General features: G+C 59.4%; 52 protein-coding genes and 5 pseudogenes. 17 read left to right on the top strand and 40 right to left on the bottom strand.

What is annotated here, in order from left to right:
* Window positions 1–57 precede the first annotated feature (57 nt).
* Together C5L10_RS23040 and C5L10_RS23035 are read left to right on the top strand one after the other, a co-directional pair.
* Entirely contained in the window at window positions 58–1041 is a 984-nt protein-coding gene (locus tag C5L10_RS23040) for a TAXI family TRAP transporter solute-binding subunit (protein WP_105431569.1), read from the top strand.
* 91 nt (window positions 1042–1132) lie between these two features.
* A complete protein-coding gene (locus C5L10_RS23035; protein WP_105431628.1) occupies window positions 1133–3181 on the top strand; it encodes a TRAP transporter permease in 2049 nt (682 codons plus the stop codon).
* A gap of 129 nt (window positions 3182–3310) precedes the next feature.
* On the opposite strand, the gene C5L10_RS23030 is transcribed toward C5L10_RS23035, so the two are convergent.
* From C5L10_RS23030 to C5L10_RS23020, 4 genes are all read right to left on the bottom strand, one after another.
* The gene (locus C5L10_RS23030) at window positions 3311–3847 is read right to left on the bottom strand and encodes a cation:proton antiporter (protein ID WP_371411974.1); all 537 of its coding nucleotides are present in this window, start codon (window positions 3845–3847) and stop codon (window positions 3311–3313) included.
* Window positions 3786–4136, bottom strand: a complete 351-nt coding sequence (locus tag C5L10_RS34950) for a cation:proton antiporter (RefSeq protein ID WP_371411973.1) — start codon at window positions 4134–4136, stop codon at window positions 3786–3788. Before C5L10_RS34950 ends, C5L10_RS23030 begins: the two co-directional genes overlap by 62 nt.
* A 179-nt stretch (window positions 4137–4315) precedes the next feature.
* Window positions 4316–4975, bottom strand: a complete 660-nt coding sequence (locus C5L10_RS23025; protein WP_105431568.1) for an RraA family protein — start codon at window positions 4973–4975, stop codon at window positions 4316–4318.
* Window positions 4975–5724: a FadR/GntR family transcriptional regulator gene (locus C5L10_RS23020; protein WP_105427083.1), complete on the bottom strand. Its 750-nt coding sequence runs from the start codon at window positions 5722–5724 to the stop codon at window positions 4975–4977. The genes C5L10_RS23025 and C5L10_RS23020 overlap by 1 nt, the downstream gene beginning before the upstream one ends.
* 173 nt (window positions 5725–5897) lie before the next feature.
* Between C5L10_RS23020 and C5L10_RS23015 the strand changes: the two genes are divergently transcribed.
* The 5 genes and pseudogenes from C5L10_RS23015 to C5L10_RS22990 form a co-directional block, all read left to right on the top strand.
* Entirely contained in the window at window positions 5898–6881 is a 984-nt protein-coding gene (locus C5L10_RS23015) for a tripartite tricarboxylate transporter substrate binding protein (RefSeq protein WP_245448130.1), read from the top strand.
* A 23-nt stretch (window positions 6882–6904) separates the two neighbouring features.
* The gene (locus tag C5L10_RS23010; RefSeq protein WP_105431567.1) at window positions 6905–7375 is read left to right on the top strand and encodes a tripartite tricarboxylate transporter TctB family protein; all 471 of its coding nucleotides are present in this window, start codon (window positions 6905–6907) and stop codon (window positions 7373–7375) included.
* Window positions 7372–8934 carry a tripartite tricarboxylate transporter permease gene (locus C5L10_RS23005; protein WP_245448129.1) on the top strand — a complete coding sequence of 521 codons (1563 nt, stop codon included), beginning with the start codon at window positions 7372–7374 and terminating at the stop codon, window positions 8932–8934. The genes C5L10_RS23010 and C5L10_RS23005 overlap by 4 nt, the downstream gene beginning before the upstream one ends.
* Window positions 8931–9749 (top strand): SDR family oxidoreductase, encoded by an 819-nt coding sequence (locus C5L10_RS23000; protein ID WP_105427080.1) that lies wholly within the window; start codon window positions 8931–8933, stop codon window positions 9747–9749. Before C5L10_RS23005 ends, C5L10_RS23000 begins: the two co-directional genes overlap by 4 nt.
* 412 nt (window positions 9750–10161) lie before the next feature.
* Window positions 10162–10323, top strand: a pseudogene (locus tag C5L10_RS22990) (transposase); the annotation flags it as partial.
* A gap of 75 nt (window positions 10324–10398) precedes the next feature.
* Here C5L10_RS22990 and C5L10_RS22985 read toward each other — a convergent pair.
* From C5L10_RS22985 to C5L10_RS22910, 16 genes and pseudogenes are all read right to left on the bottom strand, one after another.
* Window positions 10399–10704: a hypothetical protein gene (locus tag C5L10_RS22985; RefSeq protein WP_205837090.1), complete on the bottom strand. Its 306-nt coding sequence runs from the start codon at window positions 10702–10704 to the stop codon at window positions 10399–10401.
* 12 nt (window positions 10705–10716) lie between these two features.
* Window positions 10717–11898 (bottom strand): Fic family protein, encoded by a 1182-nt coding sequence (locus tag C5L10_RS22980; protein ID WP_105431565.1) that lies wholly within the window; start codon window positions 11896–11898, stop codon window positions 10717–10719.
* A 121-nt stretch (window positions 11899–12019) separates the two neighbouring features.
* A pseudogene (locus tag C5L10_RS22975) lies at window positions 12020–12676 on the bottom strand (ISL3 family transposase); the annotation flags it as partial.
* A 335-nt stretch (window positions 12677–13011) separates the two neighbouring features.
* On the bottom strand, window positions 13012–13245 hold the full coding sequence (locus C5L10_RS22970; protein WP_105431564.1) for a hypothetical protein: 234 nt from the start codon (window positions 13243–13245) through the stop codon (window positions 13012–13014).
* A gap of 43 nt (window positions 13246–13288) precedes the next feature.
* Window positions 13289–14176 carry a hypothetical protein gene (locus tag C5L10_RS22965; RefSeq protein WP_172717130.1) on the bottom strand — a complete coding sequence of 296 codons (888 nt, stop codon included), beginning with the start codon at window positions 14174–14176 and terminating at the stop codon, window positions 13289–13291.
* Between the two features lie 554 nt (window positions 14177–14730).
* Window positions 14731–15489 carry a sugar phosphate isomerase/epimerase gene (locus C5L10_RS22960; protein WP_105431562.1) on the bottom strand — a complete coding sequence of 253 codons (759 nt, stop codon included), beginning with the start codon at window positions 15487–15489 and terminating at the stop codon, window positions 14731–14733.
* Window positions 15490–15499: 10 nt separating this feature from the next.
* Window positions 15500–15982 (bottom strand): VOC family protein, encoded by a 483-nt coding sequence (locus tag C5L10_RS22955; protein WP_105431561.1) that lies wholly within the window; start codon window positions 15980–15982, stop codon window positions 15500–15502.
* On the bottom strand, window positions 15982–17037 hold the full coding sequence (locus C5L10_RS22950; protein ID WP_105431560.1) for an ABC transporter ATP-binding protein: 1056 nt from the start codon (window positions 17035–17037) through the stop codon (window positions 15982–15984). The genes C5L10_RS22955 and C5L10_RS22950 overlap by 1 nt, the downstream gene beginning before the upstream one ends.
* 21 nt (window positions 17038–17058) lie before the next feature.
* On the bottom strand, window positions 17059–17871 hold the full coding sequence (locus C5L10_RS22945) for an aldo/keto reductase (protein WP_245448127.1): 813 nt from the start codon (window positions 17869–17871) through the stop codon (window positions 17059–17061).
* Between the two features lie 2 nt (window positions 17872–17873).
* Window positions 17874–18722, bottom strand: coding sequence for a carbohydrate ABC transporter permease (locus C5L10_RS22940; protein ID WP_105431558.1), 849 nt, complete (start codon window positions 18720–18722; stop codon window positions 17874–17876).
* The gene (locus C5L10_RS22935; protein WP_105431557.1) at window positions 18719–19579 is read right to left on the bottom strand and encodes a carbohydrate ABC transporter permease; all 861 of its coding nucleotides are present in this window, start codon (window positions 19577–19579) and stop codon (window positions 18719–18721) included. The genes C5L10_RS22940 and C5L10_RS22935 overlap by 4 nt, the downstream gene beginning before the upstream one ends.
* Before the next feature lie 78 nt (window positions 19580–19657).
* Entirely contained in the window at window positions 19658–20872 is a 1215-nt protein-coding gene (locus C5L10_RS22930) for a sugar ABC transporter substrate-binding protein (protein WP_245448125.1), read from the bottom strand.
* A 61-nt stretch (window positions 20873–20933) separates the two neighbouring features.
* Entirely contained in the window at window positions 20934–22067 is a 1134-nt protein-coding gene (locus C5L10_RS22925; protein WP_105431556.1) for a mannonate dehydratase, read from the bottom strand.
* A 115-nt stretch (window positions 22068–22182) separates the two neighbouring features.
* Window positions 22183–23358 carry a mandelate racemase/muconate lactonizing enzyme family protein gene (locus tag C5L10_RS22920; RefSeq protein WP_105431555.1) on the bottom strand — a complete coding sequence of 392 codons (1176 nt, stop codon included), beginning with the start codon at window positions 23356–23358 and terminating at the stop codon, window positions 22183–22185.
* A gap of 54 nt (window positions 23359–23412) precedes the next feature.
* Window positions 23413–23847: a VOC family protein gene (locus C5L10_RS22915; protein ID WP_105431554.1), complete on the bottom strand. Its 435-nt coding sequence runs from the start codon at window positions 23845–23847 to the stop codon at window positions 23413–23415.
* Window positions 23848–23862: 15 nt separating this feature from the next.
* Complete coding sequence (locus C5L10_RS22910; protein ID WP_105431553.1) at window positions 23863–24558, bottom strand: RraA family protein; 696 nt, start codon at window positions 24556–24558, stop codon at window positions 23863–23865.
* A 146-nt stretch (window positions 24559–24704) separates the two neighbouring features.
* Between C5L10_RS22910 and C5L10_RS22905 the strand changes: the two genes are divergently transcribed.
* From C5L10_RS22905 to C5L10_RS22890, 4 genes are all read left to right on the top strand, one after another.
* Window positions 24705–25487 carry an IclR family transcriptional regulator gene (locus tag C5L10_RS22905; RefSeq protein WP_245448123.1) on the top strand — a complete coding sequence of 261 codons (783 nt, stop codon included), beginning with the start codon at window positions 24705–24707 and terminating at the stop codon, window positions 25485–25487.
* 34 nt (window positions 25488–25521) lie between these two features.
* Window positions 25522–26718 (top strand): mandelate racemase/muconate lactonizing enzyme family protein, encoded by a 1197-nt coding sequence (locus tag C5L10_RS22900; protein ID WP_105431552.1) that lies wholly within the window; start codon window positions 25522–25524, stop codon window positions 26716–26718.
* A 525-nt stretch (window positions 26719–27243) separates the two neighbouring features.
* A complete protein-coding gene (locus tag C5L10_RS22895; RefSeq protein ID WP_105431623.1) occupies window positions 27244–28791 on the top strand; it encodes an ISL3 family transposase in 1548 nt (515 codons plus the stop codon).
* Window positions 28792–29257: 466 nt separating this feature from the next.
* Window positions 29258–29677: a hypothetical protein gene (locus C5L10_RS22890; RefSeq protein ID WP_172717129.1), complete on the top strand. Its 420-nt coding sequence runs from the start codon at window positions 29258–29260 to the stop codon at window positions 29675–29677.
* Between the two features lie 159 nt (window positions 29678–29836).
* Here C5L10_RS22890 and C5L10_RS22885 read toward each other — a convergent pair whose 3' ends face one another.
* From C5L10_RS22885 to C5L10_RS22865, 5 genes are read right to left on the bottom strand one after another with little or no spacing between them, the layout of a single operon-like run.
* Complete coding sequence (locus tag C5L10_RS22885) at window positions 29837–30952, bottom strand: histone deacetylase family protein (RefSeq protein ID WP_105431550.1); 1116 nt, start codon at window positions 30950–30952, stop codon at window positions 29837–29839.
* 1 nt (window position 30953) lies between these two features.
* Complete coding sequence (locus tag C5L10_RS22880) at window positions 30954–32432, bottom strand: NAD-dependent succinate-semialdehyde dehydrogenase (RefSeq protein WP_105431549.1); 1479 nt, start codon at window positions 32430–32432, stop codon at window positions 30954–30956.
* 18 nt (window positions 32433–32450) lie between these two features.
* Window positions 32451–33533, bottom strand: coding sequence for an ABC transporter ATP-binding protein (locus C5L10_RS22875; protein ID WP_105431548.1), 1083 nt, complete (start codon window positions 33531–33533; stop codon window positions 32451–32453).
* A gap of 24 nt (window positions 33534–33557) precedes the next feature.
* A complete protein-coding gene (locus C5L10_RS22870; RefSeq protein WP_105431547.1) occupies window positions 33558–34994 on the bottom strand; it encodes an amidase in 1437 nt (478 codons plus the stop codon).
* Window positions 34995–35000: 6 nt separating this feature from the next.
* A complete protein-coding gene (locus C5L10_RS22865) occupies window positions 35001–36365 on the bottom strand; it encodes an aminotransferase (protein WP_105431546.1) in 1365 nt (454 codons plus the stop codon).
* 181 nt (window positions 36366–36546) lie between these two features.
* Between C5L10_RS22865 and C5L10_RS22860 the strand changes: the two genes are divergently transcribed.
* Window positions 36547–37224: a GntR family transcriptional regulator gene (locus tag C5L10_RS22860; protein ID WP_105431545.1), complete on the top strand. Its 678-nt coding sequence runs from the start codon at window positions 36547–36549 to the stop codon at window positions 37222–37224.
* A 20-nt stretch (window positions 37225–37244) separates the two neighbouring features.
* Here the strand turns inward: C5L10_RS22860 and C5L10_RS22855 are convergent, their stop codons facing one another.
* The 12 genes and pseudogenes from C5L10_RS22855 to C5L10_RS22800 all read right to left on the bottom strand — a co-directional run bounded on the left by C5L10_RS22855 (window position 37245) and on the right by C5L10_RS22800 (window position 49774).
* Window positions 37245–37997 (bottom strand): SDR family NAD(P)-dependent oxidoreductase, encoded by a 753-nt coding sequence (locus C5L10_RS22855; protein WP_105431544.1) that lies wholly within the window; start codon window positions 37995–37997, stop codon window positions 37245–37247.
* Window positions 37998–38010: 13 nt separating this feature from the next.
* Window positions 38011–38811: an ABC transporter permease gene (locus C5L10_RS22850; protein ID WP_105431543.1), complete on the bottom strand. Its 801-nt coding sequence runs from the start codon at window positions 38809–38811 to the stop codon at window positions 38011–38013.
* Window positions 38812–38814: 3 nt separating this feature from the next.
* The gene (locus C5L10_RS22845) at window positions 38815–40101 is read right to left on the bottom strand and encodes an ABC transporter permease (protein WP_105431542.1); all 1287 of its coding nucleotides are present in this window, start codon (window positions 40099–40101) and stop codon (window positions 38815–38817) included.
* Window positions 40086–41132: an ABC transporter substrate-binding protein gene (locus C5L10_RS22840; protein WP_105431541.1), complete on the bottom strand. Its 1047-nt coding sequence runs from the start codon at window positions 41130–41132 to the stop codon at window positions 40086–40088. The genes C5L10_RS22845 and C5L10_RS22840 overlap by 16 nt, the downstream gene beginning before the upstream one ends.
* 24 nt (window positions 41133–41156) lie before the next feature.
* Window positions 41157–42188 carry an ABC transporter substrate-binding protein gene (locus C5L10_RS22835; RefSeq protein ID WP_105431540.1) on the bottom strand — a complete coding sequence of 344 codons (1032 nt, stop codon included), beginning with the start codon at window positions 42186–42188 and terminating at the stop codon, window positions 41157–41159.
* A gap of 36 nt (window positions 42189–42224) precedes the next feature.
* Entirely contained in the window at window positions 42225–43526 is a 1302-nt protein-coding gene (locus C5L10_RS22830; protein ID WP_105431539.1) for an aspartate aminotransferase family protein, read from the bottom strand.
* A gap of 11 nt (window positions 43527–43537) precedes the next feature.
* Window positions 43538–44512 carry a transketolase family protein gene (locus C5L10_RS22825; RefSeq protein WP_105431538.1) on the bottom strand — a complete coding sequence of 325 codons (975 nt, stop codon included), beginning with the start codon at window positions 44510–44512 and terminating at the stop codon, window positions 43538–43540.
* The gene (locus tag C5L10_RS22820) at window positions 44509–45372 is read right to left on the bottom strand and encodes a transketolase (RefSeq protein ID WP_105431537.1); all 864 of its coding nucleotides are present in this window, start codon (window positions 45370–45372) and stop codon (window positions 44509–44511) included. The genes C5L10_RS22825 and C5L10_RS22820 overlap by 4 nt, the downstream gene beginning before the upstream one ends.
* 302 nt (window positions 45373–45674) lie before the next feature.
* A complete protein-coding gene (gene istB / locus C5L10_RS22815) occupies window positions 45675–46469 on the bottom strand; it encodes an IS21-like element helper ATPase IstB (protein ID WP_105431536.1) in 795 nt (264 codons plus the stop codon).
* A pseudogene (gene istA / locus C5L10_RS22810) lies at window positions 46459–47980 on the bottom strand (IS21 family transposase). The gene istB and the pseudogene istA overlap by 11 nt, the downstream one beginning before the upstream one ends.
* A gap of 164 nt (window positions 47981–48144) precedes the next feature.
* A complete protein-coding gene (locus C5L10_RS22805) occupies window positions 48145–48351 on the bottom strand; it encodes a hypothetical protein (protein ID WP_105431535.1) in 207 nt (68 codons plus the stop codon).
* 511 nt (window positions 48352–48862) lie between these two features.
* Window positions 48863–49774, bottom strand: coding sequence for a LysR family transcriptional regulator (locus C5L10_RS22800; RefSeq protein ID WP_105431534.1), 912 nt, complete (start codon window positions 49772–49774; stop codon window positions 48863–48865).
* Window positions 49775–49870: 96 nt separating this feature from the next.
* Between C5L10_RS22800 and C5L10_RS22795 the strand changes: the two genes are divergently transcribed.
* Both C5L10_RS22795 and C5L10_RS22790 read left to right on the top strand, forming a co-directional pair.
* The gene (locus C5L10_RS22795) at window positions 49871–50200 is read left to right on the top strand and encodes a nuclear transport factor 2 family protein (protein WP_105431533.1); all 330 of its coding nucleotides are present in this window, start codon (window positions 49871–49873) and stop codon (window positions 50198–50200) included.
* Window positions 50197–50985, top strand: a complete 789-nt coding sequence (locus C5L10_RS22790) for an SDR family oxidoreductase (protein ID WP_105431532.1) — start codon at window positions 50197–50199, stop codon at window positions 50983–50985. Before C5L10_RS22795 ends, C5L10_RS22790 begins: the two co-directional genes overlap by 4 nt.
* Window positions 50986–51339: 354 nt before the next feature.
* Here C5L10_RS22790 and C5L10_RS22785 read toward each other — a convergent pair.
* Window positions 51340–51618: pseudogene (locus C5L10_RS22785) on the bottom strand (transposase); the annotation flags it as partial.
* A gap of 293 nt (window positions 51619–51911) precedes the next feature.
* Here C5L10_RS22785 and C5L10_RS22780 point away from each other — a divergent pair.
* The 3 genes and pseudogenes from C5L10_RS22780 to C5L10_RS22770 all read left to right on the top strand — a co-directional run bounded on the left by C5L10_RS22780 (window position 51912) and on the right by C5L10_RS22770 (window position 56504).
* Window positions 51912–52694: an alpha/beta fold hydrolase gene (locus C5L10_RS22780; protein WP_105431530.1), complete on the top strand. Its 783-nt coding sequence runs from the start codon at window positions 51912–51914 to the stop codon at window positions 52692–52694.
* Window positions 52695–53170: 476 nt separating this feature from the next.
* Window positions 53171–53299: pseudogene (locus C5L10_RS34410) on the top strand (hydrolase); the annotation flags it as partial.
* Window positions 53300–53516: 217 nt separating this feature from the next.
* Complete coding sequence (locus C5L10_RS22770; RefSeq protein ID WP_105431528.1) at window positions 53517–56504, top strand: ATP-binding protein; 2988 nt, start codon at window positions 53517–53519, stop codon at window positions 56502–56504.
* A 102-nt stretch (window positions 56505–56606) separates the two neighbouring features.
* Here C5L10_RS22770 and C5L10_RS22765 read toward each other — a convergent pair whose 3' ends face one another.
* Together C5L10_RS22765 and C5L10_RS22760 are read right to left on the bottom strand one after the other, a co-directional pair.
* The gene (locus tag C5L10_RS22765) at window positions 56607–56822 is read right to left on the bottom strand and encodes a hypothetical protein (RefSeq protein ID WP_105431527.1); all 216 of its coding nucleotides are present in this window, start codon (window positions 56820–56822) and stop codon (window positions 56607–56609) included.
* A gap of 102 nt (window positions 56823–56924) precedes the next feature.
* Window positions 56925–57146 carry a hypothetical protein gene (locus tag C5L10_RS22760; RefSeq protein ID WP_105431526.1) on the bottom strand — a complete coding sequence of 74 codons (222 nt, stop codon included), beginning with the start codon at window positions 57144–57146 and terminating at the stop codon, window positions 56925–56927.
* Window positions 57147–57522: the final 376 nt, after the last annotated feature.

The raw sequence follows: 57522 nt of genomic DNA, 5'->3' as shown, positions 1-57522 counted from the left end.
TTGACAACCACTGGGCACATTTATCATGTTCACCGAAACACGTGAAAGGGAACATCGATGAACATCAGCAAACGTTTCATGTCGGTCGGCGCCATCGTCGGGGTGCTCGCTCTCGGTGCCAGCTTGGCAGGCGCGCAGTCGCCGGCCTTTTTCAGAATCGGTACGGGCGGGACTGCTGGAACCTACTATCCAATCGGAGGATTGATCGCCAACGCAATTTCAGGCGCCGGCGACAAGGGTGTTGCCGGCCTCGTTTCCACAGCTGTTGCGTCGAACGGATCCGTGGCCAACATCAATGCGATCCAGGGCGGATCAATGGAATCCGGGTTCACCCAATCGGACGTCGCTTATTGGGCGCACAGTGGCACCGGCCTCTATGAAGGAAAGGGCAAGGTCGAGGACCTTCGCCTGATCGCTACACTGTATCCGGAAACGATCCATCTTGTTGCGCGCAAGGATGCGGGCATCAAATCGGTTGCAGACCTTAAGGGTAAGCGCGTTTCCATTGATGAACCAGGCTCGGGGACGATCGTCGACGCCCGTATCGTGCTTGGTGCGTATGGACTGAAGGAAAGTGATATCAAAGCCGAGCACCTCAAGCCTGGCCCGGCCGGTGACCGCCTGCGTGACGGAGGACTGGATGCGTATTTCTTCGTCGGCGGTTATCCGACCGGCGCTATTTCCGAACTGGCCACGTCCAGTGGCATCTCGCTCGTCCCGATCAGTGGTCCGGAAGTTGACAAGCTGATCAAGGATTACACCTTCTTTTCGAAGGACGCTGTTCCGGCCAACACCTACAAGGATGTTGCTGAAACGCCGACGATCTCGGTCGCTGCACAGTGGGTTACAAGCGCGAAGCAATCGGAAGAGCTGGTCTACAAGATCACCAAGGTCATGTGGAACGACGCGACGCGCGCTGCGCTCGATGCTGGACATGCGAAGGGCAAGATGATCACTCTTCAAAATGCAACGACCAGCCTGGGGATTCCACTCCATCCGGGCGCGGAGAGATTCTACAAGGAAGTCGGCGTCCTGAAGTAAACAGGGGCCGAGCGTGTGATTGGTGGTGCGGCGGCAGGCTGAGGCAGGCCGCCGCATCAACCGTTTAGAAGCGATGCCAAGGGTTTCCGACATGAGCGATGACACAGCCGGCAAGACCTCTCCGATGGAGTTGGACGAGGCACGGGCACGCGAGCTCGAAGAGCAGTTCGATGCCGAAATCCGGTTTCGGCCTCTGGCGCCGCTTGTTGCGCGGCTGGTTGGGGCCTTGCTGATCGCCTTATCCATCTTTCATTATTACACCGCCGGCTTCGGCCTTCTATCGGAGGTGCTGCATCGCGGCATCCACCTGTCTTTCGTCCTGGGATTGATATTTCTGGTATTTCCCTTCTCCAGGCGCGGTTACGGCGAGCCGGTGCAATCGACTGTGTTGCGACCGCTCGACATTTCGCTGTTCGATTGGGCGCTGGCAATCGGTGCGGTCATCGCCGTCATGCACGTGCCGTTCATTCCACTCGATGACCTCGCCTTCCGTGTTGGCAATCCGACGACGGCGGATGTCGTGCTGGGCGGCGTGCTGGTTCTGGTCCTTCTCGAAGCAACACGCCGCTCGGTGGGCTGGCCTTTGCCGATCATCGCGGTCCTGTTCATGATCTACTCTCTGTACGGGCCGTCAATGCCAGGGATACTGGTTCATCCCGGCGCGACCTTCTCGCAGTTGATCAATCACCTCTATCTGACCAGCCAGGGCATCTACGGCATCGCGCTCGGCGTTGTTGCCACCTACGTCTTCCATTTCGTGCTGTTCGGGGTATTTGCGACGCGTATCGGGCTCGGCCAGCTCTTTCTCGATTGCGCGGCATGGGTCGCCGGTCGCTACGCCGGGGGACCTGCCAAGATTTCGATTTTCGGATCGGCACTGTTTGGCATGATATCCGGCTCCTCCGTCGCCAATACGGTGACTGTCGGCTCGCTGACGATCCCGGCGATGATCCGGCTCGGCTACAAGCGCACATTTGCAGCAGCCGTCGAATCCGCATCGTCCACCGGTGGCCAGATCACCCCGCCGATCATGGGTGCGGCGGCGTTCCTGATGATCGAGTTCCTTAATCTTCCCTACACGACGATCATCCTGGCGGCGATCGTGCCGGCCTTCATGCATTTCTTCGGAGTGCTGGTTCAGGTTCACTTCGAGGCCAAGCGTGAGGGCCTTCGCGGCATGACCGATGACGAGATGCCGGATCTGAAGGAAGCCTTCAAGCGCGACTGGCCGACCGTCATCCCGCTTGTCGTCCTGATTGGCATACTGCTCTCCGGCTACACGCCTTACCTCGCGGCATTCTGGGGCATCACGCTTTGCATCGCCGTTGGCCTCGTCAATCCGCGCCGGCGCATGTCGGTGACGGAAGTCTTCGAGGGCCTGCGGGACGGTGCAAAATACGCGCTGGCGGTCGGCGCGGCGGCGGCAACGGTTGGCATTATCGTAGGGGTCGTGACGCTAACCGGCGTAGGCTTCAAGATTTCCTACATCGTCACGACGACGGCGGCGGAAATGGCCACCTGGGTCGGTACGATTGTTCCAGCCGCCTGGTTTGGGCCGCAGACACTGACATTGCTATTCACCCTCATCATGACCGGTGTCGTCTGCATTTTGATGGGCTGCGGCATTCCGACGACTGCCAATTACATCATCATGGCAACGATTGCCGCCCCGACACTTGGCTTGCTCGGCGTTGAGCCGATCGTCGCGCATTTCTTCGTCTTCTATTATGGGGTCCTTGCCGACATCACGCCTCCCGTAGCGCTCGCGGCCTATGCCGCGGCGGGCATGGCGGGAGCCGACCCCTTCAAGACTGGCAACACCGCATTTCGCCTGGGTTTGGGAAAAGTGCTCGTACCCTTCGTGTTCGTGTTCTCGCCATCCCTTCTGCTCGTAACCGCCAACTTCTCCTGGAGCAACTTCACGATCGCCTTCGTCGGGTGCGTCTTGGGTATTACATGCCTCGGCTCCGCCCTTTCCGGCTTCTTGCTTGTCAGAACCGTCTGGTGGGAGAGAACACTCCTGATTTTAGCCGCGATCCTCTTCGTGGTCCCTGAACTTGTATCGTCGCTGGTGGGGCTGCTCTTGGTCATCCCTGTCTTGGGTCGGCAATTCACTGCCGTCAGCCGGGCACACGCTTGAGAGCGGCCAGAAACCACCCGCGACTGCTTTACCGAAATAGCCCCGTTGGAGGCGCTATCAACGGATAACATGTTGCACCACCTTCTTAAGCGTCAGACCTTGAACGACGATCGTGAAAATCACGATCACTTAGGTCGCGGTCAGGATCAAAGGTTTCTCTGGACCTTCGGGCAAGGACAATGCCAGTGCGATCGAAATGCCTCCCCGCAACCTTCCCCATGTCAGGACGGCGATAGCCCCCGGCACAAATTCGAGCCACCGCTCAAGAAGTTTCACCGGTATGCCGGTCGCGGCCAGGCGCGCCAGGAAGACGATCGGAAGCAGGACGATTGCCAAAAGAGTCAGCGAAAATTCAAAGCGCAGGACCAGAACTTCGAGCCCGATGAGCAGAAAGAGGGTCGAGTTTAGAATCTCATCGACCAGTGTCCAGTAGCCAAAGAGATACCGTTGCGTTAGATCGCTCATCGCGTCCCTCGGTCCCTTATTCCCTATGATCAATCCCGCAACGGGGACTGCGATTGGTCCACTCGCACCAAGCGAGGACGCAAAGGCGTATGTTCCCATAACCAACGCGATGGAGATCAGCACCTCGATGGGATAATCGTCAATTCTTCGCAATCGCCAAATAGGCGATGTAGCCAGTCCCAAATCCCAGTGCTGCGCCACCCACGGCCTCGACGAAGAACAGTTCAAGGATCTTGATCGCTCCGACCGATTCGCCGCCCGAACCGACAGCGATCGCAAGGATCGCCGTGAACACCACCACGCCAACCCCATCGTTGAATAGCGATTCTCCAGCCATGTCGGTCTCAAGCGACCGGGGAACCGTCACAGTCTTCAAGGTGGCAAGCACGGCAACCGGATCAGTCGGGCTGATCAAGGCGCCGAAGACTAGCGCCCATACGAAAGGAAGTTGAAGTCTGGTGCGGATGTGCTTGAGACCGAGGGCCTGCACGCATTCGCGAAGTCCCTGGCCTTGAAGCGCGTCAGAGCCAGTTCTTACTGAAAACTTTGAGGCTGGGCCGGGTCAAGATCTCATTCGAATTCGAAGTGGACCGTTCAATCGAAACTATCGAGCTGTCCCGACAGCGAAGTGGCCGTGCTAACGTCACCGCCACTTCGCATTTGGCCGGATTAGACCGGCCAGACAGACTGCAGCTTCTCGCCCGACAAGATACGATCTCTGGCCACGGTCTCATGCTTTCCAAGCGTGTCGGCCTGGTCGGCGACAGCGGCCAGGTGCTCCTTCGGGATGCAGACGACACCATCTACATCGCCAAAGATCACGTCGCCGGGTTTAATGGTGACGCGGCCGATCTTGATCGGGATCTGCGATTCGATTGGTTCCTTCTTTCCGGTCACGCCGACCGGGCTCGGCTCGGTGCCGAATAAGGGGTAGCCGAGTTTTCGGACCTGTGCGAGGTCGCGTACCGTGCCGTTAACGATCGTGGCCGCCGCACCGCGTGTCTTGGCGCCCGAACTCATTAGCTCGCCGGAGCAGGAGCCCGGCGCACAGGAAGCTTCGCAGACGAGGACCCCGCCCTTCGGCGCGTTGTCGACAGCATTATGATAGATGTCCTGTGGCTCGCCTTTGCGGTCTGACAAACCAAAAAGCACAGTCACGGCCGGTCCGCAGATCACCTCTCCTTCCGCCAAGGCACCCAGCAACTTGATGCCTTCCAGATGTCCCCAGAGGCCGAGCGCCTCCATGCTGTCGTGCACGTCACCCGAATACCAATTCTTCAGGCGCTCGATCGCGCTCCAGTCGACATCGGAATAGTCAAAATCAGGCATTACGTCTTTCCTCCCTTGGATGCTTTTTCAATGGCAATGCGCAGGTAGTTCGCGCTGTTGTCGATCTGGGCGCGGACCAACGCCTTTGCCCCGATTTCGTTGTGGTCGCTGATCATCTGATAGATCGCGGCGTGTTCGTCGTAGGCCTCGTCAAGCGACTTGGTCGGCACACGGCTCGTTACCTGGATGACTTCACTAATGAGGCTGGCGAAATTGTCATAGATGATCGACAGGATGCGATTGCCCGCCGAGTGGACGATGGCCAAATGAAAGGCCGCGTCGGCCTCTACGAAACCGGAGAAGTCCGTTTCATCCCGCGCCCTGCGCATGCGATCCAAATTCTCCTTAACCGCAGGAGCGATCGGCGCATCGGACGCGCAGACGATTTCGAGGATCTCCGTCTCGATCATGCGACGCGCCACCATCAGCTGCTGCAGATATTCTGGCTCCGCCGCCAACCGCTGACGGACCGTCACGGCCAGCGTATCGAGAAACTCGTTCACGTCCTCGCGCACCACGGTCGTGCGCTCACCGTGACGACGCAACAGGAGACCCTTGGTTTCGAGCGTGTGGATTGCCTCGCGCACGGCGCGGGTGGAGACACCGAACTCCTTGGCGATCGCGCTTTCGGAATCCAGCTTGTCGCCGATCTTCAACTCGCCGCTCAGAATGCTGGCCTCCAGCGCCGATGCCACCATGATGTGCAGGCGGTCTCGCTTCGGAACTGTGGATGTTTCAGCAGTCATCATGTCGGGCTCCCGCAGTCGTGTTTCGCTTTGACCTTTTGCAGATTGAGCGAAGTGGTTGACGCATCACCAATCATGCGCTTACAGTACTTATGTCATAAGTCATATGTCAAGTGTCGGTCCAGCGGGAGGATAGTCGCAGCGCCGCACGCAACAGGGAAACGGGAGGAGACATCGTGTCTTTAATTAATAAGTTCTGGCGCCATGCCGCAGCCGGAGTGGCTGGCGTGGCAGTGGTGCTGAGTGCTGGCGTCGCCATGGCCGAGTGGCCGGAGAAGGCCGTCACCGTGATCGTACCGTGGGCAGCTGGCGGCGGCACCGATGCCACCGCCCGGGCTGTGGCCGAGGGCCTGCAGAAGAAATTCGGTCAGCCCTTCAATGTCGTGAATCGCACCGGCGGTGGCGGCCTCGTTGGCCATTCTGCAATCGTCCAAGGCGCGCCCGACGGTTATACGCTCGGCGTCGTCACCATCGAAAGCGCGATGTACGAAGCGCAGGGCCTCAAGGGGGTGACGCCTGCGGACCTAACCTTCATAGGTCGCTTCAACGCCGACGCCATTGCCGTGAATATCCGCCCCGACGCCCCCTATTCAGATCTCAAGGGCCTGATCGAAGCCGTCAAAGCTGACCCGGGCGGCGTCGCAGCTTCCGGCGCAAACCGCGGAGGTCTCTCGCATCTTGCCTGGGTCGGTCTGCTGCAGAAGGCGGGCATCGATCCCGTTGCCGCAAACTGGGTTGCTTCGGATGGTTCAGCGCCGGCGCTGCAGCAATTGACATCTGGCGCCATTGCCGTGGTTTCCACCTCGCCCGCCGAAGCAAAGGCGCTCGTTGAGGCTAACCAAGCCAAGACCATCGCGATGATCTCGAGCGAGCGCAGCCCGCTTTATCCCGACCTTCCGACCTCGGACGAAGTGCTCGGGATCAAGTGGTCGCCTCTTCCCTTCCGCGGCATGGCCGGACCCAAAGGCCTGCCCGACGACGTCGTACAGAAGGTCAGCGCCGCATTGAAGGAAATCACAGAGGACGCAGAGTTCAAGAAGTTCATGACCTCGCGCGGCTTCTCCGTTGCCTATCAGGACGCCCCGACCTTTGCCGCGACCGTAAAGGCCGCTCATGACGGACTGAGCGAGACCATGAAAGCGGTTGGTCTGGCCAAGTAGCGGCCACAGCAAGAGACATTGACATGAAACTCAGCGAAAGACTGATCAGCCCCGGGCTGATCTTGTTCGGCGGAGGCGTGATCATCGCCTCCGCCGGCCTGCCGCAAGTGCCCGGAGTCCGCTTCGGCGCTGACCTCATGCCGTCCATCACAGGTGGAGCGCTGATCCTTTTCGGCGGGCTGCTTGGCTGGAAAGCCTGGTCGAAGCCCCTGACCGAACCGCTGGTCGATACCAGCGAGTGGGAGGTGTCCCTGCGAAAACGGCTCACGGCGATCTGGACCATTGGTGCCCTGCTGGCGGCAACGCTGCTGTTCCAGTCCGTGGGCTTCCCGCTGATCGGCCTGATCTTCATGACCGTGCTGATGGTTCTGATGGGTGCCCGGCCGCTCACCATCGCCATTGTCGCGCCGCTGTTCGTCCTGGCGCTGCATCTGAGCTTCACCAGGATCATGCATGTGGAACTTCCTGCCGGGCCTCTGGGAGCATTCCTATGATGAGCTTCGAAACTTTCGAGACGGCCTTTTTTATGGTGATGGCGCCAAGCGTGCTGCTCGCTATTCTGATCGGCTCTGTTTACGGCCTGTTCATCGGTGCGCTGCCGGGACTGACTGCCACCATGGCGACAGCTCTGCTGGTGCCGATCACCTTCTACATGGAGCCGTTGGCGGCGATCGCGCTGATCGTGTCCAGCACGGCCATGGCGATCACCGCGGGTGACATTCCCGGAGCCCTGATCCGCATACCCGGCACGCCGGCCTCGGCCGCCTATACCGAGGAGGCCTACGAAATGACCCGGCAGGGCAAGGCCGGAGAGGTCCTGTCGCTCGGTTTCTTCTTCTCCGCCCTCGGCGGCCTGATCGGCGCCACTGTCCTGCTCGTCTCTGGACCGGCATTAGCGCAGGTCTCGCTGAACTTCTCCAGCTTCGAGTTCTTCTGGCTGGCGACGCTCGGCCTCATGACATGCGCACTGGTCAGTTCCGATAATCCGATCAGGGGTGCTGTCTCGCTTGTCATCGGCCTACTGTTGTCAACAGTCGGACTCGACGTGACCACAGGCCAGCCGCGCTTCACCTTCGATGTACTGGAGCTTTCGGGCGGCATCAGCTTCATCCCGGTCATGATCGGCATGTTCGCCCTGTCGGAAATCATCCGGGGCTTCACCGCTCTGGAGCGTGAGCTGCCGCCAGCGCCGAAGGTGGGCGACATCAAGCCCTATCGCGGTATGTTCGCGCTGCTGCGCAGGTATCCAATGAGCGTCGTGCGCGGCACTTCGCTCGGCTCCGCCGTCGGCGCGTTGCCAGGCGTGGGCGGTGATCTCGCGGCCTGGATAGCCTACGGCATGAGCCGCAAGTTCTCCAAGACGCCGGAGAAATTCGGGACCGGCCACCCGGAAGGACTGGTAGAGGCAACCTCGTCCAACAATGCCGGGCTTTCCTCCGCCTGGATCCCGGCGCTGGTGTTCGGGATCCCAGGTGACGCGGTCACTGCGATTGCGGTCGGCGTTCTGTTCATGAAGGGAGTTTCGCCCGGCCCGCGATTGTTCATCGAAAACCCGACAATGCCGACGGCAATCATCCTGACGTTTTTCGTCGCCAACCTGCTGTTGCTGCCGCTGGGCTGGTTCGCCATCAAAGGTGCGCGGCATGTTCTGTCGGTACCCCGCGCCGTCATCGTGCCGATGATCCTGCTGTGCTGCTTTGTCGGCTCCTATGCCGTCAACAACACGCTGTTCGACGTCTGGACCATGCTGGTCGCGGGTGTCGTTGGCTACCTGCTGGAGCGCAACGGCTTTCCCATCGCCCCGATCATCCTGGGCCTCGTTCTGGGACCCGTACTCGAACGGAACTTCATCATGTCGATGCAGATTGCCCGCGGCGACTTGCTTGGCTTCTTCGAGCGGCCGGTCGCCGGCGGCCTCGGCATCGTGGTTTGCACCATCCTCGTGCTTGCCATCCACCGCGCCTGGACGCGGCGCGGCCAAGGGCCGGATGCCAGTGATCCTGCCACAGTCCTGCCCGACGTTCCCAATTCAACAAAAGGAAATTTGCAATGAAAGACGTATTCTCCGTCAAGGATCGCGTCGCCGTAGTGACCGGCGGTCTCGGCCAGCTCGGCACCCAATTTACCAAGACGCTGGCCGGAGCAGGCGCCAAGGTCGCGATCTATAGCCGCCGCCCATTCTCGCGCCAACAGGTCGTCGAGAAATTCGGCGAACTCGCCGACAACGTCCGCGTTTACGAAGCCAGCGTGCGCGATAAGGAGAGCCTGATCAAGGCAACCGACCAGCTGATTGCCGACTGGGGCGTCCCGCACATCCTGATCAACAACGCCGGCATTGACAGTAAGCCAAATGGCGACGCTGACCAGAACGCGCCATTCGAAGACTATCCGCAGAAATATTGGGACGAAGTGATCGACACCAACCTTACGGGCGTGATGCTGACCACCCAGGTGATCGGCAGCAAGATGGCCGAAGCCGGCTGCGGATCCATCATCATGGTCGGCTCGATGTATGGTCTCGTGTCACCCAACCAAGCGCTCTATGCCTATCGCGAAGCACGCGACGGAAAGCCGTTCATCAAGGCGATCTCCTACGCCGCATCGAAATCCGGCTTGGTCAACATGACCCGCTATCTTGCCACCTACTGGGCGAAAAAGGGCGTGCGCGTAAACCTGGTTACCTTCGGCGGCGTCAAGACCGGCTCCTTCGACAAGGAATTCATTGATGCCTTCCTCGAGCGCGTCCCCATGGGCCGCCAGGCGGAGATCGACGAGTTCGGCCCGATCGTGCAGTTCCTCGGCTCCGACGCCTCCACATATATGACCGGCGCCAACCTGGTTCTGGACGGTGGCTTCACGGCCTGGTGACCGCAGGCGCTTATCTGACCCCCAACCCACTCGGCCGGCCGAGCGGGTTTAATTTAGCAAACTCCAAAGGGAGTCCCTTCCGCGCTAGGTCTCAAGGGTGAACCGACGTGTGGACCCGCATTGACAAGCGCTCACTATTATGAGGTTAGCACTTGTATCGGCTAGAACAATCGGTAGGCGTTCACCTACTACCCACTTCGGGCCGCAAAGCTGCCGAACCCTCGCCTTGAAGGGATCAGAACCGCCGACCTACCGCTTCTTTTCTCAAGCTGCTGAAAAAGCCCCCTTTGCTGCGTAACGCGCTATTATGGAACTCTGGATGGAGGACAGAGGTGGCTCGGGAAATCTGCACAGTTGGGATAAGTGGAATTTCTGCCTGACTTCGGCTTAGATGCCGGGAACAGAAGAGACCATGACAAGACGACCGCGCCGGAACCATAGCCCGGCTTTCAAGGCGAAGGTGGCAGTTGCCGCCATTAGGGGCGAACAAACGCTGGTGGAATTGTCCCAGCAGTTTGACGTGCACGCCAACCAGATCAAACAGTGGAAAGACCAGCTCCTTGAGGGGGCGACAGGACGCCGCCACCCTGCAAACTTTTGCTGGCGTTCCAGAGCTTCTGAACGGTTTCCCGCGCCCTTGTACCGTTCATCAGCCTGCGTCTTTCCAGATGTTTTCGTTAAGGTCGCGAACCACTTGCGCCAGTTCACCATTAAACACGCGGTCAATCCGAGACCATCCCCCTAGCGACGCGAAAGGCTCAGCCGTATCGACCTCTCGCTTTGACAGGTTTGTCTCGCGGCAAAAGATTTGCGCCTTGAAGTCGTGGATCATGGCATAGCCGGTCGGAATGCCGGAGGCGGCCGATGCGCCTGCGCCGAGGAACCACGCCACAAGATTTGGCCTAAGATCGAGCGCTGTCGCGAATTGTGTGGCGGATATAGTTTTTATCGGCACGGTCTCCCCCTTTTAAGCCGTCGTGGGGAGCGGGTCGGTTCCCTCGCTCAAGATGGCAAGATATCGCCGGTAACTGAACACGCGCCCCCGCTTGCGCCCGGTGATTTCTTCGATGATGCCGAACCGTTCCAGATCGGCGAGCGCCGCATTGACCGTAGGGGCTGAGAGACCTGTTTGCTGAACGAGTTGGTTGGCCGTCAGGAACGGGTTTTGTTGAAACAGATCGTGGATACGCAGCGCGGAGCCTGCCCGGTCGCTCTCTGTGGTAATCCGCTCGCGGTCTTCCTTGAACAGATCGACAATCCGGGTGGCGGCCTCGAATGCCTGATTGGCCGTATCCGCAACACCGGCAAGGAAGAAATCAAGCCAGGCTTCCCATGCCCCGTGCTCGCGCACCTCCTGAAGCAGGCGATAATAGTCGGCTCGATGCGTTTTAAGATAGAGGCTCAGATAGAGCAGCGGCTTGCGCAGCACACCGTTGACGCACAGGTACAGCGTCACCAACAAGCGACCGATCCTGCCGTTTCCATCCAGGAACGGGTGGATGGTCTCGAATTGGACATGCAGCAGCCCAGCCTTGATGAGGGCGGGCAGGCGCGAGCCGTCCTCGTGCATGAAGCGCTCAAGCGCATCGAGACAAGCATCCATCTCGGTCGGCGGTGGCGGCACAAATAGTGCGTTGCCTGGGCGTGAACCACCGATCCAGTTCTGAGACCGCCGAAACTCGCCGGGATTTTTCGTGCCGCCACGCCCGCTTTGCAGCAGTCGCTCATGCATCTCGCGGATCAGACGTAGTGACAGCGGCAGGTCTTCGAGGCGCTCCAGGCCATACATCATCGCATCGACATAGTTCGACACTTCACGGATGTCGTCGATCGGCTGGCCAGCCTGCGCCTCGGTTTCAAAGCGCAGCAGGTCCGAAAGAGTCGATTGTGTGCCCTCTATCTGGGATGAAAGGACGGCTTCCTTCCGCACGTACATGTAGAGGAACAGTTCTTGGCGCGGTAGCAGCATAGTCATGCCGTCCAGGCGCCCCAAGGCACGTTCCGCCAGACTTAGCCGCTCCAGAAGGGCCAGCACATCGATCGGCGGCTGCGGTGGTAGCGGGGGCGGTACGAAGGCACGCACGATCTCGCCCGCAACAGGGGTCTCGACGAAGCGGCCTAGCCGGATGTTGGATGCTGATTCGGACATGCTCCCACTATGCGGGAGCGGCCTTATTTAAGCAATTGGCTTTTGGCTTAAATAGGCGTTGGACTAAAGTAAGTGCTCTTAAACAACGGTCGACAACATTATGGGCGCGTACATGCAAAAGGTCCGTGATGGCCGAGCGAAGGTTCTGGACCAGATGAAACCGATCAGCGACCTGCTTGGCCTTCGGTGCGCCTTCACGGGTGGCCTGCGCATACAGGCCGCAGCGGTCGCGACTGACGACCTCGATGGAGGGATGGTCACGCAGCCACTTGGCGGCACTCTCGACGCTGCGATCATCCAGTATGTCGATGACCGAGCGTCGCTCGAGATCGACCATGATGGTCCCATAACTCGTCGCCCGCCGCCAGCTCCAATCATCAATACCGACCACCCGTATCTCGGAACTGCGTTAAGCCGCCGCAGCATCCCGCTTCAACTGCCGCAGAATGGTGTCGTCGCTGACCGGCATGCCGAGCCGCTCCATCAACCGCTCACCAGGACGGCCGCCGGCGCTGTGGCCGAGCAAGCCGACAATCTCCCCGACCCTTCTCGTCCGGCGCGCATAAGGGGCAGCGATCGTCGGCAGTCGGCCGGTGAACGTTCGCCGTGCGCAGTCCCCATGTGCACATCGCCAGCGGCTCACCAGGAGTTTCACTGTCACCGACTGACCCTGGACCGGCAGATCCTGGAGACTACGGCGGGACCAGCCATGCCTGCTTCGGCTTCGCCGTCCACAATCGGGGCAGATGCCGATCGCGGATCCAGCGGCGGAAACAATCCAACTGTCGTCAACAGTGAGCGCGATACCCAGTATCTTGACCCCTGGGCCGGGCGACCATTTCGAATTTGTTCGCATGCCCGCCCATAGCGACAACCTCGCTAACGACAGGTGAACCACACAAAGTGAGGAAGAACCGGTTTTATTGGCATTACTTTTCCAGTCCGGGCAACAGCTTGCTTGCCGGAATGGCCGGTTTTGGAGCCGATACTGGACTGCCGGTTCTGGCGTCCACCATCGACTTGGGGACCTTCATCTCGGGGGCTAAGTTCGCCGCCTACCGGGGAGTTGCTGAAGCGGTGGTGAGGCGGTGACCGCCGCACCACCGCCTGTGCTCACTTGGCGACGGGCTTTGCCGATTGTACCAGTGTGTGGGTCGCTTCGCCGCCGATTGCGACGCAATCGTCAGCGGACTGAGCCAAAACAACAATGTCCTTCACCTTGCAAACGGTGCCGACGCCTACGTCTTCGGTGCCGATCATAGGGCTAGAGGGGTTCCAGCCGGACATGCCGGCAAACGCCGAGGTCGCCGAGGCCGTCAAAAATAGTCCGAACAGGATGGTCTTCATTTCATTTTCTCCTTGGGGTGAAGGTTATGGCTGCCAATTGCGGTCAGTCATGCAGGACAATCCGGGTCAGCAGAGCGTCAGGATCATGCGTCGTCGGCTGCTGCGCGCACGACAACGGATCCAATCCCGCCTGCTCCATCGCGGATTTCTGAGGATCGCAGATAGCGATTGCCGCAGTATGTGTTTGCGATGCCGCAAGGTCTGCGGCTTGTTGAAATGTGCCGCGACCGAGAGCAATCGACTGTGCCAACTGCTGGGAATAAAGGGCCATCGATTGGTCCGCGGCGAAATTGGCAAACTGGGAGGCCGCGGCGGAGACGATTACCGCTTCCGCGCGGGTCGCGTCGTTCAGCGGGTGAGCTTCGATGAACAAGGGCGTGACGGCGCCGGATTCGCAGGCGTCGAGAATGAAGATCACCTCTCCAGCCGCCAGGGCATGCACCCAGCCGGCGAAATCGCTGGCTCTGATCCAGTCGCCCTCAGCGACAGCAAACTGTACCGCGGCCGGCTTTTCCTTGGTCCACAACACGAACACGTCGTTGTCGGGGCCCACCTCCGCGGCTGGGTCGATAGCACCGGCGTGCATGTTTGCATAAATAATCAGCCGGTCATCGGCGCCAAGGCCGCTCAAGCCCGCAAAAGCGGCCTTGAGACCTTCGGTGGTGGCCGCATCATTCACAAGGGTCGTCACATTCCTGTCGTCTACGCCGAGACGTTCGGCCAAGGCCGCCTCGATTGCATCCACGCTGCGGCGGCAGGCCTCTGTATCCACCGGTTTCCATGGGGGGCAAATGCCGATCGCCATCAGATGCGTCGTCTTGATATTTGGACCTTCGGCCCGCACCCTAGTCATCGGAATGACTGCTACGGCCGCGCCGACGATTAGGGCGAATATCGCTGCCGATCGAGGGTTCACGCATGACAAAAGCATTTAAAACATTCTCTTTGTTCGCGAATTCCACATGAAACCTGCGCCCAGGATATTAACAAATCCCTGTGCGTCTATTTTGGCACCGACCTGTTTTTTTGACGGCGTGAAGTCGTGGGGGCGGTGAGCATCGGCCGTTCGATCTCGCGCTGAGTCCTTTTCTGGTGCTTTCGCCTGATCCCGAACTGTCGAGCTGCGCTTAGCTTCGGAACTTTTCGCGGCCACCAACCGAATGCTGGCGGCGGCCTGGGGACGGTGTCCGGTTTTGACGGCCAACCTCAGTGGCTGGAAATCACCGATTAAGAACGCAAAGTCGTCGGTGGGCGTGAACCGCAGTTGACCCGAGTAAATGCCTTGCCAGCGTCGCCTTGAAGGGATCAGAACCGCCGACCTACCGCTTCTTTTCTCAAGCTGCTGAAAAAGCCCCCTTTGCTGCGTAACGTGTTATTATGGAACAAGCGGCAACTGCAGCTCGTCGCTGCGTTTTTCGGACACTCCATGACCTCGCAGATCGAACGTGATTAAACGGTGGTGCGAAAGCTCGCTGCGGCGTAGCCCTAAAGGCCCAGCATCTTGAGATAATTGATTGAGCTTTTGGCAAAACCGCGCCAGTCGCTCGGATTGTCGTGTTCGGTGACGATATGCTCGACCCGGGTCTTGCGGAACAGCGGAACGAGACGCGGCCAGTCGATGATGCCGGAGCCGGTCGGCACCCAGCCATCGTCGACGGTGGTCCCGACAGGCGCTAGGTCCTTTACCTGGATGGCGATGATCCGGTCTGCGAATTTTTCGAGTTCGGCCGCCGGATCGCCGCCAGCTCGGGTGATCCAGCCGCAATCGATCTCAAACCAGACGCCCTGGCCTGCTCCATCGAAGATATGATCGATTGGGCGCGAGCCATCGGCCATCGCCCGAAATTCGAAATCATGATTGTGCCAGGCGACCTTCAGTCCCTGCTCAGCTGCAATGGCTGCACCTTCAGCCAGCTGCGAGCCGAGATTTCGCCAATATTCGACCGTTGTGCCCCGATCCTCCGGTGCCACATACGGCGGGATCATCACGGTGGCACCGATCGTCTGGGCGATGTCGACAAAGCGGTTGGGCTCGCTGACTAGGCCTTTTAGCGGCATGTGGAAGCAGTGGCATTTCAGGCCAGAATCGTCGAGCGCCTGTCGGAAGGTCTTGGGATCGGCCTCATAGGCTGGCAGCCAGGGTTCGATCGCATCGTAACCGAAGGATTTCAGATGCGAAAACTGGTCAAACAGCGGCGGAAAATTGCGGGAGGAATAAAGCTGGTAGGAAATCGGGTAGGTCATGCGGGTTCTTTCAGTTCTGCGGCTGTGTATCGCGGTCGTATTCCAGAAGCTCGATTAGCCCGCCAAGCATATTTTCAGCGCCAAAATAGGCGTATCGTCCAGTTCCGCTCTGGAACTCGCCGCGCTGAAGCAGGCCATGTCCGGCCTTTTCCAGCTCCGCAGTGTCGCGGATGAGGTTGCGGGTTTTGAAGGCAATATGGTGGAATCCCGGCCCTTTTCGCTCCAGAAGGTCGCGCCAAGCGCTTGGCTCCGGGCCGGGTTCGATGAATTCCAGATCGATATTGTCGAAATGGAACATCATGATGCGGCAGCCGACCCTGGCCGGTTGGTCTCTATAGACAGCCTGCGCCTTGTCAGGATCAGCGGAATAGCTGAGCGGCGGAAGCTCCAGGCCGGTCAGCCGGGCGAACCATCCGGCGGACTCTTCCAACGTATGGGTAACGAAACAGATCTGCAGAAGGTGATTGCCGTCACCAAGGATCGTGTTCTTCATCAGACCTCCAGTCGCTTTCCTGTTTCTGGATCAAATAGATGGGCACGCTCGGCATCGATGCCGACCAGAATCGTTTCGCCGGGCAGCTTCTCGATCCGTTCGCGGAAGACGCCGGTAACCTCGTGGCCGCCGAGCCGCAAGACGACCAGGGTCTCGGAGCCCGTCGGCTCAACCGTGATGATCTCCGCTTTGAACCCGTTCGGATCGAGGCGAAGATGTTCCGGGCGAATGCCCAGATGGACCATGCGGTTGCCGAAGGATGCGATGCGCGGTGCCGTCACCGACGTACCGTCGGCCAGGACGAAGCTTCCATTTTCCAACCGACCGCCGAGAATGTTCATGCTGGGCGACCCGATGAAGGCTGCGACGAAGAGATTGGCCGGCCGGTCGTAGAGTTCTAGCGGCGAGCCGATCTGCTCGATAAAGCCTCCATTCATAACGACGATGCGGTCGGCCATCGTCATCGCCTCGATCTGGTCGTGGGTAACATAGACGGTGGTGGTCTTCAGGCGCTGGTGATTCTGCTTGATTTCCGAGCGCATCTGGACACGCAGCTTGGCGTCGAGATTGGACAGCGGCTCGTCGAACAGGAAGACCTTCGGCTTGCGAACCATCGCCCTTCCCATAGCGACGCGCTGGCGCTGGCCGCCGGAGAGATGGCGCGGATAGCGCGTCAGATAGGCATCGAGGCCAAGAATTCTGGCGGCTTCAGCCACCCGCGCCGAAATCTCCTGCTTCGGAGCACCGGCAAGCCGCAGCGAAAAGCCCATGTTGGCCTCCACCGTCATATGCGGATAGAGCGCATAGGACTGGAACACCATGGCAATGTCACGTTCCTTTGGAGCAAGCGAGTTCACCACCTTGCCGTCAATGGCGATCTCTCCGCCGCTGATGGCCTCCAGCCCGGCGATCATCCGCAGCAGCGTGGACTTACCGCAGCCGGACGGCCCGACGAGAACCACGAATTCGCCGTTGGTAATATCCACCGAAACGCCATGAAGTACTTCCAGCGCGCCATAACTTTTACGCGCCTCTTTGATGGTCACCGAGCCCAAGGGTCAACTCCATTCATGATGTCAATCATCCCAGCCGGGCGATTTTTCAGGATTGATACGGCGATAGCCGCGATCGAGTGTGCGGATCTCCGCCATCTCCGCCTCGCCCAGCGAAACGTCGAGAGCGGCGAAATTGGCGCGCAGATTGGTCTCGCTGCCGGAGGCGGGGATGACGACGTGCCCCTCCCCCATCAGGAAGGCGAGCGCGACGGCGGCAACCGTGACCCCATGCTGTCCGGCAATGCGGTTGAGAACCGGGTCCGCGCCGATCTCGCCCTTGGCGAGCGGCTGATAGGCGGTCAGCTGCAGGCCGATCTGCCGCGCGTGGGCGACGAGATTGGGCGACTGCAGATAGGGATGGATCTCGACTTGGTTGGTGGCGAGAGTACCGTTGCCGATCAGGGCCCGTGCCTTTGCAAGCAGTGCCACCGAGAAGTTGGAGACGCCGATCAGGCGCGCATAACCCTGGCGCTGCGCTTCGACGAGCGCCGTCATATAGTCCTCGAAGGGCACCGCATCCCGGTGCGACGGCCAGTGGATCAGCAGGAGATCAACCTGATCGACGCCGATCGTCTCCAGGCTCTTGCGGACCGACGGCATGAACTGCGCCTTGTCGAGGCGGGTATCGGCGACCTTGGTGGTGATGAAGACATCACCGCGCGGCAGACCGGAGCGACGCACCGCCTCGCCGACGGGCTGTTCGGTATCGTAGCTCTGCGCCGTATCGAGGTGGCGATAGCCGATCTCGATCGCCTTCAGAAGCGCGGCGACGCCTTCGTCACCGGTTCGGCCGTAGGTGCCGAGGCCGAGCCTGGGGATGGTGTCGCCGTTCATGATCATCCTTTCGTGGCGCCGGCGGTGAGACCACCGACAAACAGGCGCTGCATCGAGAAGAAGAGGAGTGCGATCGGCAGCGTCATGACGACCGAGGCGGCCATGACCGCACCCCAGTCGGTGTTGAACTCGGTGGAGAATTCCGCCAGCCCGATCGGCAGGGTCTTCACCGAAGAGTCGGTCGCAAAGCAGAGCGCGAAGACGAACTCGTTCCAGGTGGTGACGAAGGCATAAACGATGACCGCGACGATGCCGGGCGTGGACAGCGGCAGCGTGATGCGGAAGAGGATGCCGAGCCGCGACGACCCGTCGATGATCGCCGCCTCCTCGAGCTCTACGGGGATAGCCTTGAAGTAGGAGGTCAGCATCCAGACGGAGAGCGGCAGGGTGATGATCATGTAAACGAGGATCAGCCCCCAATAGGTGTTCACCAGGCCGAGAACCCGCAGCGTGATGAACAGCGGCACGATGATCGCGGCGGTCGGCAGCAATTGGCCGATCAGCACGAAGCTCTGCAGCAGTGGCTTGCCGCGGAACTCGAAGCGCGCAAAGCCGTAGGAGGCGAAGATCGCAAGCAGCAGCGCCAGGAATGTCGAGCCGACGGAAATGATGACGCTGTTGAGGAAATAGCGCGGGATATTGCTCTCGAAGAGGACCTTGTAATAGTTGCCGAGCGTCGGGGTTTCCGGCCACCAGACGGGCGGCACGGTATAGAGTTCCGACAGCGTCTTGATCGACGAGACGCCCATCCACATGAACGGGAAGAGGCAGAAGAGGACCAAAACGACGGCGCCGACAATGGTGATCGGCAGCGGCAGGCCCGTCCGCTTGAGGGTGCTGGCTTCGCTCATTTGGCCTCTCCCGGCGCCGATGCGAGCGCCCTGATGTAGATGATGACGATGACCAGCGCGACGGCGAAGAAGATCACCGAAAGCGCTGCAGCCTGATTGAACTGGGTGCTGTCGAATGCCAGCCGGAAGATCTGGATCGGCGTGATCAGCGTGCGGTTGGCCGGCCCGCCGCGGGTGATCGCATAGATGATGGTGATCGAATTCAGTCCCCAGATCACCAGCAGAAGCGTCACGGCGACGATCACCGATCGCACCTGCGGGATCATGATGAAACGGACTTCCTGCCAGAAATTGGCGCCATCGACCCGCGCGGCCTCATAAAGGTCGTTTGGGATCGACTGCAGTCCTGCCAGCACCATGATGGCGACGAAGGGGAACAGCTTCCAGACGTTGATGGCGATCAGCACGGGCATGACCGTGTCGCGATTGGTCAGCCAGCCGATCGGCTCCGGCAGCACGCCCGAGCCGGTCAGCATGTAGTTGATGATGCCGAACTCGGTGTGGAACATCCATGCCCAGGTGGTGGCGGCGACAATGCCCGGCACAACCCACGGCACCAGTGTGATCGAACGGACGATCCCGCGTCCGACAAAATTCTGGTTGAGCAAGATGGCCGTCGCCGTTCCAAGTACAACCTGAAAGACGATCGAGCCGCCGACGAACCAGATCGTGTTCCAGAACGCCTGCGGCGTCGCGCGCGCCGACAGGACCGTCCTGAAATTGGCAAGGCCGACAAACGCGCCCTGGCTGTTGGTCACGCTCAGGAGGCCGGTATAGGCAACGGGATAGGCAATCAGCATTGCCAGAACGATCAGCGCCGGCAGCACGAAGATAAGGCCCGTTGAATTGCGGTCCATCGGCAGGTTCCTCATAGGATAGATGGTGGCATGCTCTGGGGACGAGCCGTGTCCCCGGAGCCATCGACTTGTTGGATGTTACTGGTCGAGCAGGGCCTGGATATCCTGAGCCGCTCCATCCATCGCCTCCTGGGCATCCTCGTCACCGAGAAGAATGCGCTGGATGCCGTCGAAATAGGCCTGGGTGATCTGCACCCAGTGCTTGTTGTTCGGCACGGCGCGGCCATAGGGCAGCATGTCCTTGAACACTGTCAGGATCGGATCGCTGAAACGCGGCAGCGACATGGCCGACTTGCGGGCCGGGAACGTATCCGTCAAAGCCCCCTGGTTCGGCGCCTCGGCCAGGAAGGAAACGAATTTCTTTGCGTCGGTCGGGTTCTTGGCCGCCTTCGGAATGACGAAGCTCCAGCCGCCGAGCAGCGCTGCAGTCGGCTTGCCGGCCGGATGCGGAATGGGCATCACGCCGATATCGATCTTCGGGTTTTCCTTCTTGATCGACGCCACGTCGAACTGACCCGACTGATAGGCGGCCACGGTTTCGGCGATGAACAGCCGGCGGTTCGCGGTGCCGTCGTTTTCCAGCGTCGAGGCGGGCGACTGCTTGTTCTTGAAGAAGTCGGTGTAGAACTTGACCGCAGCCACGGCCGCCGGCTCGTTGACGATCGCCTTCTTGCCGTCGGCCGAGATGAAGTCGCCGCCGTTCATCCAGATGAAGGGCAGCGACCGGAAGATCGTGTTGCCGACCTCGCCGCCGCCGGTGATGGCGAAACCGGCCACCTTGCCCTTCGAGAGCGTCTTGGCGGCGGCAACCAGCTCGTCCCAGGTCTGCGGCGGCTTGGCCGGATCAAGGCCGGCATCCTTGAACGCGCCCTTGTTGTAGATGATCGCATGGGTTTCGATGCGATAGGGAATGGCCCAGAGCTTGCCGTTCCAGGTGCTGTAGTCGAGCGATGCCGGGATATAGTCGTCGCGGTCCTTCAGCACGTCGTCGACAGGCTGAACCAGGCCATTCTGGGCGTAACCGTTGACCCAGGCGTGCTGGACGTCGATCACGTCCGGCGCCGCGCCCGATTGCAGCGAGGTCAGCACCCGTTGCGGCAGGCCGTCCGCCGTGGTGACTTCCAGCTTGATCTTGATGCCCTGATTGGCCTGTTCGAACTTGGTGATCAGTTCGCGTGCCCGGCTCTCGTTAAAGTTCGGCGTCCACCAGACGACCTCACCGGCCCAGGCCACGCCGCTGGTCAGCATCGTGACTGCCGTGGCCATGACGGCCAGCTTCCTGAATTTCATCATCGTCTCCTCCTCCGTACGGCACTATGCCGTGTTTTCCCGAACCGGCCTCCACCGGAATGGTCTACTGCGATATTGCGGCCCGCTCCTCTTTGGGAAATTGCGCGACGCCCTGCGAACGTGCGGGTCCGAGCGCACGGGCATTGGCCGTCAGGGCCTTCATGAAGCCGACCGTATAGGCATTGCCCGCGTGCCACGGGGCCGGGCAATCGAGATCGGGCACGTGGTCTGGAACCATCACGCCGTCAAAACCCTCATCGCGCAGAACGCGGACGATTTCCGCCATGTCGAGATCCCCGTCGTCGACGAAAGCTTCGACGTAATGCGGGACCTTGCCGCGCACGTTGCGGAAATGCACGTAGGCAATCGCGCCCTGCCGCGCGAAATGGCGGGTGGTCTTGTAAACATCGCCCTCGACCATTTCCTGCAGCGAACCGACGCAGAATTCCAGGCCATTGGCCGGGCTCGGTGCGATGTCCAGCAGGCGCTGGTATTTCGCATGGCTGTTGACGAGGCGGGCATTGCCGCGCAGCCGCTGGACCGGCGGGTCATCGGGATGGGCGGCCAGCCGGACATTGGCCTTTTCCGCAACGGGCACGAGTTCCTTCAGGAACCATTCGAGACGCGACCAGAGATCCCGCTCGCTGACGCTGATCGGCGCCGCGCCGGCGACGGGGTCCCGATAGCGCATGTTCCAGAGCGTCCCGTCCGGGATCGCTGCATCCATGTCGAACTCGTTGCCGAAGAAGACGGCAGTCGTTGCACCGCCGCGAGCCATCCGCTTGCGCTGCCAGCCCCAGACGCCGGCAATCGAGAAATTGTAGCCGATGACCGGAATGCCTGCCCGTCCGGCATCGCGAACCAGCTGCTTCAGCCCGTCCATCTGTGCGTGCTTGCCCGGGCCATCGAGAAGGATATCCGACCAGAAATTGGGCGACAGGTTTTCCAGCGCCGCCACCTTCAGCCCGTGTTTTGCGAGCATGCCGACAACGCCGGACATTTGGTCATAGGTCCAGAGCGGCGTATCGATGCAGTCGCCGTTAATCGGCCCAACGCCGCCGTTTCGGTAGGCGGTGTTGTCGGCATTGCGGGAATATTGGGTCAGGTGCACGACGACATCGCTGACGCCAAGCTGGCTCGCATAACGCGCGCCATCCTCCGACAGATGATCGCCGAACAAGGTCAGACCTACCCTCACCTTTTCCTCCCCGAACGACGCTCGGCTGTGCCGCCGACTAGTTCATATTTGAATATCGTCAATTCGTAATACAACTTGGCGCAACCAGCGCCGGATGTCAATGCGCCGGTCGCCATCAGCGTGTGCCATCCGTCAACGTCACCGCCCCGGTCGCCACGCCGCTGGTGTTCATGCTGCCGTCAAACAGCGGCACGTCGTAGGGCGTATAAGGGTAGCGGTCGCAGGCTTCCTCGTTGAGTTCGACGCCGAGGCCCGGCGCGGTCGGCGCCAGAATTGCGCCGTTCTCGAACTGCAGCGTTTCGCGCACCAGCTCCTTGCGCCATGGCACATCCACCGACACGGTCTCGAAGATCGAGAAATTGGGGATGGCGACCGACATATGCAGCGTCATGGCGTTCATGACCGGGCCGACCGGATTGTGCGGAGCGATCGGGATCAGGTGGTGGTGGGCCATATGCGAAATACGCTTGGTCTCGCCAAGGCCGCCCGCATGCGACACGTCGGGCTGCAGGATATCGACGGCTTTCTTGTGCAGGGCTTCGAGGAATTTGCCGGGCTCGTACCAGCGCTCGCCGGCGGCGATCGGAACGGGGCTTTTCTCGCGGACATCGACGAGCGCGTCGATGCTTTCCGGCGGCGTCGGCTCCTCGATCCAGCGGAGATTGTAGGGCGCCAGTTCGCGACACATGGCAATCGCCGTCGGCACGTTGAGCCGGCCGTGAACATCAAGCATCAGATCCACGTCCGGACCGACCGCATCGCGGACGGCGGCGACGATGTCGATTGTTTCGCGGCGCTGCTTACGGGTCATTTCCAGGTCGGCGACGTCGAACGGGTCCCATTTGAGGGCGCGGTAGCCCATTGCCACGGCCTTGCGCGCATTCTCGGCATACTGGTCGGGGGTGACGGCGCCGAAGAACCAGTGATTGGCGTAGCATTCGACGCGGTCGCGGTACTTGCCGCCGAGCAGTTCGAAGACCGGCACGCCGAGCGCCTTGCCCTTGATGTCCAGAAGCGCGGCCTCGATGGCGCCGAGCGCGGTGCGGAACACCGCCCCGGTCCGCCAGTAGGAATCCCGGTGCAACTGCTCGACGATCGCATCGACCTCGAACGGATTGCGGCCGATCAGGACACGCTCCAGCTCTTCCAGCGCCGAGACGATGGTCTTCGTCTTCCACTCGAGCGTCGCTTCGCCGACACCTTCGTATCCGTCGTCCGTGTAGAGTTTAACGAAGACGAAATTGGTGCGCGAAACATTCGCGACAAAGATCTTCTGCTTTACGATCTTCATGTGACTCCTCCCGGCCGGCTGCATGCCGACCTTCCGCCATGTGTCTCTTGACTGTCAGGCCAGCGATTTCAGGCGCGCGATGGCCTCGAACTGGAGGCTGTCGTCGGCCATCTGCATCAGTTCGATGCGGTGACCATCCGGATCCTCGATCCAGGTCTGCCAGTTGTTGTCGGCAGCCTTGATGGTCGGGCGGATACGCTCGATGCCGAGCGCGTCCAGTTCGGCCACCGCCTGGTGGATATCGGGAACGGCAAGGCACAGATGATGGTAGGCGACGGTTTCACGGTCGGGCGCACGATCGCCGACGCCGTCGGGAAAGATTTCGAGATACTGGTCGTCGGTGATGCGCAGGTAGACCAGCCAGAGCTGACCATCCTTGTCGAGGCGCATCATCTCCGAAAAGCCGAGCTTGTTGACGTAGAAATCGAGGGTCCGTTCAACGTCCTTGACGCGAATGGCCACATGGGCGATCGATGAAACGGTCAGCATTTGCAGTATCTCCGGTTAAAGGCGCCCGTATTTGGCATAGACGTCGGCAACGTCGGCGCCGGCGCGGATCTCGTTGCGCGAACGGTTCTCGATGCCCATGATCTCTTCGGCACGGTCGAGCACCGCATCCACCTTGTCGGCGGGAATGACGATCACGCCGTCCATGTCGCCGAAAATCCAGTCGCCCGGATTGACCCGAATCTGCGATGTCAGTGTGCCAGTGACGGCGATCGGCACCTCGATGCCGCTGATGCGGGTCCGCCGGCGCGATTCGATCGGGGACAGGTATCGGGTGAAGACCGGCCAGTTTTCCATGCCCATCAGGATATTGCCGTCGCGGATGCCGCCATCGACGACGACGCCGACGGAGCCCTTGCTTTTGGAGCCGGTGCTCATCAGCTCGCCCCAGTGGCCGGCCTTGCGTTCGCCGGCCGCCGAAATTAGCACGACGCAGCCCTCATACATCCGGCGAAAGAAGGTGAAGGTCTTCACCTCTTCATTGTCGTATTCGTCGTCCGTGCGCATGTCGGCGGTGCAGGCGACGGTAAAGGCGGGGCCGGCGATCCGCATGCCGCGATCCAGCGCCCGGATATCGAGATCCATGCACTGATTGGGAAGTCCCATCTCGTCGAGAATGTCGTAGACGGCAGCCGTATACAGCTTGCCGAAGCGCGCGGCCTTCGCCGCGATCGCCGTAGAATCTCTGTCCATGCGGTCTGCCTCCTCCAGCAGAAATCCATTTCGATCTCCTCCACCCCACCTCAAAGGATTTCGGAGATATTCATATTTGAACTTCCCTAGTTCAATTATGCATGATAGGAAGATGTGGTGCGGAAAGTCAACGGCGAAAGTAAGCCATGGATGAAATGAGTGACGGCGGCGCGTCGAAATACAAGATCCCGGTCATCGACCGGATGATGGACGTGCTGGCGCAACTGGAGCGCCGGACCGGCGGCGCGACCATTCGCGAGCTGACGGCGCTGCTTGCCCTCCCCCGCACCACCATCTACCGCATCGTCAATACGCTGCAGGGCCACGACATGGTCAGGCGCGACGACAGCGGCGCCTACCATCTCGGCCACCGGCTCCTGGCGCTGGCCTCGCATGTGGCGACCGGCGCCAACGAGATCGATCTGGCGGCGGTGGCGCAGCCTTTTCTCGACAAGCTGTCTGCCGATATCGGCGAGGGCAGCAAGCTTTCGGTGATCGACCAGGACGGCATTCTCGTTCTGGCGGCGGCGCAGGGGCGCCGGCAATATGCGCTGACGGTCGCTCCGGGCCAGCGCATGCCGATTCATGCGGGTGCGGCGAGCAAGATGCTTCTGGCGCATCTGCCGCCTGAGGAACTGGCCGCCTGGCTGGCAAAGCCGCTGATCGCCTATACCTCGAAATCGCAGACGGATCCGAAGCGGCTGATGAGCGAACTGACGCGCATCAAGCGGCTGGGCTGGGCGCAGGACAGAGGCGAGAACGCCCCGAGCATCCAGGCCTTCGCCGCGCCGGTTCTCGACAAGACGGGGCGTGTCGTGGCGGCCATTAGCGTGCCCTATCTGGCCGGGGCAGAGCCAAGCCGGATGGAGGAAATCCGGCTTGCGGCGATCGATGCCGCGCGCGCCATGAGTGAAGCAATGCCGGTCTGACGGGACGGACCGGAAAAGTCGAGTGGGAGGAAGAATGAGGATCGTCGATCTCAAATGCGCGGTCATTGGCAAGAGCCCGATCGTGCGGATCGTCACGGACGAGGGCATGTCCGGATACGGCCAGGCCGAGACATGGAAGCCCTATCTGAAAAGCCATATCCTGGCCTTCCGCGAGGCTCTGATCGGTGAGGACCCGACCAATGTGGAGCGGGTGATGCTAAAGATCCGCCAGCGTGGCGGCTTCAAACCTTGGGGATCGGCAGTCAGCGTCATCGAAATGGCGCTCTGGGACATTGCCGGCAAGGCGGCCAATGTTCCAGTTTACAAGCTTTTAGGCGGCAAGGTACGCGATCGGGTGCGGGTCTATAACGGTTCGATCCGTTTCCCGATCGAGAACCACCGGCCGGAAGATCTTGCCGACGACCTGAAGAAGATGATGGCGCTGCCCGAGGGGTTTACCATCATCAAGCAGCCAATCGGCTTTCATTCGCCGATGAAGCGGGTTGTCGAGAACTTCTATTATCACGAGCCCAGTCCCGGAGCGTTCCACGGGGCGCTTGATCGCGGCCCGGCCACCGAAAAGGGGTTGCGACATTTTGTGGATTGCGTCGCGGCGATGAAGGAAGTTGCCGGAGACACGATTGGCCTGTCGCTTGATTGCGGACCCGGCTGGATGCTGTCCGACGCCATCCGGCTGGTGCGTTTGCTCGAACCCTACAATCTTCTCTGGGTCGAAGATCTGCTGTCGGGCGATTATACGCCCTGGGTTAATGCTAGCGTTTACCGAGAACTGACCCGCACCAGCACGACGCCGATCCATACTGGCGAGCAGATCTATTTGAGGCAGAATTTCAAGGAGCTGATCGAGAGCCAAGCGGTCAACGTAGTTGGGCCGGACCCGGCGGATGTCGGTGGCATCGCGGAACTAAAATGGATTGCGGAATATGCAGATTTACATTCGATCATGATGGCCCCGCATGGAACAGCGAACGGACTACTTGGGCTCGCTGCCCTCGTTCAGGTTTCCGCAACTCTCCCCAACAATTTCATAGCCTTTGAGTACACGACTGGCGATCCCGCCTGGTGGTACGATATTGTGGAAGGTTTGCCACAAACGATCGTGAAGGATGGCTTTATAGACGTTATTGACCGACCTGGAATGGGTGTTGATCTTATACCCGCGGAAGCTAAGCGATATCTTGCCGACGATGATATCGACTTCTTTTCCTAAAAGGGTAAGGAGAAGAAGAAAATACCAGTGAGTGTCGATCCTCTTAATTGCGCATGGAATTAGTCCCAACCGCGCTACGCCAATTGCGCCAATCGCAGCTCTGCGTCCTAGGGAGGGTTTCAGCGCCGCGATCAACACTCAAGACTCGATACAGCCTTGGTTTGCTTGGTTTTGCTCCCATGATGCCACACAACTGCGATGCTTTTTTTCTAATCTGGATCTAGCTACTTTGATGCAGCTCACTATCGTGAACAAGCGTTCGTCTGCGTAGGGGCCTGTAGGCACGAGCGATCAATAACGGCTCGCGAAGTAGTCTGCCATCTTGAGCGGAAAGATCCTCGGTCCCCAAATAGGCCCACGGTCTTGCTGTCGTTTGGCATTTAATCGGGTTCTTCCTCACTTTGTGTGGTTCACCTGTCGTTAGCGAGGTTGTCGCTATGGGCGGGCATGCGAACAAATTCGAAATGGTCGCCCGGCCCAGGGGTCAAGATACTGGGTGTCGCGCTCACTGTTGACGACAGGTGGATTGTTTCCGCCGCTGGATCCGCGATCGGCATCTGCCCCGATTGTGGACGGCGAAGCCGAAGTCGGCATGGCTGGTCCTGCCGTAGTCTCCAGGATCTGCCGGTCCAGGGTCAGTCGGTGACAGTGAAACTCCTGGTGAGCCGCTGGCGATGTCCACATGGGGACTGCGCACGACGAACGTTCACCGACCGACTGCCGACGATCGCTGCTCCTTATGCGCGCCGGACGAGAAGGGTCGGGGAGATTGTCGGCTTGCTCGGCCACAGCGCCGGCGGCCGTCCTGGTGAGCGGTTGATGGAGCGGCTCGGCATGCCGATCAGCGACGACACCATTCTGCGGCAGTTGAAGCGGGATGCTGCGGCGGCTCAACGCAGTTCCGAGATACGGGTGGTCGGTATTGATGATTGGAGCTGGCGGCGGGCGACGAGTTATGGGACCATCATGGTCGATCTCGAGCGACGCTCGGTCATCGACATACTGGATGATCGCAGCGTCGAGAGTGCCGCCAAGTGGCTGCGTGACCATCCCTCCATCGAGGTCGTCAGTCGCGACCGCTGCGGCCTGTATGCGCAGGCCACCCGTGAAGGCGCACCGAAGGCCAAGCAGGTCGCCGATCGGTTTCATCTGGTCCAGAACCTTCGCTCGGCCATCGAAGAACAGATGAGCCTTTCCGGGCGTGCCACCGGCAGGGCAATTCTTTCGGAGGACGCAATTGTTGACGCTGCGACGCATCGCCGGCGCGCCCGTCTTTCGCATAGGCAGTCCCGCCAGGAAATATTCGACATGCTTCATGCTTTGCGCCAGGAAGGGCTGTCCTACAGCGAGATCGCCAGACGGACCGGCTATGAACGTCACAGCGTAACGAAGTGGCTCAAGTTCAAGATTCCGCCAGACAGGCGACGGTCGGCACTGAACCCCACATCACCATGGTATTTCGAAGCCTTCCTTGCCCAATGCTGGAAGGATGGGAATCGGCGCGGACGGCATCTGTTTCATGACGTCAAGCAGCGCGGCTACACCGGCAGCTTCGCCAATCTGGAGCGGTTGCTCGGAGCCTGGCGGCGGGCCGAAAGGGGACAGGGCAATGACGTTCCGCCAGTCGCGTCGAAGTCGGAACCGGTTCGAGATCCCGACACCGGTCATGCGATTTCGCCAGTGGTTGCCGCAGCGCTGTGCATCAAGCCGCGAGGTCTGCTGACGGACTGGCAGGCAAGGAAGGTCGATGCCCTGAAGCAGGGATCTGAGGCGTTCGCCGAGATGCGACGCCTGGCGATGCGCTTCAACGGCATTCTTCGCGGCAAGACATCGGCGCCACTGGATGCCTGGATCGACGATGCGATCGATTCCGAACTCATTCCGATCATGCGGTTCGCTCGCGTGCTGCGCAGGGACCTCGATGCCGTCAATAACGCCATCGAGCTACCTTGGAGCAACGGACAGGCCGAAGGCCAGATCAACCGCCTCAAGACCCTCAAGCGCTCGATGTACGGTAGGGCAGGTCCCGAACTGCTGAAGGCACGAATGCTGCCACGGCTCCACACAAAGTGAGGAAGAGCCACTTAACCTAAGAACTCGCCTCTATCTCTTTCGAGGTTACGATGCCTACGTCGAAACCCCAGCAGTGACTTCCTATCAGGAAGCGACCCGTAGCGGCATGACGGTCAGCCACAAAGGCGAGCGAGAGAATCGGATTCAGGGTTCCGCGTAGCGGCGGAAGACGTCCTTCGCGGACGATGGTGATGTGAGTTCGTGGCGGCGTTTATTCCGATGATCCGTCATCAGGATGCAGCATAGATTGGACCACATCATCTACAGAACCCCATCGTGGGAGGGCTTAGTGCCGATCCCGGAGAGAAGCGCGGGCCGCGAAAAGACGTTGAACGCTAGCCAAGATAGACGCAGGAGACGACTGCTTCTATATAGCGGCGCTTTCGGTTGGAAAATGCCCCAGAAGCGACGTTGCGTTCTGGGCAAATTGCGCTAGGCATTATCCGTTTGAAATCGGGAGTTGCCCTTGGATTACCACCTAGACGAACTTGGTTTTCTTCAAAACCCGTGGTTCCATGATGGTGGGCTGACGGGCATCACGGTCGAGGACGATGTCGTGAAATTAGGTCTGAAGATGGTTGATGGACAGCAGTTCTCATTGACGCTCAGCGACACGGTGGCGTTTGTCGCGGCTGACTTTCAGTTGGGCAACATTATATTCGACATACGCCTCTCCAAATGTACCGATATTACCCAAGATCGACTTTCAGCCTTGTACCCGTCCCCTCATCAATCAGCAGCCGAACGATTCCACGATGCATACGGCAAAGCAATCGATGAAAAGCGCGCGGAAATCCTCATCGGCAAACTGACCCTCTTTGAACTGACCAGCAGCTACGGTTGCGAAATCGTTGCCCTATGCAGAGAGGTATCGGTGTCTCGCTGAGCCGTCTAACCGCAAAGGAGACAATTGTGGACGGCTATATTGCTGCGGCCAGCCCTGGAAAAGCGCAAAAGAGCTTGACCTCATCCCGCCGATTAGAGAAGCGCCGGCGTCAGCCGGAAACCGGGATCGACAGCCCGCGGCGCGAGGCCGCCGAGCCACTCACCTCATAGCAACAGGCGTCTTCAATGGAGTCAGGGCTTGCCTCGAAGCGAAGCTATTTCCGGCTGATCTGATCGGATTGTGGGCTTGGCTCTCGGCCGAGCAGAAGCCGCGCAGAAACCTTTGTGCCACGCCTTGGAGATTCACAAGATCGTATCCGCCTTCCTGGACAAGTAGAATTGGCTTGTCTATGGCGCCTATCCGCTGCCCAACCGTTTCGAATGACGGTTCAGATACCGACAGTCCGGTGCACGGATCCGTTGAAAGGGCATCGAAACCAAGCGAAACGACGATCACTCCCGGTTTATGCTCAAGCACGCCGGCGAGGCAAGTCTCGATACCTTGCACAAAAGCAGCGTCTCCGGCCCGTGCGGGCAGAGGTACGTTTAGAATGCCGTTTGGAGCCGCTGAGCCTCCAGTTTCTTTCTGAGAACCCGTGAAATGCGGATAAAAGGCTTCCGGGCTTCTGTGTATAGACGCGAAGAAGACATCAGGATCGTCCCAGAAGATTTCCTGGGTCCCATTCCCGTGGTGGACGTCGATGTCGATTATCGCGACCCGACCAAAATCCCTGGCGAGAAATCGTGCGGCAATAGCCGCATTGTTGAGATAGGTGGCGCCGCCCCCGAAGTCGGGACCGGCGTGATGTCCGGATGGGCGGCACATCGCATAGGCCTGATTTTCACCCTCCTTGATCAGCGCGGCTGCGGTCAGCGCCGTCTGTGCCGCCCAGTATGCGGCACTCCATGTTCCCTCACCGATGGGCGTGATTTGATCGCGAAGGTGAAAGCCGGACTTCGCAATCGGTGACCACTCGTCACAGTAGGCCTCCGGTCTGGTTTCGAAGGCTGCCGGCACCACACGACCGGCAAGGCCGAGGCGCTGCCAGTCGCGATAGGCCGTTGCAAGGAACGCCAGATATGCCTTGGAGTGAACAGCCGCCAGCGGCGATGTCCCATGGTCATCCGCTTCGATAACGTCGTGGCCCAATGAATAGACGGCGCGCAAGAGCGCATCCATCCTTTGGGGAACATCGCGGCTTGGGCGGGTTATGCCGTTCTCGATCACATCACCTGGAATGTGAGCCCGATGCCTGCCGGTATAGACCACCTTCATCCTACGAAGCACCTATTCCGGCAAGGCACACATATTTGATGTCGAGATATTCGGCGATCCCGTATTTCGATCCCTCGCGCCCAATACCGGACTGCTTAACGCCCCCGAAGGGAGCTGCCTCGCTGCCGATCAGGCCTGTATTGACACCGACCATTCCGGCCTCCAGCGCTTCGGCGACCCGCCAAATGCGTGCATAGTCGCGGGTGAAGACGTAGGATGCGAGGCCATACTCGCTGTCATTGGCCATTGTGATAGCCTCGGCTTCGGTGTCGAAGGCAATGAGCGGAGCAAGCGGAGCAAATGTCTCTTCCTTGGCGACTTTCATGCGTTGCGTCACGCCTGTCATCACCGTCGGATCGAAGAAGTTGCCGCCAAGCGGGCTTCTGCCCCCACCCGTCATCACCTTCGCCCCCTTGGCGAGAGCATCGGCGATATGCTCCTCGATCTTCGCAACGGCCTTTCGGTCGATGAGTGGCCCTTGGCTTGTCTCGGGATCAGCGCCGTCCCCCAATCTGAGACCGGCCACGCGTTTCGAGAGGGCCGACGCGAAGTCAGCATAGATGCCGTTTTGAACGTAGAGCCTGTTGGCGCAGACGCATGTCTGCCCGGCATTACGGAACTTCGATGCGATCGCGCCTTCGACGGCCGCATCGAGGTCGGCGTCGTCGAATACGATGAACGGCGCATTGCCGCCAAGCTCGAGCGACAGCCGCTTGATCTGCGCCGCGCCCCGTTCCATGAGCCAGCGCCCCACTTCTGTCGATCCTGTGAAGCTGATCTTGGTAATCTTCGGGTTGGTGCAGAACTCCTCGCCGATCGCCTGTGCAGGACCGGTCACGACCGAGAACAATCCGTCGGGGATTCCTGCCTGTTGCGCAAGGAGGGCAAGTGCCAAGGCCGAGAGCGGCGTCTGTGACGCTGGTTTTAATACCACGCTGCATCCGGCGGCAAAGGCCGGGCCGGCTTTTCTGGTGATCATTCCGTTCGGAAAGTTCCACGGGGTGATCGCTGCACATGTGCCGACCGGCTGCTTCAGCACCATCAGGCGCTGATTGCCTGACGGCGGTGGAATAATGTCTCCATCGACGCGCTTCGCCTCTTCGGCGAACCACTCGATATAGCGGGCATTGGCGAGGATTTCGCCGCGAGCTTCCGTCAGGGGCTTACCCTGCTCGCGCGTCAGGATGATTGCCAGATCCTCGGTGTTGGCAATGATCAGGTTATACCACCGGCTCAGCACCGCTGATCGCTCGTGCGCCGGCCTGGCAGCCCAAGCTTTTTGCGTATCGTAGGCAACATCGATGGCCAACCGCACCGCGTCGAGCCCAAGGCTTGGCAGATCAGCGATCGGCGACCCGTCGAACGGATCGGTCACGGTGATACGCGCGGACGGCGGAGCTTCGATCCACGTCCCTCCCACGAAGGCGCGATCACGCAGCAGTTCGGGGTTCCGAAGATTGAGGTCCCGGAAGATCGTCATCGTCAATAATCCTTGATGTCAGGCCGGAATGAGAACAGCGTCCTTGCTGTCCCAGCCGAGCGAAAGCGATTGAGATGGCTTGATATCGATGCTGGCGCCCGCATTGGGCACTTTCGCCACCAGCATGGAGGAATCGTCAAGCTTGATATGGAGACGCTTGTGATCGCCGAGGTAGATCACCTCCTCGACCGTGCCTCCGAAGCGGTTCAGGCCGCCCGCCTCTTGCTCGATGCGGATCCGCTCCGGTCGCACAGAGATGATGACTGGCTGCTGGTCGGCGAATGCGGTCTTGCTTCGAACGATCATGCGATGGCCCGTATCAGTCTCAACGGCGTATTCGTCACCGTTCCGACCCGAAATCTTTCCGGTCAGCCGGTTGTTCTCACCGATGAACCCCGCAACGAAGGGCGTGACGGGATGCTCGTAAAGTTCGCTCGGCGGCGCTAGCTGCTCAATCTTGCCGGCATTGAAGACGGCCACGCGATCCGACATGGTCAGGGCTTCTGACTGGTCATGGGTGACATAGACGACTGTTATTCCCAGCCGCTCATGCAGATGCTTGATCTCGAGCTGCAGGTGTTCGCGAAGGTTCTTGTCGAGCGCGCCAAGCGGCTCATCCATCAGCACCACGTCGGGCTCAAAGACGATCGCCCTGGCCAACGCAATGCGTTGCTGCTGCCCGCCCGAAAGCTGCGATGGCTTCCTGTCGGCAAAGGCCTGCATCTGCACGACGTCTAAAATTTTTCGAACCCGCTCGCTTCGCTCCGCCTTGCCCATTTTGCGGATGCGGAGGGGGTAGTCGAGGTTTTCGCCGACCGTCATATGCGGAAAGAGGGCGTAGTTCTGGAAGACCATGCCTATGTTGCGGCGATGCGGCGGTACTGCGTCGAGAGAGCGTCCGGCGATGCGGATGTGGCCAGCGCTCGGCGCCTCGAAGCCGGCAAGCATCATCAGGCTTGTCGTCTTGCCGGAACCTGATGGCCCAAGCATCGTCAGAAACTCTCCCTGAGCGATGGCTAGATTGAGATTATCGACGACAAGGTTGCGGCCGTCATAGCTCTTATCGACATTGTTGAATTCTACATATTGCGATGTTGACATAGCGGTTCCCCTTTTGTTGTTTGCTTATGCCGCCGCGTGGATTGAAGGACGCCTCCCGACCCACGGCAAAGCCTCTTCAAGCTGACTTGCAAGCTGGAACAGCGTGCCCTCGTCGTTGAAGCGTCCCGTGAACTGGGTCCCGACAGGCAGCCCACCGGGGGTCCAGTGGAGCGGCATGCTCATCGAGGGAAGCCCAGCCATGTTGGCGAATGTTGTGAAGGAGAGGAACTGCAGGAAGCGCTCCATCACCTCCTCGCCACCATGGATCCCGGCATCAAAATGACCGAGAACCGGAGGCGGCGAGCCGAGAGTTGGTGTCAGCCAGACATCGAATCTTCCAAGGAAGTTCGCGATGTCTCGCCCGACGCCATGGAACCAGTTGAGATCGACGAGATAATCTGCCGCCGTGATCTTCGAGCCGACCTCGAAGAGGTACTGGTTGAACGGTTCGACTTCGGAAACCAGGCTGTCGGGTTTGACACCTCTACCGCGGGCAAGCGCTGTGATGGCGCGTGTTGCGGTCATCGCCCAAAAGCGCTTGTAATACGTCCGGTAGGTGTCACCGTCGATCTGCGGCGCCGCCTCGATGACTTCGTGCCCCAGGCTTTCGCAAAGCCTCGCAGCTTCAAGCGTCGCTTGCACGCATTCGGGATCGACGAATGTGCCAAGCAGCGAGCCGGTCGAATAGGCGATCCGCAACTTGCGAGGCTTGGTCTTCAATGCCTGAAGGTAGGATTGCTCAGGCGCCGGCGCCGTATAGGGATCGCCGGCCAGTGGGCCATGTGTGGCATCGAGAAGAGCTGCACTGTCGCGGACGGTTAGTGACAGGACATGCTCATTGACGATACCGCCGGTGCTGTCGCCAAGATCCGGACCCAGCGTGATCCGACCGCGGGAAGGCTTGAGACCGAAGACGCCGCAGCATGAGGCGGGGATGCGGATTGAGCCGGCACCGTCGCCGCCATGCGCGGCCGGGACGATCCCCGCTGCGACGGCAGCGCCCGTCCCGCCGCTCGAACCGCCGCTTGAGCGGCTTTCGTCCCACGGGTTGCGGGTCGGGCCGAATAGTTTTGGCTCCGTCGTACCAAGCGTTCCGAATTCGCAGAGGTTGGTCTTCCCGATGGTGCTCAGTCCGGCCCGCCGGTAACGTTTCATCAGTTCGCTGTCGTGATCGGGAACGAAGTTCTTGGTCAGCGCTGAAGCGCCGGTCGTCGGAACCCCCGCCATGTGACAATAAAGGTCCTTCACCAGAAAAGGCGCGCCGGCAAATGTGCTGTCCTTGGAAGCAAGGGGCACTTCCGCCCTCGCCTCCTGGTAAAGCGGCCTGATGATCGCGTTCAGCCGAGGGTTTACTTCTTCAGCACGGGCAATTGCGGCCTCAAGCAGTTCCTCGGCGCTCACTTCGCCTGCCCTGACAAGGTCCGCCTGGCCGATGAGGTCGAATTTCGAGAAATCGTCCATGAACCGTTATCTCCCCAACTGAGCGTGAGCGTCGTCAAGAGCAGCGGCGATAGCCCCCACAAGCTGGTCGATCTCGCTCTCTGTCATGACGAAGGGTGGGCAAATGGAGATGACATCTCCCATGTTGCGGATCATCACACCATGCACACGGCAACGGCGCTCGACGAGCGCGCCCACCTTAAGTGCGGGATCGAATGGTGTTCGGGCGGCCTTGTCAGCAACGAGCTCGATCCCTGCCAGGAAGCCCTCGCCACGCACTTCGCCGACCATCTCGTGATGTGCAACGGAATTGCCAAGAGCTGCAAACAGATGCCGGCCGAGGGCGGCGGCGCGAGCAGGAATATTCATCTCGCGATAGGTGCGCAGCACTTCGGCGGCGACCGCTGCCGTGACCGGATGGCCAGAATAGGTGAAGCCATGCCCGAAGACACCAATCCGGTTGGCTTCGTCCGCAATCACCTGATAAACATCGTCGCTGATGACTGCGGCGGCGATCGGCATGTATCCGGAAGACAGACCCTTGGCGATCGACATCATATCGGGAACGAAGCCATAGGCCTGGGATCCGAACCAATGTCCGCTGCGCCCGAAGCCGCAAACGACCTCGTCGGAAAGCAAGAGAATATCATTGCGCGCCAGGAGCTCCCGAACCCGGGGGAAATAACCGGCCGGTGGCGTGACAACCCCGCCGGCCCCCATGATCGGCTCCGCGATCATGGCCGCGATGCTATCTGCGCCTTCCTTTTGGATCAAATTCTCGAGGTCGGCGATCAGCCTGTTACAATATGCTTCTTCGCTCTCCCCAGCCTCGCAGTTGCGATAAAAGTGCGGCTTCTCGGCGAAGATCACGTTCAGTCCGGGGAGGTTGAAGCTCTCATGCATGTGAGGGAGCCCGCTGAGGGCCGCGCCCATGACCGTACTTCCATGAAAGGCACCCTTGCGGCTGATGATCTTACGTTTTGCCGGCTTGCCGCGCGCAACATTGTAATACCAGGCGAGCTTTACCATCGTGTCGTTCGCTTCCGAGCCCGAATTCACGAGAAATACCTTGCTTCCGGGGATTGGCGAGAGTTCTGCGATCTGCTCTGCAACGTCAGAGCAGGGGTCGTTCGAGCGGTGGTTGAACGTGTGGTAAGTTGCAAGCTTCTTCATCTGAGCGGCGGCGACATCCGCCAGCCGCTCGTTATCGAAGCCCAGCGAAGCGCACCAGAGCCCACCCATCCCTTCAAGATAGCGGTTGCCCAGTTCGTCGATGACAAACGAACCTCGCCCCTCGGTGACCATCAAGGGACCGTCCGTCTCGTGACGCCGCGGATTGGTCTGTGAATGGAAATGGTGCGTCATATCTTTCGACCGCAGCGAATTCAACAAAGGATGCCCTCCGATTTCTCTTTCTAAGTTATAACTTATAAGTTATCAGAAGGAAGTTGCAAGCAGATTTGCGTGGGTGGTTCACATTTTCGCCTCTCGGCCTAGACCCAGTTTATAAGATATAAGTGTTTGGCGTTCGCGCCGCCGTTCGATATGGCAAGGCGAACCTGAGGAGATAACAATGACCGTCATGGAGATGCAGCCGGGCGAAATCGGCAGTCTGTCGGCCCGGATTTACAACAAGGTGCGCGAAGGCCTGATCGTGGGAAATTTCGCTCCCGGTGAGCGGCTTTTGATGCAGGATCTCGCCGACCAGCTTGGCACCAGTGTCACCCCGGTACGAGAGGCGTGCCTGCGGCTCGTCAGCGAACAGGCGCTTGAACTGCGATCCGGCAGATTCATCAGCGTACCCAGTCTGAGCCGCTCAAGGTATGTGCAGATCAAACTTATCCGAATGTCACTGGAAGGGCTGGCGGCCGAACTGGCAGCCGAGAATGTGACAGAGCCAGAGATCAAAGAACTGGCCAGCTTCCATGCCACCTTCGTGGCGAGCGAAAAGGCCGGAGATTTTGGCGCAGCGCGGGCAGCCAACAGGGCGTTTCATTTCGGCGTCTACCGGCTCTCGAGGATGCCGATGCTCATCGGGCAGATCGAAAGCATGTGGGTCTCAATGGGACCGATCCTCAACGTCTACTACCGCGAGATCCCCCACGAATATGTCGGGGCCGAGGAGCACGACCATATTCTGGATGCGCTCCGATCCGGTGATAAAGTCAAAGCTCGCGAGGGTGTCGAGAACGATATCAAGCGCGCTGCAACGAGCCTTCTCCGCTATTTCGAGGAACGGGAGCTGGCATAGCTCCCGTCGGACTTCTTTGCTCAGCTGCCTGAGATGTCCGCGACCCGCGGCGTCCTCAAGCCTGCAGTCTCGCCTCCGTCGACGGTGATGACAGTGCCATTGACGTAACTGGAATGTTCCGACAACAGCCAGGCGACCACGTCAGCCACCTCCTCCGGCCTGCCGAAGCGATTGGCGGGGATGCGCAGCTCCAGCTGCTTTTTGCGTAGCGGGTCAGCGATGATTTTTTCCATCATCCGAGTCCCGATCTGTCCCGGGCAGACCGCGTTGAAACGCACTTCCTCGCCGAACTCAAGCGCCAGCGCCTCGGTCATTCCGATGACCGCGGCCTTGGACGCGCAATAAACGGCAAGCCCCTCCTCGCCGGTTTTGCCTGCGATGCTTGCAATATTGACGACCGAGCCCCTGCCCTTGCGGAGACCGTTGAGCGCATGGCGGGTAAACAGGAAGGCGCTGCGCGCGTTGACGGCAAGTACCTCGTCCCAGTCCGCCATGGTCGCGGACGCAAAGGATATTCGCTTCGACATTCCAGCATTGTTTACGAGACCCGACAGACGTCCATCTCCGAGCTCCAGCGCGCGCTCGACAACCCGCTTGCAGTCGCTCTCAACGCTGACGTCGCCAGGAACAAAAGTGATGTTTGCGTGACTGGCTGCAAGCTCAGCGCCGGCGCCCGCATCCCTGCCGGTGGCGAGCACTTGTCTGCCTGCCGACGCAAGTGTTTCCACGCAGGCTCGACCGATCCCGTGCGTTGCACCTGTGACAATGATCATACTGTTTTCTCCATTATCGGACCGACGCTCTGTTGGCCGCTGCGCGCTTTTGAGCGAGTGCCCCGCCGCCCATTAGCACAATCGAAATAATGACAAGCAGCGTCGACATTGCGAGGATGGAAGGATCGATATTATCCCGCAGGCCGTCGAACATCTGGCGGGGTAGCGTTCTTTGCCCTGGCCCGCTGATAAACAACGCTACGACGACTTCGTCGAAGGAAAAGACAAAGGCAAAGAGAGCGCCCGAAATGACACCCGGCGCAATCAATGGCAGCGTGACCGTTCGAAAAGCGTGAAGGGGCGATGCGCCAAGGCTTGCTGCGGCGCGAACCAGGCATGCGTCGAGGTTCTTCAGGGTTGCCGTCACGGTGATCACCACGAAGGGAACACCGAGGACTGCGTGCGCAAGGATCAGCCCTGAAAAGGAGGCGACGAGACCGAGCTTCGCAAAGAAGAAGTACATGCCGACGCCGCTGATCACCACCGGAACGATCATCGGAGAGATCACCACCGCCAATATCGTCGAACGGGCGGGAAGATGCCCTCTCGCAAGACCAAGGGCCGCAAGCGTTCCGATGATGGTGGCGACGAAGGTGGCACCGAGTCCGATGATCAGGCTGTTAAGAAGTGACGACATCCAGGGCTGTGGTTGCAGGATCTTTTCATACCACTGCAAGGAAAAGCCCGGCAGCGGGTAGGACAGGAAGCTCGCGGAGCTGAAGGACAGTGGAATGACGGCAAAGGTCGGTCCGATCAAAAATACCATCATGAGCAGGCAAAAGGCTATTTGCGCGCGTCGGAGGCTCGTGGGCATCGTTCACTCCATTCCGATGATGCGGTCTATGCCGACGATCCGCCCAACAATCACGTAGAGCGCGAGGATGCAGCTCAACAGCAAGACGCCGAGCGCCGCTGACATACCCCAATTGATGGTCGTGTTTGCGTAAAATGCGATGAAGTAACTCAGCATCTGGTCGGACGCACCGCCGACAAGCGTGGGAGTGACATAATATCCGGCAGAGATGATGAAGGTCAGCAGGCAGCCTGCACCGACGCCCGGAAGCGTCAGGGGAAGGTAGACCCGCAGGAACGTCGTTACGGGACCGGCTCCAAGCGAGGCGGAGGCTTTGACGTACGATGGCGATAAGCCTTTCATGACGCTGATAAGCGGCAGCACCATGAATGGCAGCAGGATATGCACCATCGCAATGTATAGTCCCGTTCTGTTGAAGATCAGCTCCAGCGGAGCATCTGTTACGCCCAGTGCCTGGAGCCCGCGGTTGACGATGCCTTCCTTCTGAAGAATGACGATCCAGGCGCTGGTTCGCACGAGAAGCGAAGTCCAGAACGGCAGTAGCACGCAGGCCAGCATGATCGCCGAGAAGCGCCCACCTATCGATACGACCGCATTGGCAATCGGGTAGGCCAGGAGGACACAGATCAAGGTCACGAAGGCGCTGATCGTTAATGTCCGCAGCAAGGTCGACAGAAAGAGCCGTTCCTCTGGCGGTGCAAGCGTGACACCTCCGTCGGCCCCCGGACGCAGGTCGACTGCGGAGAGCAGGTAAAAAGCGGTGAGCGGCGAGGCGTTGCGTTTGATCGCCCGCCAGCGGGACGGGTCACTCCACTGCGGATCGATGGAGACAAGCTGGGCTTCGGCAGGCTGGGCTGGCGCACTGCGCACCGTGCGCACCGTCTTCGCAAGAAGACTGCGGAACCCAGTAATTTCATAGTTCAGCCGGCGGCCAGCCTCGGCAAGCGCATTCGGCGGTACATCCGACTTGATGTCAGCTACCAGGGCATCATAGGCGGACGGCGGGACGACCGACTGGCCATCCCAGGTTTCGAGCGCGGCGAGCGTCTGAGGAAGCGCGTTGCGCACTTCCGGGTTGTTGATCGCATAGAATAGCATCGTTGCGAGCGGCAAGACGAATGCGAAGACGATGAAGGCAACGAGTGGCCCGATAAGGCCAAGAGAGATGACCGTCTGTCTTCGCCTGTCAGCGCGGAAGCCTGCCGCGAGTGAAGACGTGCGCGCGGGGTGGGCAGCGGCAGCCCCGGAGGGCTGCCGCATTGGGAGATCAGATGTCATTGCGCCCGCCATGTCGCAAACCTCGCTTCGAGCGCCTCGCCATTGTCGGCCCAGAACTCGGTGTTCAGGCCGACCGCCGATTTAAGGTTCGCTTCCGTCGTCGGAAGGTCCTTGGCGAGTTCCGGTTTTATGGTGCGGATTGCTTTGACGTTGGTTACGCCATAGGCGATCGATTCAGGAAAGACCGACTGGGCTGCCTCGGAAGCCGCAAAAGCAATGAACTTCTCTGCGTTGGCTTTGTTGGGCGATCCCTTCACAATGCCCCAGTAGTCGATCCCGTAGACCTGGCCATTCCATATCAGGGCAAAATTCTTACCCGTGGCATTTGCTGCCGACACGCGACCGTTGAAGGTCGCCGTTGTCACCACATCGCCGGCTGCCAGACGCTCAAGAGATTCCGCACCTGATGTCCACCAAATGATACTAGGCTTGATCTGATCAAGCTTTGCGAAGGCCCTGTCCTGCCCCTCCTTCGTGGCGAGCACCTGATAGACATCGCCCGGCGGGACACCATCTGCGAGAAGCGCAATCTCCAGCGTCATCTTGGCGGTCTGGCGAAAGCCGCGTTTGCCTGGCCACGTCTTGGTATCCCAGAAATCGGTCCAGTTCGCCGGTCCTTTGGATAGCTTCGACTTGTCATAGCTCGGAACCATCGACCAGACGAAGGCGCCAACGCCGCATTCGTTATAGGCTTCGGGGATGAAGTCTTCCTTCTTGCCGACTTTGCTCCAATCGAGCGGCTCGAACAGGCCTTCGGCACAGCCTGACAGCAGCGTGTTCTGCTCGACCTGCATGACGTCCCAGGAGACGCTGCCGCTGGAGACCATGGCTCGGACCTTGGCCATCTGGCCCGAGTACGAGTCCTCGGTCACCGTCACACCCGATGCTTTCGCAAAGGGTTCGAAAAACGCCTTTCGCTCGGCATCCTGCAGGACGCCGCCGGCGCCGACGACCGTGAGCTTGCCCGCATCTGCCGCCGAAGCGGTTGCTGCAACCAGGGTGGCGGCCACGACGACGCCGCTGAATATGTTTCGCTTTTTCATCTTACGCTTCCTCCGTTTGTAAGCTTATTGAGCGACCCAGCGGTTAAAGCGCTGCTGGATTTCCTCCTCGTGATCGACCCAGAAAGGCGTGCTGAGCGCGAGAGCGCCGGCCATGTTCTGTCCGGCCGTTGGAAGCTGTGGCGCTATCTTGGGTGAGATGTCAGCCGTTGCCTTCCCGTTCGTCACGCCATAGACGATCTTCTCGGCAAAAGCCTTTTGCGGCGCCGGGCTGGTCATGTAGTTGACGAGGTCGAAGGCCTTCTCGGTGTTCCCGCCTTTCGGAATAGCCCAGAAGTCCATCGCATAAAGCTGGTTCGTCCAGGACATCTTGAAGTTCTTGCCTTCCTTGTTGTCGGCAATGACGCGTCCGTTATAGGTCGACGTCATGACAACTTCGCCGGAGGCCAGCCATTCGGTCGGCTGCGCACCACTTTCCCACCACTGGATATAAGGCTTTATCTCTTCGAGCTTGGCGAAGGCTCGGTCCTGCCCCTCCTTGGTGGAAAGAACCTTATAGATATCCTCCGGCTTGACGCCGTCTGCGAGCAGCCCGATTTCGAGCGTCATGCGCGCCTGCTTGCGAAGCCCGCGCTTGCCCGGCCACTTCTTCACATCCCAGAAATCGGCCCATGAGGTGATCCCCGACGTCTTGTTGCCGTCATAGGCTAGGATCTCGGACCAGACGAAGGCACCAACGCCGCAATCGGACTTTGCCGGCGCAATGATGTCGGCAGTATTGGGCAACGTCTTCCAGTCGAAAGGTTCGAGCAGACCCTGGTCGCAAGCCAGGATCATCTCATTTTCATCCATCTGCACGATGTCCCAAGTCGTGGTTCCGGTCTCGACCATGGCCTTCACCTTAGCGATGCCGCCGGTGTAGGATTCTTCGAGAAGCTTCGTTCCGGCCTTTTTCTCATAAGGCTTGAAAAGCGTTTCGCGCATTGCGTCTTGGGTCGCTCCGCCGAAGCCGACGACCGTCAGGTCCCTGGCCAGAGCTGGAGTTGCGGCCGCAATAGAAGCAACCGTAGCCATCATTGCGATAAACCGAGTTCTCATTTTGGTTCCCCTTTTTTGTGAGAGCAGGTTGGATGATCAGGCTGCGGCCGACCTCGCGAGGTCGGCCATCGTTTTGTCGATGAGATCGAGCGTATCGTTCAGTACGCTCTCGTCATGGCTGAGAGAAAGGTAGAGACGCTTGAGCTGCAGCGGCTGGAAAATTTGCCGCCCGGCAATCAGCGCACGGCGGAAGCGCATGTCGAGCTCATTGTCGTTGCGCAGAAGGTCGTCATAGTTTTTAAACTCGCCGTCGAAGAAGTAAACGAGCCACACAGATCCGAAGCCGGCGGCCTGCGCTTTCAGACCATGACGGGTAATAATACCGTCGATCTGGCCACGCAGATAATCTCCGAGCTCGAAGAGGCGCTCGTAGACACCAGGCTTCGACAGTTCCTGGACCGTCGCCTTCACGGCTGCCATTGATGACGGCGTGCCGTTGAAGGTCCCGCCCATGAAGACGGCGCCCTCACCGGTGCGCCCGACGCGCTCCATAATGTCACGCCGGCCGGCGACGATGCCGATCGGATATCCGCTGGTCGCGGCCTTTCCAAACGTGGCGAGGTCGGGGGTGATGCCTACGATCGACTGGTATCCGCCGACCGCGTGGCGGAACCCGGTAATCACCTCGTCGAAGATCAGGATTACGCCATTTTCGGTAGCGATCCTTCTCAGATCGTGCAAAAATTGGTTTTGAGCGATGACTGCTCCCATATTATGGGCGATCGGCTCGATGATGATCGCTGCAACCTCACTCGGATTTGCCCGGATGTATTCCTCCACGGCCGTGGCGTCGTTGTAGGGCAGTATCTTAGTGTACCGTGCCGCGTCGTAGAGTATCCCGTCTGACATCGGATCGAAGGAACCGAGCATCTGGCGGCTAGACTGGCCGTTCATCGCCACATAGTCGTGCCAGCCGTGATATCCGCCCTGGAACTTGATGATCTGCTTGCGCCCTGTATAGGCGCGAGCAAGACGCAGGGCATGATAAGTCGCTTCCGATCCGCTGCTGCAGAAGGCCACCTGGTCGGCGCAGGGGATCGCGTTGACGAGAAGCTCGGCAACCTCGACCTCCAGTTCCAGCACCCCAGCGCCGACAAGATCAAGGTTATCGCCGACTTCGTTGATTGCTGCTGAGATGGCAGGATGGCGATGTCCGAGGACATTGGCTCCGAAGGCACAATGATAGTCCGTGTAGCGGGCGCCATCAGCGTCGTAGAGATAGGGTCCGTCTGCACGCGCAAAGGCAATCGGCGATCCCAATCTCCGGCTGGGACTCAGCAGCCCGCCCGGAATGACGGCTTCGGCACGTAGGGCAATGGCTTCGTTATGCGTGGTCACAGTCAAACCCCTCAGATGGTTTCAAGCACGACGTCACGGATACCGCCGGCATCCAGCCGGTAGTGGCGGTAGAGATGAGTGGGTGGCGCAATCAGGCTATATTCGTCTTTGATGCCGTGGCGCACGAGACGGGCACCCTTGCCCTTCTCTGCAAGGACTTCGGCGACAGCGCCGCCGAGGCCACCAAGGATGTTGTGTTCCTCGACGGTGAGGATGACCTTCGACCGTGCGGAAGCTTCGATGATCGCCTCTTCGTCGAGCGGCTTAATCGAATGCATATCGATCAGGCCGACCGAATGTCCGGCGGCATTCAGTTCTTCCATCGCCTTTTTGGCGCCATGCACGGGATAGCCGGCCGCGATGATCGTCACGTCCTTGCCCACGCCATGAACGACAGCTTTGCCAAGTTTGAACTCAACGCCGTTTTCATAGACGACAGGATCGTGGCCGCGGTGAATGCGGAAATAGATCGGTAATGGGTAATCGACGGTCGCCTTGAGCGCTGCGGCGAGCGCCGGGCCATCGGCGGTCGAAACAACCGCAAGATTGGCGATGCTTCGCATGATGGCGATGTCTTCGGTGGCGTGATGCGAGGTGCCGTAGAAGCCGAGCGAAATGCCCGTATGGTGGCCGATCAGGCGGACCGGCTGCTTGCAATAGGCGACGTCCATGCGGATCTGCTCGCAGCAGAGCAGCGCCAGAAACGACGCGAATGTCGCCACATAGGGTATGGCACCGGTGGTCGCCATCCCGGCTGCCGCCGAGACCATGTTCTGCTCGGAAATTCCAAACTGTGTGAAGCGCTCGGGATAACGTTGAGCGAAGGCAACCAGCCCATTCGAATATTGTAGGTCGGCGGTTCCCGCCACGACGGGGTGGCCGGCTTCGGCCAGTTCGATCAGCGCGGTCGACAGGGTCGGCAGCGACGGAGCTCGGCGGTTGACCTCGCGGTACTGCCAGGAATCTTTCGAAATCAGCTGGTTCATTGTGCAATCACCGTGTTGAGGATCGTTTCGCGGGCAGCGGCTTCGTCTTCCGCGCCGAGATAGCCGAGATGCCAGCCGGGCTCGGTTTCCATGTAGTCGATGCCCTTGCCCTTCAGGGTCTGGGCGATGATGCAGCAGGGCTTGGTGCGGGTCTTGTCGGCCTTGACCTGACGAAGAAGGGTGGTGAGGGCGTGGATGTCGTGCCCGTTGACGACATGGACCTCCCAGCCGAAGGCGCGCCATTTCTCGTCCAACGGCTCGATGGCGATGATATCGTCAACTTTGCCGTCAAGCTGATAGCCGTTGCGATCGACGATCGCGACCAGGTTGGAAAGACCATGGCTTGAAGCGCACAGCGCCGCCTCCCAGACCTGACCTTCCTGCATCTCACCGTCGCCGAGCAGAACGAAGGCATTGAAATCCCGCTTCTGGAAGCGTGCGCCAAGGAGCATGCCGATGCCGTTGGACAACGCGTGGCCGATCGAGCCGGAGCTGAAATCGATACCGGGCACCTTGGTCATATCGGGGTGATCCCCGAGCGGGCTTCCCAAGCGCGTGTAGGTGTCTAGCCAGGAGGGATCGAAGAAGCCGAGATCCGCAAGAATGGGGAAGAGGCCGACGGCAGCGTGGCCCTTGCCCATCAGGAATCGGTCACGATCTGGCCAGGCCGGTTCGCCCTTTCTGATCTGCATGACATCGTAATAGAGGGCCGCGAAAATCTCGGCGCAGGAAAAGACCGACGTATAGTGGCCGACCTTGGCGATAGAAATGAGCCTGATTGTCTCCAGACGCACGAAGCGCGCACGTTCGCGCAGGCGCTCCAGTTTTTCTTCAGACAATGGGTCATTGGTGCGCGCCATCCCATCATGGCCGCTTGAAACCTTTAACACTGACAAGGATCCGCTCCCGTTTTTCTAACTTATAAGTTATAAGATATAGGAAAATAGGTGCCTTGCAAGATGTTTTTTGTTTGGCTGGCTCCGGCGTTCGAGCATAACCATTTGCTGACGCGCCAGTCCTGCGTGCAAACTCAAGCTGTTCTTACGGGAATAACCGCCCGTCCGTCGAAGAGGCGCGAAATTGAGTAACCTGTTGGTTTCCACGCGGAAGTGAGCCGGTTTTTCCACCGAGAAGTGAGCCACCTCTGAGTATGGTTTTCTGATCAGGCTTTGGTCAATAGGTTGGTCTTTTCTCCTCTCTTCTGTGCGGCGGCCGCGGAGCTGGCTTTGAAGCGGAAGCTGTCATTTCCGGTCTCGAGGATATGGCAACGGTGGGTCAGGCGATCGAGCAGAGCCGTGGTCATCTTGGCGTCGCCGAAGACGGTCGCCCATTCGCTGAAGCTGAGGTTGGTGGTGATGACGACGCTGGTGCGCTCGTAGAGCTTGCTCAGCAGGTGGAAGAGCAACGCTCCACCTGAAGCACTGAAGGGAAGGTATCCGAGTTCATCGAGGATCAGTAGGTCGAGGCGGACCAGCGTTTCGGCAATCTGACCTGCCTTGCCTTTGGCCTCCTCCTGCTCGAGGGCGTTGACCAGCTCGATCGTCGAGAAGAAGCGGACCTTTCGGCGATGATGTTCGATCGCCTGGACACCGAGAGCGGTCGCGACATGTGTTTTGCCTGTGCCCGGCCCGCCGACAAGGACGATATTCTGGGCTCCGTCCATGAACTCGCACCGATGCAGTTGGCGCACCGTCGCTTCGTTGATTTCGCTGGTGGCGAAGTCGAACCCGGAGATGTCTTTATAGGCCGGGAAACGGGCTGCCTTCATGTGATAGGCAATCGAGCGGACCTCGCGCTCAGCCATCTCGGCTTTCAGCAACTGGGACAGGATCGGCACGGCCGCATCAAAGGCTGGAGCACCTTGCTCGATCAGGTCCGTGACCGCTTGGGCCATGCCATACATCTTCAGGCTACGCAGCATGATGACGACGGCGGCGCTGGCAGGATCATGACGCATTGCGGCCTCCTGCTATCCGGACCCGCAAGCCATCATAGCGCTCTACGTTTGCCTTGGGTTCGCGCAACAAGGTCAGCGCCTGTGGTGTGTCGATGTCGGGACCATCGATTGCCTTGCCGTCGATCAACCGGTGCAGCAGGTTCAGCACATGCGTCTTGGTCGCTACGCCAGCATCCAGGGCCAGCTCCACAGCCCGGACGACGACTTGTTCGTCGTGATGAAGAACGAGAGCAAGAATATCGACCATCTCACGATCACCACCAGGGCGGCGGAGCATCTGGTCCTGCAGTTGCCGAAAGGCCAACGGCAATTCCAGAAAGGGTGCACCATTGCGCAGGGCACCGGGCTTGCGCTGGATGACGGCAAGGTAATGCCGCCAGTCGTAAATAGTCCGTGGCGGTTTATCGTGACTGCGCTCGATCACCCGCGGATGTTCGCAGAGGATATTTCCTTCGGCTGCAACGACCAGGCGCTCGGGATAAATCCGCAGGCTGACGGGCCGGTTCGCAAACGATGCGGGCACGCTGTAGCGGTTCCGCTCGAAGGTGATCAGGCAGGTGGGTGAGACGCGCTCGCTCTGCTCGACGAAGCCGTCAAACGCGGCAGGCAACGCCATCAACGCAGCCTGCTCGGCAGCCCAAATGTTGGCAATCGTGCCGGGCAAAGTGCCATGCGGTGTCTCGTGCCACAGGTTTTGGCAATGCTGCTCCAGCCAGGCGTTCAACGCCGGTAGATCTGGAAAGTCCGGCATCTGTTGCCACAACCGTGGTCGGGCATCCTGGACGTTCTTCTCGACCTGTCCCTTCTCCCAGCCTGCGGCGGGATTGCAGAACTCGGGCGCAAAGACGTAGTGGTTCGTCATCGCCTGGAAGCGGACGTTGACCTGCCGCTCCTTGCCGCGACCCACGCGATCGACCGCGGTCTTCATGTTATCATAGATGCCACGACCAGGTACGCCGCCGAACACACGGAAGCCATGCCAGTGGGCGTCGAAGAGCATCTCGTGCGTTTGCAGCAGGTAGGCTCTGACCAGAAAAGCCCGGCTGTGTGATAGCTTTGATATGGGCGACCTGAAGCTTCGTGCGCTCGCCGCCGATTACGGCATAGTCCTCACTCCAATCGAACTGGAATGCTTCACCTGGGCGGAAAGACAGCGGAACGAATATGCCGCGGCCCGCTGTCTGCTGCTCAGTCCGCCAGTTACGGGCGAACGCGGCGACCCGGCCATAGGAGCCGGTAAAGCCGAGAACCACCAGATCGGCATGAAGCTGCTTCAGCGTTCGGCGCTGCTTGCGCGACCTTCCGGCCTCGGTCTTCAGCCAGCCGGCAAGTTTGTCGGCAAAAGGATCAAGCTTGCTCGGCCGTTCCGGTACCGTGAACGTCGGCTCGATCGTACCGGCACTCAAATACTTTGCGATCGTGTTGCGTGACAGCCCAGTGCGCCGGCTGATCTCGCGGATCGACTGCTTCTCGCGCAGCGCCATCCGACGGATGATGTTTAAAAGTCCCATGTGGATCACTCCGTTGCCCCCGTCGCTCTCCGCGTTGGGGGGAAGGTTCACATGGCTCAATTCTCAATGGAAATTATGCGCCTAACCGGCTCAGTTCTGCGTGGAAACCAACATTTCGGCAAAGAGCGTGCGGGTTTGCCTTCACGATCTTCATCCCGTCGCTATCATGCCATTCGCGCTGTCGCTCTTTGCCTGTCGATTGCGCTTGTAATCCAGCTCACCATCATTTCGGGCTTGGCCACGTCCAGAGCGAGCAGGTCGATGCATTCGGTAACCCGATCTGTAGCAGCGGCGGCGTGGACCGTCGATTCAATGGTCGAGAGACCGACGGCCACCTCACCTGTTGTGTTCTCTGCATTGTACTTTCTCATCTGTCGCATGCTCACGCAACGGTTGGGTCAGCGGCGTTTCTTCGCCCGCTCGTCTCAAACACCGGAATGTCGAGCACACGCCAAGAGATATACATTCCTGGACTGACGCATACGGTATGGCGGCGGCTCCCGTCACGCAGCTGACTTCCCTTCAAATCAACGACGCTCTTATCTCGGGATGGCAACTACGCCTTCAAAAACTGACCCGCGGATAGCTTCAAATTGATAAGCCCAACACGTCTGATCGGGTCGGGGTATTCAAGGATGTCCGTGGTTCTCCCCTCGCAAGGCGTCACCGTCATACGCTTTCCGGAGACTCGGATCCGAGGCGTTGAATGGCCCCATGTGTGCGTTAGGGCAGGCGTAATTCAGTTCAGCCTGTCGTCCTCAAAAGCGCCTTCCCGCTCAGAGCGCCTTGGTCGGTAGGCTTAGGCATCCGTGCAGCTTTTACGATGTGACGGGCACTGTTCAGATTGCCGTGAGCTACGGCGTCGCTCAGCGAAGCGCCTGCTTACGGTGGCGAGAGCCGTCCGGCCGCGAAGTCGCGCGCGACTGAGATAAAGGCCTGAAAGGCCGCGGAGGAGTTGCGCCGATTGTAGTAATAGAGGCACAACGGCGCAAGCGGCGGAGTCCAGTCGTCGAGAATGCGCACAAGCCGTCCTGCCGCCAAGTCATCCCGCACATCAGCCTCCATGAAATATCCGATCCCAACGCCGTTCGTCACCGCGATCCGCGCCAGGGATGCTTCGTCAAGAGTGATCGGCCCCCCGACGTCGAGTTGCAGTTCTTCTCCACCCTTCTCGAACCGCCATCGGAGCAATGTGCCATCGGGAAGCCGCCCGCGAACGCAAGGATAAGAGAGCAGTTCTTGCGGCACTCGGGGGACAGCCCTTTTTTCGAAAAAAGCGGGCGATGCGGCAACCGCCATGCGCCTCATCTTGCCCAGAGGAATGGCGATCGCGTCGCTCGGCACAAAATCCGCGCTGCGCACTCCCAAATCAAAGCCCGCCGCCACGACGTCGACAAGCCGCCCTTCCGTGACGATATCGATATGAACCTGCGGATAGCGCTGCAAATAACTCAAAACCAGCGGCGCCATGATTTCGCGCGCTGCGGTCGCGAATGCATTGATCCGCAGTATGCCAGAAGGCGTCTCCTGCTGCGAGCGCGCCGTATTCATGGCTTTTTGAATGCCCTCAAGAGATGGTTTAACCTGTGCAACAAATATCCGCCCAGCATAGGTGAGTGAGACGCTGCGCGTCGTACGATTGAATAATCGCACGTCAAGCTGACGCTCTAGCTTACCCACCGCGTTGCTGATGGCTGTGGTCGACATGCCAAGATCAGTTGCCGCCGCTCGGAACGAGCCGCACCGAACAATGGCAAGAACCGCCTCAAGTTCGATCAATGAATGGCGCGTCATTGTCCTGCTTTTCGTAATACCCCATGGCGATTTGTCTTGCTTATCAGGCGAAAAGTCCAGCGCTAAATTGGCGGCATCACCACCCAGGAGATGAACATGTCACTGAACCTACCCAAGCCGATCGCCCACTATATCGAGGCAAACGCCCGTCTCGATCTTGAGGGCATGATGAAATACTTCACGAACGATGCCGTCTTCATCGACAACGGCAAGCGCTACGAGGGATCGGCTGAGATCCGTAAGCTACTCAGCGACGAAGCGATCGCGGTGAAGGCGATCTTCGAGCCCGATACTGCTCGGGTAGAAGACGGCAATGTCGTGCTTGAGGGTCCCGCTCATGGTGAGTTCCCCGGCAGCCCGCTGCGCTTCACCTATCACTTCACGCTGGCGAATGACGCCATCAAAGTTCTGGAGACCACGGTATGAGCATTCAGGCAGATCCCAACGAGTTCGCCGGCAAGCGGGTCCTCATCAGCGGCGGCACCAAAGGTCTGGGCCGCGCCACGGTCCAACGCTTCCTCGCCGGCGGAGCGCGTGTGGTAACAGCCGCCCGCACGATTAGGGATCAGATCGAGGGCGTTGAATATGTCCAGGCGGACCTGACCACTGCGGAGGGTAGCGAAGCCCTAGTTAAGGTGGCACTTGAGCGGCTGGGCGGCATCGACATTCTTGCCCATGTTGTCGGCGGCTCGGCGTCGCCGGCAGGTGGCTTCGCCGCGCTGACGGACGATCACTGGCTAGCCGAGCTGAACCTGAACCTGCTGGCGACCGTCCGTCTCGATCGACTGATGATCCCGCAGATGCTTGAACGAGGCAAGGGCACCGTGGTCCATGTCACCTCAATTCAGTCTGTTCTGCCGCTGCCCGAATCTACGACAGGCTATGCCTCCGCGAAGGCCGCGTTGAGGACCTATAGCAAGTCGATTTCGAAAGAACTCGGTCCCAAGGGCGTACGGGTCAACTCCGTATCTCCAGGCTGGATCATGACTGATGCCACTGGAGACTTTCTCGAAATGCTGCGGAAGGCCAATGGTGGCACGATCGAGGACGCGCGGCAGTCCGTTCTCGATGTCTTGGGCGGGATCTCGATCGGGCGCGGCGCAGAGCCTGAAGAGGTGGCCGATCTTATCGCCTACCTCGCCTCGGACCGTGCTGCCGCAATCCACGGCGCCGAGTTTGTCATCGATGGCGGCACTATCCGCACTGTCTAAAGATGCGTACCGGCATGCGCGCAAGAGCGGATGCCGGTCACTAGCGTGCCCCGACCATGGAAAAAGCCATCGCGGGTTGCCGACAGGAGGAGTTGGCAACGATCGCCGGCGATCGAAAGGGAGCCTTATAGACATGGCGCCAGCGCTCTTCTTGGTGAACAAACACATAGCCTAGTTGCGAGATCTGCTCCGCGCGATAGAACCTTCTCGTCACACCTGCACGTGATCTATCAAAATCGCACAGGGCACGCGTGATACCGGCTGGATCATTGGGATAAAATTCAAGAAAGTGATGTCCAGTGGAATCGGCGCCCATCGAAACCGAACGTCTCATTCTCCGCAGGCCCGGCGCCTCAGATACCGATTGTCACGATCGGCCGTCAGCGTCTCGAACACCTGCTCCCAAATACCAGCGTGGCACCAGCGGCTGAAGCGCTTATGCACCGTCTTCCACTTGCCATATCGCTCCAGCAGATCACGCCAATGCGCCCCCGAGCGCAACACCCAAAGACAACCATTGATAAACAACCGGTTGTCCGAACCGGTGCGCCCGGGATCGCCGGATTTGCCGGGCAACAACGACACAATCTGCGCCCACTGCACATCGCTCAATTCATATCGTCTGGCTGCCACCCGCAGACCTCCGTGTTGAACACGGGAGCCTATGAGTCAGCATTCAGGCGATTTGGGAATCCTGAATGTCGATCGGTCCTAGGGCTTAAGGAGCCCATACTACCAGATTAGTAGCAGATACCTAGGTTCGGTAGTGCCAGTCGAGACCTTCATCCATACTGCAACTGCTGCTCGGCGGTCCTCGCACCTCCTCTGGCCAATGACGCAGCGTCCTCCCTCCGCCTGCCGGGCAACAGCTCCCCTCGTTGCCCGGCAGGGGGACCCGAAGCTGAACCGAACTGAAGGAAAAACCAATGGAACTCGCACAATTCTCCCTTTCGCTTGCTGCGACGACGGCGCTTGCACTTGCGACGCTGATTCCGGTTCCGGCGCTTGCCGCTCCGGTCAAGAACGTCGTACTGGTACACGGTGCCTTCGCAGACGGCTCCGGCTGGCGCAGTGTCTATGATGACCTGACCAAGCGTGGCTATCGCGTGACGATTGTCCAGAATCCGCTTACCTCACTCGAGGAGGATGTCGCCGCGACCAGGCGCGCTCTGGATCGCCAGGATGGGCCGGCCGTACTCGTCGGTCATTCCTGGGGCGGCACGGTTATCACCGAAGCCGGCATTCACGAAAAGGTCGCCGGACTTGTCTATGTCTCAGCCCTTTCGCCTGACGTCGGTGAAACGACAGCCAAGCAATACGAAGGCTTCGCGCCCACTCCTGAATTCGTGATCGAGACGACAAAGGACGGCTTCGGTTTCGTAAACCTGGATAAGTTCAAAGCTGGTTTTGCTCATGACGCCGGCGATGAGGACGTGGCATTCCTGCGCGACTCCCAGGTGCCGATCAATATGGCTGTCTTCGCTACCAAGCTAAAGAACGCTGCATGGAGAACCAAACCAAGCTGGGCCGTCATCGCCACTGAAGACAAGGCATTCGATCAGGCCATGCTGGTTCACATGGCAGAACGCATAGGAGCCCGAATCACGAAGGTCTCCGCCAGCCACGCGCTCTTCATGACGCAGCCCAAGATCGTCGCCGACACGATTGATCAGGCCGCAAAGAGCGTCTCCGCCAAAGCGATGAGATGACGTGCAGAAGCAACGCGAGCTGACACGCATTGCCGGCTAGCACGACAGTAGGATCTCCCACGAGCTTGCGCCCGGTGTGCTCAGCCAGCCCCGGCGGTAAGCGAACGTTCTCGCGACATTTCGAGGAATCGGAAACACGACCACGGCATTATCTCTATCCTCCCCGAGTATAGTCACTCCATACTCGAGGACCACTTGGCGGAGCGCGGGTCAAGGGTATGATGCGCGTATGGAAAACCGAACCAACCATCCTGATCGACTGCAAGCTGAGCCGCCTCATCCGCTCCGAAGTAACTTTCTTCGGAGCGGATGCACCGCAGCCTTGATACGCCAGCCGTTTCGACGACCACGGGTAGGCCGCCCTCAGCACTAGATGAGTGCCAGACAAAAGTTCACCCGCGCCAGCCGACTGATAATTGTGTCCAGGTCCGATCGGCCGGGGCCGGGAACCATTTGTGCGAGAGGAGTTACATCCGATGTCCGTACTTGAAGTCCTGATACGAGCAGACGGTCAGCTCATCTTCATTGACCAACATCAACAAATGGCCTTCGGCGCCCAGTCAATCGGCCGGCAACGACTAAACCACAACGTGATGGCCGTTGCGGCCGGGAATCTTCCGCATCCTGCGGGAATCCAGGCGTTTCGAAAGCGGATGCTGATCTGCAGAGCGAGGTGTTGGCTTTCCCATCGAGAGTAAGCAAATCTGTTTTTCGGCATCCTAAGCATAAAGTGTAGGAATAAACTGTTAGTGCACGCGCGGAGAGACAAGCTTCGTCGCCCGCAGCTATGACGACAATGGCAAGAGCCGGGGAGAGCCTGTATTGGCAGTACGACGAGAGTCCGAGATCTTCGATCTGGTCAGCGACAGTGTTATCGTTCGCGATATGGCAGGACGTATTCTTGTCTGGAACGCGGTTTCGGCACACCTCTATGGCATTCCTGAAGAGCTTGCGCTTGGGCGGCATTTGCATGACTTGGTACACTCGCGCTACGCTGTCTTGCCTAAGGCAATCGACGAGGAGCTGGCACGTGCTGGTCAGTGGCATGGTTCAGTACGTCGGAAGGTGCCTCACCGGAATCCCGTCTCCGTCCGAGTGAAGTGGCAGCTTGAGCGAGACGACGAAGGAGTGCCCGTCTCGATCATTGAGGTCGGTCGCCTCATGACCGATGCCTCGGGGATCAGCACCGGCCAGCAATCACGCCTTCTCAGCGCCATGAATGTCGCCGTGCTGGAGATCGACCTTGGCCCCGCTTTCCAACTCTTGTCGGAGCTCGCGCGTGATCGCCAAGCGGACCTGCGAACTCAGCTGACTGAAAACATAGGGGTTCTGCAAGCGTTGCTGAGCGCGGCGGCGGTCGTAAGCTTCAATGATGAGGCCATAACTCTTCTTGGGCGAGGCACATGCGATGATTTACACGGGTCTTTTGCCAGGTTCTGGCCTCCAGAAAGCCTGGACCAATTCGGGGACTGCCTTGTGGAAGCAGTCGCGGGCAATTCACCCTATCGTTCCATCTGCAGACTACAGGGTTTAGACGGCGGATGCTTCGACGCTGATCTCACCGTCACTCGCTCTTCTGAAGTGCACGCCGCGTCTCTCGTCTTCGGTGTAAGAGATGTTTCGGCAACACGGCAGGCGTATGGGGAACTGGAGGCCAGTGAACGCCGCTACCGTAGTCTCTTCGAATACATGCCCATCGGCCTGACCCAAGTAGATGCAAGCGGCCTGGTGTCCATGTTTGAAGACCTACGCAAACAGGGGGTCAGCGACCTTGATGCGTACATCGAGTCCAACCCAGGATTTCTTGAAAGAGCTCTGGAAGCACTAAAGGTGGAGGATGTCAACCAGCACAACCTACGAATGTTCGGAGCCGAGTCAGTTGGGGAGATGCAAGGATCTGTGAGCCGTTACTGGGAGGCAAGCCTGCCGACTATGCGCCGCTCTCTTGTGGCGCGATACCGCGGCGAAGACCTGTTTCAGGAGGAAACACGCGTTGCAAGGATGAACGGAGAGATCCTCGATGTCGTCTACGCTGCAGCTCGCAATAAGCTAATGCCAGAAAAAAGCCTGGTAGGCTTCATCGACATCACAGAACGGAAGCAGTCCGAAGCGGCGCTGCGTCGAAGCGAACGACGATACCAGAACCTCTTTCAAGCGATGACGGTTTCCTTTTTAGAGTTGGATCTGGCCGACGTTCTGGCAGTTATCGAGCGACTTCGATCGGAAGGCCTCGGAGACCTCAATGACTACTTCCGGAACCATCGTGCCGGGATTCGAGAATTATTGAAGGCCACACGCATTATCGACGTCAACGATCAGACGCTGGCACTGTTTTCCGGCGGCGGTAAAGACGCCTTGGTAGGAACGTTGGATGTTTTCTGGGCGGAAGATTTTTTTGGAGATTTTGCGGGTGCGTTGATTTCTGTTTTGCAGGATGGATCAAGCGTGTCTATCGAGACGCGGTTAAGAAGGCTCGATGGCAAATTATTCGACGCTCAATTTACGCTCTGGTTCATGGATGACGACCGGAGCCGAGGTTTGGCCGCGATCACCGACATCAGCGAACGGATCCGCGCACGCGCGCAACTTGAGCAGAGCGAGCAGAGGTATCGGGATCTCTTTCATCACATGCCAATCCCCTTGCTGCAGGTTGAGACGGAGAGCCTCCTGCAAACAATGAACAAGCTGAAAGATGAAGGGGTCAACGATCTCAGCGGCTATGTTGCGGACAATCCGGAGTTTTTGGAATTTGCCGCGAAGCGCCTGGTGGTAGCAGAGTCCAATGGTGCCGCGGCCAAAGTGCTTGGCGCCCGCGACCCGCGTGACCTTCTCGGCCCGATGACGCAACTGTGGACCAACAACCTATCGGCGCTAACGCGGGTCTTAGATAGCCGCTTTCGCGACCTCGACACCCATGAGGAGGAGATCAAGATCACTGGGATTGACGGTCGCATCATTGATGGAGTACTGACCGTCGCTTTTCCGCCGGCCCTTGATAAACTGGGCATCACTTTATATGCGTTTGTCGATACGACAGACAAAAATCGGGCGCAAACACGGGTGCGCCAAATTGAGGCCGAATTTGCGCATGCCGCGAGGGTCTCGATGCTGGGTGAGCTCACAGCTTCAATTGCGCATGAGGTTAATCAACCGCTGGCCGCAATCACGACAAATGGTGAAGCGGGTCTGCGCTGGTTGAGGCGGCCGAAACCTGAGTTGCCGGAAATAGAACAGCTCATCGGTCGCATCGTCTCAGAAGCCAGACGTGCGGCGAACGTGATTGCGCGCGTTCGCGCCATGGCCCTTCGTCGTGCACCCGAGCGAGAGATCCTTATTCTCGACGAAGTCATCGAAGAGTCGCTCCTGTTCTTAAAGCACGAACTCGCGGCAAAAAATATAACGGTCACGCATCATCCTTCGGCGACTATAGCCCGAGTAACTGCCGACCGCACGCAACTCCAGCAAGTTATCGCAAATCTTGCCGTGAATGCGGCCCAGGCGATAGCACTGGGTTCCGAGGGCGAGCGGAAAATCATAGTCAGCACGAGCTTGGAGGGAGATACCGCCCGATGCATGGTGGAGGATTCAGGCCCCGGAATTGCAGAGGAGCATGCGAACCAACTGTTCGAAAGCTTTTTCACCACCAAGGACGACGGGATGGGCATGGGATTGGCGATTTGCCGCTCTATCGTCGAGTTACACGGCGGCTCCATTTCGGCTGACAGCGGCAGCGCCCTGAAGGGTGCACGCTTCATCGTCACTCTTCCCGCAATCGGCTCGGATTTTGAAATTCCTGTTGAGAATGCCTAATCACAACCGGCCGTGCCGAGGCTCGCTCAAATGACCGAAAGGCAATATAAACTGCCAGCCGCCTGCGCGGCTGGCAGTTTATAGCTGGAGGTCGAGCTTGCCTTAGTTTGGCCGGCTGGCTCCGGGGTAATAGTCGCCGCTGCCGACTTTCTGCTGAGACTGTTTGTCAGTTTCGACAGGGGCCTTGGAGATGCTGCCGGTGACGGTGCGGTCGATCGCTGCGGTACGATCGGCGCCCTCGAAATATTCACCCTCAGCAAGAGCTGCGGCGTACACGCTGGATGCGAGGAGAGCTGCGATGGTCAGAGTCTTGATCATTGTCGTGTTCCTTGATGTTACGATCAGCACGGATTTGCGACCGGTGCTTGATCGATGACTTGAATGAACTGAGTGGGGACAGACTCGGGCTTTACCCAAACCTCATTCTTCGCCGATTCGGCGATTATCGCGGCTTGTGTGAGCCGGTTCCGAGGACTTCCGGGTCTCCGCGCGGTCGATGCTGCCAGTGCTGAACTGGTCGACGATGACCTGCTTTTGATCCTTGCTAACGCCCTCGTAATAATCACCCTCAGCGAGGGCTGTAGACGAAAGAACAACCGATGCTATGAGTGCGGCAATTGCTGACTGAAGGGTCTTTTCCATTTCCGTAGTTCCCTGGGTTCGTGTTAGATAATCCCGGTTCTTTCCGGTAATCAAACCCTACCTTTCACCACCATCAGGATCTATCGAACTCAGGTTTGGCACGCTAACCTATGAGTATAGGTTCATTGCCGCTGCGGCTGAGGCTCCGGCGAACACGCAGATGAAAACTTGACTGTCGGACTATGCGCCGCATCCTCTGACGGAGGCTGTAGTGATCTTGCCTCTGGTAGGTTCTCCCATGGAAACTAGCACTACTTTGGCAGAATTGATTTTGGCGTCATTTGGAACCTGATACGGCAGTGTGGACATCGTTGTGGTGGATGGTGGTTTGAGAGCGCGGCTATGACGGCGCGTCGGATAGCTGGCAGTGTCGGTT

It is taken from the genome of Neorhizobium sp. T6_25, assembly GCF_002968555.1.
Classification (GTDB): Bacteria; Pseudomonadota; Alphaproteobacteria; order Rhizobiales; family Rhizobiaceae; genus Neorhizobium.
The sequence above is the reverse complement of the archived record's forward strand: the minus strand, read 5'-3'. Positions and strand labels throughout refer to the sequence as shown.

What these genes read in the sequence shown, in the direction of transcription:
- C5L10_RS23040 (WP_105431569.1), top strand. Translation starts at nt 58, where the DNA reads ATGAACATCAGCAAACGTTTCATGTCGGTCGGCGCCATCGTCGGGGTG.
- C5L10_RS23035 (WP_105431628.1), top strand. Translation starts at nt 1,133, where the DNA reads ATGAGCGATGACACAGCCGGCAAGACCTCTCCGATGGAGTTGGACGAG.
- C5L10_RS23025 (WP_105431568.1), bottom strand. Translation starts at nt 4,975, where the DNA reads ATGCCTGATTTTGACTATTCCGATGTCGACTGGAGCGCGATCGAGCGC.
- C5L10_RS23020 (WP_105427083.1), bottom strand. Translation starts at nt 5,724, where the DNA reads ATGATGACTGCTGAAACATCCACAGTTCCGAAGCGAGACCGCCTGCAC.
- C5L10_RS23010 (WP_105431567.1), top strand. Translation starts at nt 6,905, where the DNA reads ATGAAACTCAGCGAAAGACTGATCAGCCCCGGGCTGATCTTGTTCGGC.
- C5L10_RS23005 (WP_245448129.1), top strand. Translation starts at nt 7,372, where the DNA reads ATGATGAGCTTCGAAACTTTCGAGACGGCCTTTTTTATGGTGATGGCG.
- C5L10_RS23000 (WP_105427080.1), top strand. Translation starts at nt 8,931, where the DNA reads ATGAAAGACGTATTCTCCGTCAAGGATCGCGTCGCCGTAGTGACCGGC.
- C5L10_RS22980 (WP_105431565.1), bottom strand. Translation starts at nt 11,898, where the DNA reads ATGTCCGAATCAGCATCCAACATCCGGCTAGGCCGCTTCGTCGAGACC.
- C5L10_RS22970 (WP_105431564.1), bottom strand. Translation starts at nt 13,245, where the DNA reads ATGAAGACCATCCTGTTCGGACTATTTTTGACGGCCTCGGCGACCTCG.
- C5L10_RS22965 (WP_172717130.1), bottom strand. Translation starts at nt 14,176, where the DNA reads ATGCTTTTGTCATGCGTGAACCCTCGATCGGCAGCGATATTCGCCCTA.
- C5L10_RS22960 (WP_105431562.1), bottom strand. Translation starts at nt 15,489, where the DNA reads ATGACCTACCCGATTTCCTACCAGCTTTATTCCTCCCGCAATTTTCCG.
- C5L10_RS22955 (WP_105431561.1), bottom strand. Translation starts at nt 15,982, where the DNA reads ATGAAGAACACGATCCTTGGTGACGGCAATCACCTTCTGCAGATCTGT.
- C5L10_RS22945 (WP_245448127.1), bottom strand. Translation starts at nt 17,871, where the DNA reads ATGAACGGCGACACCATCCCCAGGCTCGGCCTCGGCACCTACGGCCGA.
- C5L10_RS22940 (WP_105431558.1), bottom strand. Translation starts at nt 18,722, where the DNA reads ATGAGCGAAGCCAGCACCCTCAAGCGGACGGGCCTGCCGCTGCCGATC.
- C5L10_RS22935 (WP_105431557.1), bottom strand. Translation starts at nt 19,579, where the DNA reads ATGGACCGCAATTCAACGGGCCTTATCTTCGTGCTGCCGGCGCTGATC.
- C5L10_RS22930 (WP_245448125.1), bottom strand. Translation starts at nt 20,872, where the DNA reads ATGATGAAATTCAGGAAGCTGGCCGTCATGGCCACGGCAGTCACGATG.
- C5L10_RS22920 (WP_105431555.1), bottom strand. Translation starts at nt 23,358, where the DNA reads ATGAAGATCGTAAAGCAGAAGATCTTTGTCGCGAATGTTTCGCGCACC.
- C5L10_RS22915 (WP_105431554.1), bottom strand. Translation starts at nt 23,847, where the DNA reads ATGCTGACCGTTTCATCGATCGCCCATGTGGCCATTCGCGTCAAGGAC.
- C5L10_RS22910 (WP_105431553.1), bottom strand. Translation starts at nt 24,558, where the DNA reads ATGGACAGAGATTCTACGGCGATCGCGGCGAAGGCCGCGCGCTTCGGC.
- C5L10_RS22905 (WP_245448123.1), top strand. Translation starts at nt 24,705, where the DNA reads ATGGATGAAATGAGTGACGGCGGCGCGTCGAAATACAAGATCCCGGTC.
- C5L10_RS22900 (WP_105431552.1), top strand. Translation starts at nt 25,522, where the DNA reads ATGAGGATCGTCGATCTCAAATGCGCGGTCATTGGCAAGAGCCCGATC.
- C5L10_RS22885 (WP_105431550.1), bottom strand. Translation starts at nt 30,952, where the DNA reads ATGAAGGTGGTCTATACCGGCAGGCATCGGGCTCACATTCCAGGTGAT.
- C5L10_RS22880 (WP_105431549.1), bottom strand. Translation starts at nt 32,432, where the DNA reads ATGACGATCTTCCGGGACCTCAATCTTCGGAACCCCGAACTGCTGCGT.
- C5L10_RS22875 (WP_105431548.1), bottom strand. Translation starts at nt 33,533, where the DNA reads ATGTCAACATCGCAATATGTAGAATTCAACAATGTCGATAAGAGCTAT.
- C5L10_RS22870 (WP_105431547.1), bottom strand. Translation starts at nt 34,994, where the DNA reads ATGGACGATTTCTCGAAATTCGACCTCATCGGCCAGGCGGACCTTGTC.
- C5L10_RS22860 (WP_105431545.1), top strand. Translation starts at nt 36,547, where the DNA reads ATGACCGTCATGGAGATGCAGCCGGGCGAAATCGGCAGTCTGTCGGCC.
- C5L10_RS22855 (WP_105431544.1), bottom strand. Translation starts at nt 37,997, where the DNA reads ATGATCATTGTCACAGGTGCAACGCACGGGATCGGTCGAGCCTGCGTG.
- C5L10_RS22850 (WP_105431543.1), bottom strand. Translation starts at nt 38,811, where the DNA reads ATGCCCACGAGCCTCCGACGCGCGCAAATAGCCTTTTGCCTGCTCATG.
- C5L10_RS22845 (WP_105431542.1), bottom strand. Translation starts at nt 40,101, where the DNA reads ATGGCGGGCGCAATGACATCTGATCTCCCAATGCGGCAGCCCTCCGGG.
- C5L10_RS22840 (WP_105431541.1), bottom strand. Translation starts at nt 41,132, where the DNA reads ATGAAAAAGCGAAACATATTCAGCGGCGTCGTCGTGGCCGCCACCCTG.
- C5L10_RS22835 (WP_105431540.1), bottom strand. Translation starts at nt 42,188, where the DNA reads ATGAGAACTCGGTTTATCGCAATGATGGCTACGGTTGCTTCTATTGCG.
- C5L10_RS22825 (WP_105431538.1), bottom strand. Translation starts at nt 44,512, where the DNA reads ATGAACCAGCTGATTTCGAAAGATTCCTGGCAGTACCGCGAGGTCAAC.
- C5L10_RS22820 (WP_105431537.1), bottom strand. Translation starts at nt 45,372, where the DNA reads ATGGCGCGCACCAATGACCCATTGTCTGAAGAAAAACTGGAGCGCCTG.
- istB (WP_105431536.1), bottom strand. Translation starts at nt 46,469, where the DNA reads ATGCGTCATGATCCTGCCAGCGCCGCCGTCGTCATCATGCTGCGTAGC.
- C5L10_RS22805 (WP_105431535.1), bottom strand. Translation starts at nt 48,351, where the DNA reads ATGAGAAAGTACAATGCAGAGAACACAACAGGTGAGGTGGCCGTCGGT.
- C5L10_RS22800 (WP_105431534.1), bottom strand. Translation starts at nt 49,774, where the DNA reads ATGACGCGCCATTCATTGATCGAACTTGAGGCGGTTCTTGCCATTGTT.
- C5L10_RS22795 (WP_105431533.1), top strand. Translation starts at nt 49,871, where the DNA reads ATGTCACTGAACCTACCCAAGCCGATCGCCCACTATATCGAGGCAAAC.
- C5L10_RS22790 (WP_105431532.1), top strand. Translation starts at nt 50,197, where the DNA reads ATGAGCATTCAGGCAGATCCCAACGAGTTCGCCGGCAAGCGGGTCCTC.
- C5L10_RS22780 (WP_105431530.1), top strand. Translation starts at nt 51,912, where the DNA reads ATGGAACTCGCACAATTCTCCCTTTCGCTTGCTGCGACGACGGCGCTT.
- C5L10_RS22765 (WP_105431527.1), bottom strand. Translation starts at nt 56,822, where the DNA reads ATGATCAAGACTCTGACCATCGCAGCTCTCCTCGCATCCAGCGTGTAC.
- C5L10_RS22760 (WP_105431526.1), bottom strand. Translation starts at nt 57,146, where the DNA reads ATGGAAAAGACCCTTCAGTCAGCAATTGCCGCACTCATAGCATCGGTT.